This window comes from Halomonas campaniensis, from assembly GCF_014193375.1.
Taxonomy (GTDB): Bacteria; Pseudomonadota; Gammaproteobacteria; order Pseudomonadales; family Halomonadaceae; genus Halomonas; species Halomonas campaniensis.
This window is the reverse complement of sequence record NZ_JACHZF010000017.1, coordinates 56,011-105,481: the sequence shown is the minus strand read 5'-3', so window position 1 is coordinate 105,481 and position 49,471 is coordinate 56,011. Positions and strand designations below refer to the sequence as shown.

Here is a 49,471-nt window from a genome sequence, read left to right as displayed (position 1 = left end):
GCTCCACTCGACCCTTGGCTACCACGCGCCGAGGGAGATCGAGAAAATCGCGGAAGCAGCTTAATAAAAGTGTCCGCTACGACTTGACCAGAACAAACCAGCGAATCCTGATCGCTGCACTATAGCCTGTGTAGCTCTGGCGGGGGTCACTTCAGGAAACCATGAGCGAGAAACAACGCAACGCATGGTTCCACAAGCTGAAAGAGCTCGGGGCCAATGCCAGGTAATTACCGAGACTTGATAATCCGGCCTCGCCAAAACAGCGAAGCCGTTGCAGGATGGGGATGTCAGGTTTCGGCCAGAAGCGGCCATTGAGGTTTTCCTGGCGTATAACGCCATTTATTCAGCAGCGCGGCCTTCAGGCCTCGACCGGTGGAGGCCCGAAAGGGTCGGAACGGACTGAAATTAATTGTTAGAAGAACGTACGACTTCGCACTGCCCCGTTTCTTGGTCTAACTCCCATATCTCTACGTCATCCGGGATAAGGTGTCCATAGGTTCGCATATAGTACGAAGCTAGAGTCTCGCCATTCCGCCTGCGCGTGTCGCGCAAAACGAAGAACACCTTGCGGTAGTGCGAAGGAGCACAGCAAAAATAGTACATGGCCTCATTCCAGACGGTCACCTTGGCACTTGGTACGTTATCTCCGCTAGTCCATCTGTGGGACTTGCACTCAACAAGAACTGGCGGCGCATCCGAGCCAAGATCAAAAGCATGAAGCTTCTTCATTTGGCCCACCCCCACCTCAACGGGGTGATTCTCCTCAACCTCGATCCCCGCAGCCGCCAGGATCGACTTTGCTGCGGCTTCGAAGTCTCTCCCGACGTGAGCGTTGCTGATAGAACCTATTCTCTGGAAATTCCGTACCATGCCTGCTTCCTCAGGAGCTTCTAACGCTGAGCGCACCGGCGACCTTGACGGAGCGAAGCGCAGACAAGGGCGTCCGAGTGCCGCGTATTGTTAAATCACCGAGGCTTGGGCGGCCTAGGTGGTTCACCTTTTACATCTCTGGGTGGCGGCGGTGGCGGTGGTGCAGGCCTGCTTGTTGACATAATCGAACTCTCAGATTGCGGTCAGTGAGTTGTAGTAGGGATAGAATGCAACACAGATGAGCATAAAGGAAATAATGAGCGCCGTGACGCACCGATGCAGATAAAAGGCTTTCCGGTCATTATTTCTCGTATTGTGGGTTGCATAGGTCTTGAATGTTTCCATCAGATAATCGTCGAACGCTTCTTTGGCCCAAGATCGCGCTTTGTGTGGGCTTACATCCTGATAATCCGCAAGAATCCGTCCATAGTAAGCTTCGATATCCGAGGCTGTAGGCAGCATTTTGTATGTGTAGCCGTACCATGAAACGATGAAAAAGCCGACAGCAAAGAGCAGCGCTAAAAGAGCCCCAAGGTAAATTGTCCAGAAAAAGGCATCGACTGTGACGCTTTTCTTGACCAAGACCTCATTGAACAGAAAAACTGCTAGGGTAAAGACGATAGCGAAAATCGAGAACGGTAGTTTGAGCCGATTCTCGACTTTGTCGCGAACTTCCAGTTCGTGGAAGTAGAGCCTTTCATAAAATTTGCGTCGATCTTCTTCGTTCATAGTCTTTACGATTTAACAGTTATTAGACCGTGCGCGTCATATTCAACTTGAGCGCGCACGCGCGTTCAATAATATTATGCCGCGCGCTCGCCTACCTCTTATCTTATTGAAAATCCTATAAATTAAGTATAGCTTGGCAGTATAGTCCGAAACGTCGTGCATGCCACATATCCCCGATGAACGCGCCTGCTGCCTTTGCGGGCATGGCCGCTTTGGGTCGAAAGCAGCCATAGAAAAACCAGCATGATGGCGGGAAATGGCGTTTTGCCATGTCCTGAAATCATGCCGGCTAGCCGATGAAAAGTCGGTGGGTGTCGCTGCCATATCGCCTTCCCTGCTCCCTGGGTCAGCCCTGTTGCCGGGCTGTTTCCGTTTGTAATTCACCCAGCCTAGCTCAGTGGGCTTCGGTTGGCCAACGGCGTGGTTGGCGTATGCTGGAGGCACTCGGAAACCCAAGGAGCCAGGACGATGATCGACGAGACCGACATGGCCTACCTGGAGCGCTGCGTGGCGCTGGCGGAGCAGGCGCTGGAGGCAGGCGACGAGCCCTTCGGCTCCGTGCTGGTGAGCGGGGATGGCGAGGTGCTGGCGGAGGACCACAACCATGTGGCCGGCGGCGATGCCACCCGGCACCCGGAGTTCTTCCTGGCGCGCTGGGCGGCGGAGCACCTGACGCCCGAGCAGCGGGCGCGGGCCACCGTCTATACCTCCGGCGAGCACTGCCCCATGTGCGCGGCGGCCCACGGCTGGGTGGGCCTGGGGCGCATCGTCTATGCCAGCTCGTCGGAGCAGCTCATCGGTTGGCTAGCCGAGATCGGCGCTTCGCCGGCGCCGGTGGCGCCGCTGCCGATCCGCCAGGTGGTGCCGGATGCCGTGGCCGAGGGGCCGGTGCCGGCATTCGCCGAGCGTATCCGCGGCCTGCACCGCCGCCTGCACGGCGCCTGACTGGCCTGGCCGCTCGTCACCGAGCGGCCGAACGGTGCCTCTTGATCCGGTACATGTCGCCATCCGCATGGCTCAGCAGGGTGTCGGCATCCTCCCCGTCGGCGGGATAGCAGGCCACGCCGATACTGCAGGAGGGCGCGATCCCGTCCAGTGCACCGCCCAGAGGCTCGGAAAGGACCGCGAGGATCTGCTCCACCTTCCTCGAGACGGCATCCGTCGAGTGGATGTCCGTCAGCAGGACGGTGAATTCATCGCCGCCCATCCGCGCCACCGTGTCCGTCTCTCGCACGCAGCCTTCCAGCCGTCGTGCCACCGAACAGATCACGCGATCTCCCACCGCATGGCCGTGGGCATCATTGATGAGCTTGAAGTCATCGAGATCCAGAAACAGCAGCGCCAGGCCGCTCTGATGGCGGTGGGCCGCATGCAGCGCCGAGTCCAGTCGATCATAGAACAGCGACCGGTTGGTCAGCCCCGTGAGCGCATCATGATGGGCGAGGTAGCGCAATTCGTCCTCGGCCTGCCTGAGGGCCGTCACATCCCGGGCGACACCGATCCGCACCCCCTCCTCCTCGTACCAGCGGGCAGACCACAGGATATGCACGATACCGCCATCCTTGCGGAGGTAGCGGTTACGGAAATCGACGTGGGGCTGTCCCTTCATGACCCGGGTGATGGAGGCCAGAGAGGCCGCCAGATCATCCGGGTGCATGTAATTCGTGATCGTCGTCCCCGTCAGCTCATCGGCACGGTAGCCGAGCAGTGCCTCACAGGCATCGCTCACGAACACGATCTGGTTGTCCCTGTCGACCACGAAGACCGTGTCCAGCATCAGGTGGACCAGCTTGGGATAGAGGGCTTGCAGATCAACGGGCATGGGTCAGGGCGTCCGGTTAGCGAACGTCGAGTGTATCCCGACCTTGACAGGAGACGGTAGGAATCCCGGGGCGCCCCGCCTCACCTGCCGAGGATACGGTAGGCCTCGGGCGTCTCATTGCCGGCCCCATCCGGCGAGAGGGCGCCATTCACCCGCGCCTCCATGTCGCGGGCCATGGCGGCGGTGGCAGCCTCGAGGCTCAGGGCCAGGGAGGCACGGGCCTCGTCGAGTGCCTCATGCAGCTGCGCCTCCATGGCCGGGCGATAGCGCGCCTCCTGCCCCTTGAGCAAGGCGTATTCGCTGCCGGCGATGCCGGCCAGGGTCGCCGCCGTGGTCAGCGTGCCCACCACCAGGGCCCCCGGGCCGCTCGGCGAGGTGGCCACCGCCGCCGCCCCGCCGCTGGCCAGGGAACGCGCGGCGCCGGTGCCAAGGCGCAGCGCGAGGCTGCGCAGCGCCATGCGGCTGCCCTGCACGGCCGCGCCAGCCCCCAGCCGCCCGGCCAGGGCGCGGCCCGCCACCAGCCCCACGCCGCTTCCCCCCACCGCCGCTGCACGCCAGCGCGAACGATCCAGGCCCTCATCGAGGGCGTGCTGCAGCACGGCGTCGAGATCGAGGCCGGGGCTCTCGCCCTCCCCCGGCTCGGCGGCCACCTGGCGCGGGGCATAGCGCTCGTGAAGCGTGGTGGCCAGACCCTCGGCCATCGCCTGCTGCTCGCGGGCCAGGCGTGCCGGGTAGTCCGCCTGGAGCTCGGCCAGCGCCGCCTCCAGGCCGCTGGGAACCACCAGCCGCTCGTGGAGCTGTTCGTCCAGCCACGCATCCAGATCGCCGACCAGGGCCACGGCGAGTCGCTGGTAGCTGCCCGGCGCGGAGAAGTACCAGTCCAGATAGCCTGGCACGGCGGCGGCCAACGGGTCGAAGGCGGCATCGAGGCGTGCCTCCCACCAGGGCGCCATGCGCGCCGCGAGCCGCGCCTGGGCCTCGCCGGTGAGCGTGGCGAGGTCCCGGGTGAAGTCGGCATGGGTCTGCGCATCCAGGGTCAGCGACTCCCCCGCCACGATCACCCGGAACAGCGGCGCCTGGCTGCGCGACTCCAACCAGCGGTGGCCGCCCTCGAACAGCACCAGCAGCAGCAGGACCACCAGCAGCGAGAGCCCCCAGCGGTGCCGGCCGCGCGTGTGGGATTGCCCCTCCCGACGAGGCAGAGTTGCGTCACTCATGGGGCCTCCTCCAGGCGCCGACCGCTTGCCCCCTCGCCGCGCAGCGCATCGGCACCGACCAGCAGGCGCACGAAGGCCCAGGCAAGGGCGCCCTGGGTAAGCAGCATCAGCAGCCACCCCAGCAGCGCCAGCGGCGCCCCCAGCGACAGCTGCGCCTCGGCATTCTGCATCGCCCAGGCGCGGGTGATCTCGGCGGCGGCTGCCAGCCGTTCGAAGAAGGCGAGCAGCGATCCGCCCTCGCCGGCCGGCAGGTGGCGCAGGAGCGCCGCCTCCCAGCCCAGGTCGACGAGCCATGGCTGGGGCAACCACAGGGCCATCCCGACCAGCGCCAGGGCCAGCAGGCCGGCGACCGGCGCCACCAGCAGACGCCGGGTGACCGCCGGCAGCCGCGCCTCGATCACATGCGGGGCCAGGCGCCGGTGCAGCCAGCCCCGGGCAAGCGCGAGGCCGACCGCTCCCGCCAGCAGCAGCGGCCAGGCGGCCAGGGGCAGCCCCCGCAGCTTCACCAGCAGCACCAGCGCCAGCAGGGCGCCGAGGAGCTGGTGGCGAGCCACCATCACGGCGCCGCCGCGCAGCCGATGATGCCAGGGGGATCCGTCACGCAGGTACTGTCCCAGCCAGGCACGGCGGCGCAGGCGGGCCGCCTCCAGGCCGCCGGCGGCGATCAGCTGGGTGGCCAGCACCCAGGCCGGCAGGAAGAGCCAGCGGGCCCAGGCACTGCCCGAAAGCGACCAGAGCAGCAACGCCAGCACCGGCAGGGCGAGGTGCCACGCGGGGCTCGGCAGATGATCGCCCGTGCGTGCCATCGCCATGGGTCCTACCGGGCCAGCACCTGCTCGATATGCGCCTCGCAGCGCCGGTGGGCCGGCCGCTCGCGAAGCCCGGCCCAGTAGGCCTCGAACTCCGGGCGCCGCGGCAGGGTGCCGAACTGCATGCCCCAGCCGATGTGCGAGCCCACGTAGACATCCGCGGCGCTGAAGGCGTCGCCGGCGATATAGGGCCTGCCCGCCACGGCCTCGGCCAGGGTGTCGACCAGGGTCCAGTAGTCGCCGCAGCCCAGGCGCATGGCCTGCTCCGGCGTGGGCGCAACGCCCAGGTCGTTCAGCGCGATGGCGCTCTCCAGGGGGCCGGCGGCCAGGAACAGCCAGCGGTAGTAGTCGCCCCGGGCGGCGGGCGGTGGCGCCAGGCCGGCCTCGGGGAAGGCATCGGCCAGGTAGGCGCAGATGGCGGCGGCCTCGGTCACCACCGTCTCGCCGTGACGGATCGCCGGCACCTTGCCCAGCGGGTTGATGGCGAGGTACTCCGGCGCCTTCATGGCGGCGCCGTACTCCAGGGTCACCATGCGATAGGTGGCGCCCAGCTCCTCGAGCATCCAGTGGACGATGCCGCCCCGGGAGAGCGGGTTGGTATAGAAGACAAGTGCGGCGGGGCCGTCGGCCGGGGCCGGCTCGGCCAGGGCCGCCGGCGGCAGCCGGACCTCCGGCGGCAGCACATAGCCGCGGCCCGGCTCGTTGACCACCTCGACCCCCACCGCCCGCAGCACGGCGATGTCCTGGTAGAGGTGGCGCAGGGAGACGTCCAGCGCCGCGGCGAGCTCGGGCCCGCCGATCGGGCCCGGGTGGTGGCGCAGCACGCGGATCAGGTCCTGCAGGCGGTTCGTTCGGGACATGCCAATTCCTCGGGTCTGTGGTCCACGGGGAGCGGCGCGCGGCCGAAATCACCCGTGGATGAAGTCGATGCGTTCAGAGGCCCTGGGCGCCCCGGCGCAGCCAGTCGTGCATGAAGACGAGCTTGCGGCGCACCTCGTGGGAAATCACGAAAGGATAGAGGTCCGGCAGGCCCATCGCACGGTTGATGTGATTGACCGCCATGACCTGGTGCGTCGCCACCTGGATCAGCCGCTCGGCGTCGGCCTCCATGTAGGGGTCCCACCCGAGGTTCGGCAGGTCGACGCAAGAGAGGCCGGCGGCCACGAAGCTGTCGGCGATATCGGTAAGGTGCAGCAGGTGGGAGGCCGTTTCGGCCCAGTCCTCATGGGGGTGGGCGGAGGCATAGCTGCTGACGAAGCGCGCGCGCCAGCCGGGCGGCGGCCCCTCATGATAGTGACGTTCCAGCGCGGCGCGATAGTCCTCGCGCTCATCGCCGAACATGGCGCGAAAGGCGTCGAGGAAGTCGTCTCGCAGGCTGAGCCGCCACCAGAGCATATGCGAGATCTCGTGGCGCATATGGCCGATCATGGTGCGGTAGGGCTCCTCCAGCGCCTCGCGGCGGGTCGTCCTCAGCACCGGGTCCGCTTCCGCCACGCTGATCGTCACCACTCCCCCCGCATGCCCCATGGGCACGGGGGTGTGGCCCTCGGCCAGCATGTGGAACACCGGGCGCGCGCCGGGATCCTCGGGACGAAACCAGTTCCAGCGGCCCAGGTTGTCGAGCACCCAGCGCTTGGCGGCCTCGGTCTGGCTCCAGTGGGAAATGGCATGGGGAATCGCCGGGTCCGGGGCCAGCTCGGTCATGGCGCAGGCGCGACAGAAGGCGCCCTGTCGCGGGGCGATCCAGTTGCAGCCGATGACGTCGCGATTGGCGCAGAATGGCGGCATGGTGATAAAGGCCCTGGCCTGGGGATCATAGGCCACCGGCGTCCCGGTGGCGGTCGCCAGGTTGTCGAACCACAGCGCCCCGTGGCCGACCGGGTTGGCAAAGACACGCATGGGAGCCCCTCCAGAACGTCAGGGCATCGCGCCCTGATAAACGACAGCGGCAGCATGCCGCTTTCATCCGTCAGCCTACCATCCCTGGGGCCATCACCCTGCCTGCCGTCGTGACCCGGCCGGCGCGGCTCAGGGCGTGGCCTGCATCAGGGTCCGCGCGATGGTGAGCAGCCGCTCGTCGCCGAAGCGGTCGCCGACCAGCTGCACGCCCAGCGGCATCCCGCCCTCGCCCCGACACAGCGGCAGGTTGAGGCAGGGCACGCCGAGCAGCGTCCAGGCGCGGCAGTAGAGCGGGTCGCCGGTGGCATCGAGCCCCTTCGGGGCCACCCCCTGGGCGCTGGCGGCGAGGATCACGTCCACCTGCTCGGCGAAGGCACGCGACAGCACCGGCTGCAGCGCCGCCGCCTGGGCGCGCGCCTCGCGGTAGCGCACGAAGGGCAGCGCGCGGCCCGCCTCCAGCAGCTCGACCAGCTTCGGTCCCATGCGGTCGGCGAACTGGCGATACTCGCCGGCCAGCGTCTGGGCCGCCTCGTAGGCCATCACCACCTTCTGCTCCTCGACCAGCCCGTCGAAGCGGCCATCCAGCGGCAGCGGCACCACCTCGGCGCCGGCCCGCTCCAGCCTCCCCGCCACCTCGTCCAGCGCCTGGCGCACCTCGGGCGCCAGCGCCTCGTCGCCGGGCAGGCTGCGCAGCCCGACCCGCACCCCGGCCAGGCTCGGCAGCGCCGTGATCGCCGGGGCCCGGGTCAGCGCCGAAAAGGGGGTGCAGATGTCGTCGATGGTGCGGGCGAACCAGCCCAGGGTATCCAGCGACGGCGAGAACGCCTTGGCCCCGGCGCAGCTGACCAGGTCGAAGGTCGGCTTGAAGCCGAACACGCCACAGAAGCTGGCCGGGCGGATGATGCTGCCGGCGGTCTGGGTGCCGAAGGAGAGCGGCACCATGCCGTCCGCCACCGCCGCCGCAGAGCCGCTGGAGGAGCCGCCGGGGGTGCGCGCGGGGTCCAGCGGGTTGCGGGTGCGCCCCGGGGTGAAGTAGGCCATCTCGGTGGAGACGGTCTTGCCCATGATCAGCGCACCCTGCTCGCGCAGCAGGCTCACCAGGGGCGCATCCATCAGCGCGCCGGGGCTGTGCAGGTAGTCGGTGCCCCAGCCGATCGGCATGTCGCGGGTGTCGATGATGTCCTTGATGCCCACCGGCACCCCGGCGAGGCGCCCCTCGCCAGGCGGCGGCGGGGTCGCGTCGGCCAGGTGCTGCCAGGCCTGCACCTCGGGTTCTCGCTCGGCGATGCGCGCCCGGCAGGCGTGCCACCAGTCGAGGGGCTGGCTCTCGCCGCGCGCGAGGCGCGCCTGGAAGGTGTCGATGCTGATCTCGTCGAAGGCGGGCAAGTGGCGCTCCTCCCTGCTGGATGATGGGCCGCGAGACGCTGGGCCGGGGGGCGCCCGGCCCGACGCGTCGGTCAGCTTACAGGGTAGTGGAGCCGGAGCGTTGAAGGCGGATGGCGTGCGCCGCGCCTCACGGCCGGTCGTGGCGCGCGCCCCCCTGGCGGCGCCGGCCGGCGGGCCTCGCCACCGGGAAGAAGAACCGCAGGGGATTGGCCAGGAACTCGTCCTTGACACCGGCCAGCAGCACGCCCGGCTCGATCCGGCAGGCGCGGGAGCGCAGGGCGACCATCAGGGCCAGGGCGAAGCTCACCCAGAGGTTGATGAAGCCGATCATCATCACGAACAGCAGGCCGACCAGGAAGGTCGCCATGCCAGGGAAGTCGCTGAAACTGGCGAACCCCAGGTTGGCCGAGGAGAAGGCCACGTGGCGGATGTCCAGCGGCAGCCCCAGCAGATGGCCCACGTAGCCGGTCATGCCCAGCAGCACCCCGAACAGGAAGTTGCCCATCAGGGCGCCGTAGTTCTCGTGCAGGTAGTGGGCCAGCCGCTCGCGCCGCGCCGGGGAGAGGCGCCGCAGGGCGGGATGCCCGGCCAACCGCCGTTCCAGCTGGAGGTGGTCGGCGCGGTTGTCGAAGAACCCGCCGATGATCCCCGAGCAGAACAGCCAGACGCCGGCAATCGCCGCATGGAACAGCGCCAGGCTGGCGAACGGCGAGATGGCCTGGCGCTGGTAGGCGATCTGCTCGCCGGAGAGCAGCGGGCTGCCGCTGACAGCCATCACCGCGGCGGTGATGAGGAAGGCGGTGGCCAGGGCCGCCCCCACGTTGCCCCACACCGCGGCCCACTGGGAGCGGTTCACATCCAGCAGCAGGCCGGCCAGGTTGCGGCTGACCGCCCTGCCCCGGCGATTGCGCTCCACCTCGGCGGCGAAGCTCGCCGCCGTCATGGCGGGCTGCTTGGTGGCGATGGTGAAGTGCAGCAGGTGGACCAGCACGAAGCCCAGCCCGTAGTTGAGGCTGACCATCACCGCATGGGGCAGCGGCGAAAGCCCCCAGGTCTCGATGCGGATCTTGAGCAGGGCCATCACCGCGATGATGACCCCGGCCCCGGCGGCGCTGGCGATCAGCCCCAGGTAGCTGGGCAGGTCCCGGGAGATGTAGTGCTCGCCGTGATCGCTCTTGTTCTGGGTGATGCTGCGCGCCACCATCCGCGTGCTCTTGGTCCACACGGCACCGATGCTGCCCTTCTCCGCCGTGGCCAGCAGCAGGGCCTTCCACAGCCTGAGCGCCGCCCGGGCCCGGCCGCCCCGGTGGCGCGGGCTGACCAGCACGATCAGCGTCTCGATGCGCCCCAGGGTGTCCTCCAGCCGCTCGATCAGGTGGGAGGCGTTGAGCGACGACCCCAGGTTGCCGCCGCCGCGACGCCGGAACCGGGCCACCTGCTCGTTGCACTGCTCCAGCATCACCCAGAGGTGGTCGAGGGCGTCATCGTCCAGAGCCGGCCCGCCCTGGCCGTCGCTGCTCGCCTCCACCAGCGCATGGATGTCCCGCTGCAGGACGATGAAGGGGGAGTCGATGCGGGCCAGCCGCTGGTCGATGCGCATCAGCTCGGGGTCGAGCTCCTCGGCGGCCAGCCAGATGGCCAGCATCTCCAGGGCGTAGAGGCACTCCTCCTCCAGGTGCCCGCGCACCCGGCGCAGGGTGTCCGGCCCCAGCGCCGCCAGCAGCACGCGGCACAGGCCGAGCCAGGCGTGAGCGGGAAGCGCCTCGAGCCACGCCTTGTCGTGCCGGGTGATGGCGCCGGCCAGCAGGTCGCTGGCGTCCGTCCTGGCCAGCGGCGGCGGGTTCAGCCGGTCGTAGAGCCGGGTGGTGATCTCGCGCACCAGGCCGTCGCGGGAGAGGATGCCCAGGCGCACCAGCGCCGGATAGACCTCCAGGTCGGCCAGCCCGCCCAGCAGGCCCTCCGCCAGCGAGCGGGCCCGGGCCGGGTCGTCGCCCAGGTGCGCCACCAGGGCGGCGAGGCGGCCGGCGGCCTCGTCGGCGGGGCCGTCGCGCAGGTAGCCGAACAGGGCAGCCAGGCAGGCCTCGGGGCTCGCCGCGTCGTCGAGGGAGGCCAGCATGGCGTCGGGGCGGGCGGTCGGGGGCATGCGGGCGGGCCATCCTTGCGGGTTGCGGATCCAGGCGATCATGATGCCCCGCACCCGGCCGGCGTGCCAGCGGGCGCCAGCATCAAAAAAGGCGGCGAGGGTCTCCCCCCCGCCGCCAAGCCACCGATCGCGCACGATCGAGAGAGTGCCAGGTCGTGAATCGGGTCTTGAATCAGATCTCGAAGCCGAGGCCGAAGTCCTCGGCGCTGATCGCCATGAGCGGCTCGGCGCCGGCCTCGATGGCGGCCTTGTGGGCGCGGGTGCGCGGCAACAGGCGCTGGTAGAAGAAGCGCGCGGTGTCGAGCTTGGCCCGGTAGAAGGCGGCCTCCTCGCTGCCCTCGGCCAGCGCCGCCCGGGCCTGCTTCGCCGCCCGGGCGAACAGGTAGGCCAGGGTCACGTAGCCGGCGTACATCAGGTAGTCGACGCTGGCCGCACCCACCTCCTCGCGGTCGGCCATGGCCTTCATGCCGATGCCCATGGTCAGCTCGCCCCACTCGGCGTTGAGCTTGGCCAGCGGGCGCACGAACTCGGCGAGTTCACTGTTGCCCTCCTCGGCCTGGCAGAACTTGTGGATCTCCCTGGTGAAGACCTTGAGGCTCTCGCCCTGGCTCATCAGCACCTTGCGGCCCAGCAGGTCGAGGGCCTGGATGCCGGTGGTGCCCTCGTAGAGGCGGGTGATGCGGGCGTCGCGCACCAGCTGCTCCATGCCCCACTCCTGGATGAAGCCGTGGCCACCGAAGACCTGGACGCCCTCGTTGGTCGCCTCGAAGCCCACCTCGGTGAGGAACGCCTTGACGATGGGGGTCAGCAGGCCCAGCAGGGTCTCGGCGCGCTCGCGCTCGGCGGCGTCACTGCCGTGCTCGACGACGTCGATCATCTGGGCGGTGTAGAGGGTCAGCATCCGGCCACCCTCGGCGAAGGCCTTCTGGGTCAGCAGCATGCGGCGCACGTCCGGGTGGACGATGATCGGGTCGGCGGCCTTCTCCGGCGCCTTGGCCCCGGAGAGCGCGCGCATCTGCAGGCGGTCGCGGGCATAGGTCAGGGCGTTCTGGAAGCTCGCCTCGGTGAGGCCCAGGCCCTGGATGCCGACGCCGATGCGAGCGGCGTTCATCATGGTGAACATGCAGGCCAGGCCCTTGTTGGGCGCGCCCACCAGGAAGCCTTTCGCCGCGTCGAAGTTCATCACGCAGGTGGCGTTGCCGTGGATGCCCATCTTGTGCTCGAGCGACCCGCACACCACGCCGTTGCGCTCGCCCGGGTTCCCCGCCTCGTCGGGCAGGAACTTGGGCACCACGAACAGCGAGATGCCCTTGGAGCCCTCGGGGGCGTCGGGCAGCTTGGCCAGCACCAGGTGGACGATGTTCTCGGCCAGGTCGTGCTCGCCGGCGGAGATGAAGATCTTGGTGCCGGTGATCTCAAAGGCGCCGTCATCAGTGGGCACGGCGCGGGTCTTGATCAGGCCGAGATCGGTGCCGCAGTGGGGCTCGGTGAGGCACATGGTGCCGGTCCAGGTGCCCTCGACCAGCTTGGTCAGGTAGGTGGCCTGCTGCGCCTCGGTGCCGTGGTGACGCAGGGCGTCGGCGGCGCCGTGGGAGAGCCCCGGGTACATGCCCCAGGCCAGGTTGGTGGAGCAGATCATCTCGTTGAGCACCATGGCCAGCGAGTGCGGCAGGCCCTGGCCGCCGTGGGCGGGGTCGGCGGCCAGGCTCGGCCAGCCGCCCTCCACGTACTGGGCGTAGGCCTCCTTGAAGCCCTTCGGCGCCTTCACCTCGCCGCCCTCCAGCAGGCAGCCCTCGCGATCGCCGCTCTGGTTCAGCGGCAGCAGCACCTCGCGGGCGAAGCGAGCGCCCTCCTCCAGGATCGCCGCCACCACGTCGGGGCTGGCCTCCTCTCCACCGGGCAGGCTTGCGTAGTGGGCCGGGTAGTCCAGCATCTCGTCCATGACGAAGCGGATATCGCGCAGGGGGGCCTGATAGTCGGGCATCTCGATCTCTCCACAATCAATGGCGCCGGTGACCGGGCGCAGGAAGGCGGCGGCGGCCGCTTTCAAACATGTGTTTGAAATTACGCGCGAGAGAATAAGGAGTCAAGCATTCGTTTAAATCTAAGCGCCGAGCGCCGCAGGATGATGTCATGGCAGTTCAGGGCACCAACGAAGACACCCCGCCGGATTCAACTCCGACGGGGTGTCTTTTTCTCTACCTCGACACCTGCCGCCCGTCACTGAGCGGCGGGGCGCTCGGCGCTTGCAGCTTGGCGCTGCCCGAAGGGCCCTACTGCATGCGAATCCCGCCGTCGAGGCGGATCACCTCGCCGTTGAGCATGGGGTTGGTGATGATCTGCTCGGCCAGGCGGGCGAACTCGTCGGGCTTGCCGAGCCGCTTGGGGAAGGGCACGGCGGCGGCCAGGGCCTGGGCGGCCTCGTCGGGGATCTCGCTCATCATCGGGGTCTCGAACACCCCGGGGGCGATGGCCATGACCCGCACGCCGTGGCGCGAGAGCTCCCGGGCCGCGGGCAGGCTCATGCCCACCACGCCGGCCTTGGAGGCGCTGTAGGCGCACTGCCCCACCTGGCCGTCCATGGCGGCGATGGAGGCGGTGTTGATGATCACCCCGCGCTCGCCGTCCTCGCCCGGCGCATTCTTCGCCATGGCGGCGGCGGCCAGGCGCATCACGTTGAAGGTGCCCACCAGGTTGATGTTGATGGTCCGCGTGTAGGCGTCGAGGTCGGCGGGGTTGCCCTCGCGGTCGACCAGCTTGGCCACGCTGACGATGCCGGCGCAGTGCACCACCCCCGCCAGGCCACGGCCGTCGGCGAGCGCGACGGCGGCATCCACCGCGGCCTGGATGTCGTCACCCGAGGTGACGTCGCCGCGCACCGCCCGGGCGGCATCGCCCAGGCGCTCGGCGTGGGCCTCGACGGCATCGCTCAGGTCGCAGAGCACGACCCGGCCGCCGGCGGCGACCAGCCGCTCGGCGGTGGCCGCCCCCAGCCCGGAGGCGGCGCCGGTGATCAGAAAGGTATTGTCCTTGACGTGCATATCGGGGTCCTTGGGTTACTTGGCGGGCGCCGCATCGGCCTTGTCGACGGCATCGGCGCGCAGCTTGAAGCGCTGGATCTTGCCGCTCGGGGTCTTGGGCAGCTCCTCGACGAACTCGATCACCCGCGGGAAGGCGTGGGTGGAGAGCCGCTCGCGGACCTGCTTGCGGATCTCGTCGGCCAGCTCGTCGCTTGCCTCGAAGCCCTCACGCAGCACCACGTAGGACTTGATGATCTCGCCGCGGATCTCGTCGGGCTGGCCCACGGCGGCGGACTCCGCCACCGCCGGGTGGGTCATCACGCTGTTCTCCACGTCGGTGGGGCCCACCCGGTAGCCGGCGGTGGTGATGATGTCGTCATCGCGGCCGGCGAACTGGAAGGTGCCGTCCTCGTTGCGGATCACCACGTCACCGGTCAGGTAGTAGCCCTCGGCGAAGGGGTGCTTCTCCTGCCAGGTGTAGCCGGCGAAGAAGTGCGCCGGGGAGTTCTTGATGTCCACCGCCAGCACGCCCGGCTCGCCCGGGGGCAGCTCGTTGTACTCGGCGTCGAGGATCGCCAGGCGGTAGCCCGGCATCGGCACGCCCATGGCGCCAACGTGCTTGGGGTGGTCCAGGGCGTGGTGGTTGTTGCAGGTCATGCCGGTCTCGGTCTGGCCGTAGTGGTCCATCACCGGGCAACCCAGGGAGCGCTCCACCCAGGTCACCACCTCGGTGTTGAGCGGCTCGCCGGCGGAGCTCGCCGCGCGCAGCTCAAGGGTCTGGTGGGCGTCGTCGAACAGGCCGGAGGCCTTCATCAGCCGGTAGGCGGTAGGCGCGGCGGCGAAGTTGGTGATGCGGTGGCGCTTCATGAAGTCAAGCGCCCCTTCGGCGGAGAAGCCCGCCTCGCAGAAGTGGGTGGTGACGCCCAGCAGCAGGGGCCCGGCGATGGCGTAGTAGAGGCCGTAGGCCCAGCCCGGGTCGGCCATGTTCCAGAAGCGGTCGGTCTCGCGCAGGTCGACGGCCAGCTCCATGTAGAGGGCGAAGGCCGGCATGGCGGCCAGCGGCACGGCCACGCCCTTGGGCTTGCCCACGGTGCCGGAGGTGAACATCTGCAGGAAGGGCGCGTCGCGACCCAGGCGCGGCGGGTTGGCCTCGATGGGCGAGTGGGCCAGGGCCTCGGCCCAGTCCAGGTCGTCACCGTGGTCGGCGTCCGGGCCGCCCACCGCCAGCACCGGCGGGCACTGGGTCAGGCCGTCGAACTTGAAGCGGTTGGCGTGATCGGTGATCACCAGCCTGGTGTCGGCGCGGCCCAGGCGGTAGTCCACGGCGTCCGGGCCGAAGGCGGTGAACAGCGGCTGGTAGACGGCGCCGATGCGCCAGGTGGCCAGCACCGCCACCAGCAGCTGGGGGGAGCGCGGCAGCATGCAGGCGATGCGGTCGCCCACGCCCAGGCCGCGCTCGGCGAACCAGCCGGCGAGCTTCGCGCTCTCGGCCTCGAGCTCGGCATAGGTCAGGGTGTTGACGTTGCCCTGGGTGTCCTCGTGGACCAGCGCCAGCACCTCGCCCCGGCCGGCGCGCAGGTGGCGTCCGCAGCAGGATTCGAAGGCGTTGGCCTTGCCGTCCCGGTGATCGTCGAGCCGGGCGATCACGTCGTCGACGGAGAAGGTTTCCAGGTAGGTCCGGTAATCGGGAAGGTTCGCTTGGGTGCTCATGGAGTGACTGCCCTCTCGCGGGTTGTGCTTGTTGTCGGCCAAGGCGGCGGCAGGGATCGGCGCCGGCGTGCGGGCCTCTCTACCGTGTTATATCTGTCTACCGTGTTATATGCAGTTGACGTAAGCGTCAACCTAGCAAGCGCTCGGTACAACGTAGTAACTTGCACGAGGCAGGGCAACCCCTGGCGGGAGAAAGGCGACTAGACCATGGTCGAGCGAGCCGCCGGGCGGCGGCCCGCGTGGGGTCCGGGAGAGCTCAGGCGGGGCGGCGGGTGATCATGGCCACCAACTCGTCGGCCAGGTCGTCCGGGGTGCGCGGGCCGGCGGGGTCGTACCAGCGCACCGTCCAGTTGAGCGCGCCCATCACGAAGCGCGACACCAGAAAGCGGTCGCCGTGGATCAGCCCCTCGGCCAGGGCCTCGTCGATGACCTGCTCCCACAGCGCCTCGTAGGCGTCGCGCAGGTGGCTGAGGTGGGAGCGCGCCTCGGCGTCGAGCCGCCGCCACTCGTAGAGCGCCACCACGTGGGCGTTGCGGTCGGTGAGCAGGGTCTCGAGGTGGGCGCGGGCCATGGCATGCAACCGGGCCGAGGCGCTGTGGTCGCATCGGGCAAGGGCGTCCCTGGCGATGACCAGGGCGTTCTGGGTCCCCTCCTCGATCACCGCCGTGAGGATCTCCTGCTTGTCGCGGAAGTGATGGAACAGGCTGCCGGACTTGATGCCCATCTCCTGGGCCAGCATGCGCACCGTGGTGCGGTCGAAGCCCTCCTGGACGAACAGCTGGGCGGCCAGGCGAGTCAGTTCCTTGCGGCGCGGGGACTCATTCATTACATTCATCGACGTTTACACTAGCGCTTGCTTGGTTGACCCTGAGAAAACCACAGCCCCGCGGACGGGTCAACGCGGCGCGGGCCAACCCGCGATCTCGACTTACAATCACAAGGCGGCTCCATCGGGAACCGCACGCCACATCGGGAGAACCACCATGAGCCACTCCAGCGATATCGTCTTCCTCTCCGCCGCCCGCACCCCCATGGGGGGCATGCTGGGCAGCCTGGCCAGCATGACCGCCCCCGAGCTCGGCGCGGTGGCCATCCGCGCCGCCATCGAGCGCGCCGGCATCGAGGCCTCCGCCATCGACGAGGGCATCCTGGGCTGCGTGCTGCCCGGCGGCGTCAAGCAGGGTCCGGCCCGCCAGGCCATGCGCCAGGCCGGCATCCCCGATGGCATCGGCGCCACCACCATCAACAAGCTGTGCGGCTCGGGCATGAAGGCCACCATGCTGGCCCACGACCTGATCCGCGCCGGCAGCGCCGAGGTGATGCTGGCCGGCGGCATGGAGTCCATGTCCAACGCCCCCCACGTGCTCACCAAGGCGCGCACCGGCTACCGCCTGGGCCACGGCGAGCTCAAGGACCACATGTTCCTGGACGGCCTGGAGGACGCCGAGACCGGCAAGCTGATGGGCGTCTTCGCCCAGGACGTCGCCACCGCCCGCGACTACAGCCGCGAGCGCCTGGACGACTTCGCCATCGCCTCCCTGGAGCGCGCCATGGCGGCCACCAATGCCGGCCACCTGGACGCCGAGATGGCCCCGGTCACCGTCACCTCCCGCCAGGGCGAGAGCGTGGTGAACCACGACGAGCAGCCCTTCCAGGCCAAGCTGGACAAGATCCGCTCGCTGCGTCCCGCCTTCGCCAAGGAGGGCACCATCACCGCGGCCAACTCCAGCTCCATCTCTGACGGCGCCTCGGCGCTGGTCCTGGCAAGCCGGGACGCGGCAGAGCGCCTGGGTGCCAGGCCGCTGGCGCGCATGCTGGGCCACAGCACCCACTCCCAGCACCCCAGCGAGTTCACCATCGCCCCGGTGGGCGCCATCGACAAGCTGATGAAGAAGCTCGACTGGACGGTGGACGACGTCGACCTCTTCGAGATCAACGAGGCCTTCGCGGTGGTCACCCTGCTGGCCATGGACGGGCTCGACATCCCCCACGACAAGGTCAACGTCTTCGGCGGCGCCTGTGCCCAGGGCCACCCGATCGGCTCCACCGGCTCGCGGATCATCGCCACCCTGATCCACGCCCTGCGCACCAAGGGCGGTAAGCGCGGCATCGCCAGCCTCTGCATCGGCGGCGGCGAGGCCACCGCGGTGGCGGTCGAGCTGGTCGACTGATGACGGCCTTCACCCTGGAGACGCCGGCGGGCGGCATCCACGTCGCCCGCTGGCGGCCGGCGGGCACACCACCGGCAGGCAGCCCCATCGTGCTGCTGCACGACTCGCTGGGCTGCATCGCCCTGTGGCGCGACTTCCCCGCGCTGCTGGCCGAGGCCAGCGGCCGCGAGGTGATCGCCTACGACCGCGTCGGCTACGGTGAGTCGGCGCCCTGTCCCGGCCCCCAGCCGGCCACCTTCGTCACCGACGAGGCCCTCGAGACCTTCGCCACCCTGCGCGAGAGCCTCGCGCTCGAGCGTTTCTCGCTGCTCGGCCACAGCGTGGGCGGCAGCATGGCCATCGAGGCGGCGGGACAGCACGCCGACGGCTGCGAGGCGCTGATCACCGTGGCGGCCCAGGCCTACCTCGAGCCGCGCACCCTGGCCGGCATCCGCGAGGCGGAGGCGGCCTTCGCCGAGCCGGGCGCGATGCGCCGGCTCGAGCGCTACCACGGCGACAAGGCCGAGTGGGTGCTGAGAAGCTGGGTCGACAACTGGCACTCCGAGGCCTTTCGCGACTGGCATCTGGATGACGCCCTGCCCCGGGTGCGCTGCCCGACCCTGGCGATCCATGGCGAACACGACGAGTTCGGCTCCCTGGCCCAGCCCCGGCGCATCGCATCCCGGACCCCCGGGCCCGCCGAGCCGAACCTGCTGCCCTGCGGCCACGTGCCCCATCGCGAGTGCCCGGAGGTGCTCGCCGACATCGTGGCGAGGTTCCTCTCCCGCCCCTGATCAGCGCCGCGGCGCCACCAGCCGATCGAGGCGCAGCCGTTCCCTGCCGTCGAAGAGCCGCCGGCTACCCGCGGCCACCGCCGCCAGGGTGCCGAAGCCGGTGCCCAGGGTGATCGCGAACATGATCAGGATCTGATACTTCACCGCCAGCCCCGGCGCGGTGCCGGCCAGGATCTGGCCAGTCATCATGCCCGGCAGGCTGACCACCCCGGCGGCGGCCATGGCGTTGATCATCGGCATCAGCCCGCTGCGCATCGCCTCGCGGCGGATGTCGCCGATCGCCACCTGCCAGGGCTGGCCGAGCATCAGGCGATTCTCGATTACCGCCCGCTGGCGCCAGGCGCTGTCGGTGAGGCGATCCAGCGCCAGGGCCACGCCGGTCATGGTGTTGCCGAGCAGCATCCCCAGCAGCGGGATGGCGTACTGGGGCCGGTACCAAGGGTCGGGGCCGATGATCACGGTGAGGACCAGCACGGTCACCGTGAACGAGGAGAGGAACATCGCCAGGGTGCCGATGCCAAAGGCCCAGCCGCCGCCGAGGCGCCGCTTCTGGCGCGCCATCACCTCCCGGCCGGCGATCAGCAGCATGGCCAGCGCCATCAGCACTACCCACAGCAGCCGCTCGGCGGCAAACAGCGCCTCCAGCACCAGGCCGATCAGCCCCAGCTGGATCACCGTGCGCAGCGCGGCGATCAGCAGGCTGCGGCTCATCCCCAGGCGCAGGGCCGCGGTACAGCCGGCCAGCCCCACCACCATCAGCGCGGCCAACGCCAGCTGCCACCAGGCCAGCGGGATCACCTCCATGGCGCCACCTCCTCGGCCCGAAGCTTGCTGCCATCGATCCGCCAGTGGCGGTTCGCCACCCGGGCGATCTGGCCACGGTCGTGGGCCACCCAGATCACCGGCCAGCCGCGCTGGCGAATACGCTCGACCAGCCAAGCCTCCACCCGGCGGGTGGTGGCATCGTCGAGGTTGGCCGTGGGTTCATCGAGCAGCAGCGCCGAGGGCGCCTGGCCCAGGGCCCGCAGGAGCGCCAGACGCTGCTTCTCGCCCGAGGAGAGACGGGACACCTGCCAATCCAGCACGCTGGCGTCGAAGCCGAGCGCCGCCAGGTCCTCGACGGCGGGACGCGCCGGAAGGTGCTCGCCGACGCTGTCCGCCCACCACTGGCTCTCCGCCGGCACCAGCATCACCCGGGCGCGCCAGGCGTGGGCGGGCAGCGACGACTGGGCGAGCTCTCCCAGCCACACCTGGCCGACATGGGGCTCGAGGTCGGCCACGGCACGCAGCAGCCGGCTCTTGCCGGAACCGCTGGGACCGGAGAGACAGTGGATCTCACCGGGCGGGACGGCCAGCGACACGTCAGTGAGCGTGCCGATGGCCACAGCATCGAGTCGCAGGGTCGAACTGGCAGTCACGGGGCATCCTCAGCGTCGGGAGGCTGCATGATAGCAGGCCTGCCGGCGCCACCGGGGATGCGGGCCTTTCAATATATGGAAAACCATATATATTGTCCTCACACCCACGAGTCGAGGAGCACACGATGTCCGATACCGCCACCGAATCCCCCAGCGTCGCCGAGGGCATGGGGCGCTTCGAGCGCTTTCTCTCGGTGTGGGTGGCGCTGGCCATCGTCGCCGGGGTGCTGCTCGGGCAGTTCGCCCCGGCGGTGCCCGAGACGCTCTCGCGCTTCGAATACGCCCAGGTGTCGATCCCCGTGGCGATCCTGATCTGGGCGATGATCTTTCCCATGATGGCGCAGATCGACTTCTCCGCCGTGCTCGGCGTGCGTCGCCAGCCCAGGGGGCTGATCATCACCACCTCGGTGAACTGGCTGATCAAGCCATTCACCATGTTCGCCATCGCCTGGTTCTTCCTGATGGTGGTGTTCGCCCCGCTGATCCCGAAGCCCCTGGCCAGCCAGTACCTGGCCGGCGCCATCCTGCTGGGGGCCGCCCCCTGCACCGCCATGGTCTTCGTGTGGAGCTACCTGACCCGGGGTGACGCCGCCTACACCCTGGTGCAGGTCGCCCTCAACGACCTGATCATGCTGTTCGCCTTCGCCCCCATCGTGGTCTTCCTGCTCGGGGTCTCCAACATCCAGGTGCCTTGGGATACCGTCGCCCTGTCGGTGGTGCTCTACATCGTCATCCCGCTGGCCGCCGGCTACCTGACCCGACGCACCCTGATCGCCCACCGCGGCATCGGGTGGTACGACAACGTCTTCATGAAGAAGGTGGGGCCGATCACCCCCATCGGGCTGATCATCACCCTGGTGCTGCTGTTCGCCTTCCAGGGCGACGTGATCATCGCCACCCCCCTGCATATCGTGCTGATCGCCATCCCGCTGATCCTCCAGACCTTCCTGATCTTCTTCATCGCCTACGGCTGGGCCAAGGCGTGGAAGGTGCCCCACAACGTGGCGGCCCCCGGGGCGATGATCGGTGCCAGCAACTTCTTCGAGCTGGCCGTGGCCGCCGCCATCGCGCTGTTCGGCCTGCAGTCCGGGGCGGCGCTGGCCACGGTGGTGGGCGTGCTGGTGGAGGTGCCGCTGATGCTGGCGCTGGTGCGAATCGCCAACAAGACCCGGCACCACTTCCCCGAGGCCCCGGCCGAGGCCAGGGGCTGACCCATGGCCATCGAGGTCAGCGACCGGGCCCGCGCGTGGCTGAAGACCAAGGGCGGTGTGGCCACGGTGCGCCTCTCGCCCCGTCACGGCTGCTGCGGCGGCGGGGCCGATATCGCGGTGGCCGAGGCCCGGGCCCCGGAGGCGCCGGAGCGCTACACCCGCCTCGACCTCGACGGCGTGACCGTGCACATCGACCCGACGCTGGTCGACCAGGGCCTGAGGCTCGACGTCGAGGGCTTCCTGGGCCTCAGGCATCTCTTCGTCGAGGGCGCCTCCCCCACCCGTTCCAAGGAGTAACCCCATGTTCAAGCACATCCTGGTCGCCGTGGACTTCTCCCCCGCCTGGCCGCTGCTGCAGGCGCGCCTGAAAAGGCTGACCGGCTGGGGCGCCGAGCGGGTGACGCTGGTCCACGTGCTCAGCTCGCGCTACCCCGCCACCCCGGAGGAGACCCACCGCCCCCACTACGAGGCCAGGCTGAAGGAGCTCGCGGGCGACCTGGCCGCCCCGGGGCTGACGATCGACACCGAGGTACGCAGCGGCGAGCCCGGCGCGGTGCTGACCGAGGCCGCCAGCGACCTGGGGGCCGACCTGCTGCTGCTGGGCTGTCGCGGCCACAACCGCCTGCACGAGTTCTTCCTGGGCAGCACGGCCTTGGATACCGCCCGCCTGACCGCGCAGCCGCTGTGGCTGGAGCCGGTGGCCGAGGCGCTGGTCGGCGCCGACTCGCGGCTGATGATGCTGGCCACCGACGGCTCCGACGCCGTGGGCGGCGCCGAGGCCCTGGCCGCAAGGCTCGCCCCGCGCTTCCAGCGCCGCCTGGCGGTGACCGCCACCTGCGCCTCCGAGGGGTGCGATCGCGAGATAGCCGACGCCCAGCACCATCTGGACGACATCGCCCGGAGGATCGAGGGCCTCGAGACACGAGTGCTGGACGGTGACCCGCGCCATGCCATCGTCGAGGAGGCCCGTCGCGAACAGGTCGACCTGATCGTGATCGGCAAGCGCGGGCGCAACCGCATCCAGGAGTTCCTGCTGGGCAGCACCGCCGAGGCGATCGCCCGGGATGCCCACTGCCCGGTGCTGGTGGTGCCCCGGGGCGGCTGAGCCATCAGGCGTTCGCACCGGGGCTTTCGCTTCGGGGCTTTCGCCACCTTGCCAGCGGGGGGCGGCAGGAGGAATGATAGGGACATGACCACTCCCCTGATCCGGCGCTCTCCCCTGGCCGTCATCGTGCTCGCCCAGCTGTTCGGCACCTCGCTGTGGTTCTCCGTCAACGGCGTGGGGCTGTCGCTCTCCCGGGACCTGGGCCTTACCGAGGCGGACCTGGGTCGGCTGACCCTGACCGTGCAGGCGGGCTTCATCGCCGGCACCCTGTTCATCGCCACCACGGGCCTGGCCGACCGCTTTCGCGCCAGCCGGATCTTCGCCGCCTCCTGCCTGGCCGGCGCCCTGGCCAACGCCGGCTTCGTGCTGGTGGCCGACCAGATGTCCCTGGCGATCACCCTGCGCCTGCTGACCGGGCTCTGCCTGGCCGGCATCTACCCCCTGGGCATGAAGCTGGTGATCGGCTGGACGCCGCGGCATACCGGCGCGGCGCTCGCCTGGCTCGTCGGCATGCTGACCCTGGGCACCGCCCTGCCCCACCTGCTGCGCGGCGCCACCCTGGGCCTGCCCTGGGAGTGGCCCCTGCTGGGCGCCTCGCTGCTGGCCCTCGCGGGCGGCGCCCTGATCCTCGCCCTGGGGGATGGGTCGCATCTGCCGCCATCCAGCGGCAGGGCCCGGCTGCTCGACGGCCTGTCGGCCCTGCGCGAGCGGCGCTTCCGTGCCGTGGCCGGTGGCTACTTCGGCCACTGCTGGGAGCTCTATGCCCTGTGGACACTCGCCCCCTTCCTGGTGGCGCGCGAGGTGGCGCGGCTCGGCGCCCCGCCCGCCTGGATTCCCTGGCTGTCGTTCACCGTCATCGCCCTGGGGCTTGCCGGCTGCGTGGGTGGCGGCAGTCTGAGCCGCCGGCTCGGCAGCCTGTGGGTGGCGCGCCGCGCCCTGGCCGCCTCGGGCCTCATCTGCCTGGCCTACCCGCTGATGACCTGGCTGCCGCCGGGGCTGCTGCTGGGCCTGCTGGCGCTGTGGGGGCTGACCGTGATCGCCGACTCGCCGCAGTTCTCGGCGCTGGCCGCAGCCAGCGCGCCGCGCGAGCGGGTAGGCTCGACCCTCGCGGTGATGAACGCCGTGGGCTTCGCCCTGACCATCCCGGCCATCTCGCTCACCACTACCCTGTGGGAGCTCCAGGGCACCTGGGTGCTGTGGTGGCTGCTGCCGGGGCCGCTGCTCGGCCTGTGGGTATTGCGCCCGCTGACGACTACCCACGCCCCCGCCGAGAGCCGCACGCGCTGACCCCCGGCAGCCTTGATGCTTATCACGGCGGTCGAGCCAGGGGTGTGCTATACGGGGTATCACATCGTTACGCATCTCGCGTATCGCAATAGGGGGTTCACCATGTCAACTCGCGACGTCGTCATCTGCCATCCCGTGCGCACCGCCATCGGCACCTACGGAGGCAGCTTAAAGGACACCCCGGCACCCGACCTGGGCGCGCGGGTCATCCAGGAGACCCTTTCCCGCTCCGGGCTGGCAGCCGACAAGGTGCAGTCGCTGGTGATGGGTCACGTCATCCAGGCCGGCTGCAAGATGAACGCCGCCCGCCAGGCCGGCATTGGTGGCGGGCTGCCGGTGGAGGTCCCGGCACTTGCCGTCAATCGGGTCTGCGGCTCCGGCGCCCAGGCCATTGCCAGCGCCGCCATGGAGATCTGGAGCGGCATGGCCGACTGCGCCATCGCCGGCGGCATGGAGAACATGGATCGCGCCCCCTATGTGCTGCCCCAGGGCCGCTGGGGCGCCCGCATGGGTGACGTGACCATGCACGACACCATGCTCTTCGATGGCCTCAACGATGCCTTCAGCGGCAAGCACGCCGGCTGGCACACCGAGGACCTGGTCACCCGCTACGCCATCTCCCGCGACGACCAGGACGCCTGGGCGCTGCGCTCCCAGCTGAGCTTCTCGAAGGCCCAGGAGGCCGGCCACTTCGACGCCGAGATCGCCGGCGTGGAGCTCACCAGCCGCAAGGGCACCACCACCTTCGCCCGGGACGAGCACAACCGCGGCGATACCACCGCGGAGTCCCTGGCCCGACTCAAGCCCGCCTTCCGCAAGGAGGGCACCATCACCGCCGGCAATGCCCCCGGGCTCAACAGCGGCGCGGCGGCGATGATCGTCGCCGAGCGCGACTGGGCCGAGAAGCAGGGCCTTACGCCCATGGCCCGGCTGGTGGCCTTCGGCGTCGGCGCCGTGGATCCGGACTACTTCGGCATCGGCCCGGTCCCGGCGGTCAAGCAGGCGCTGGAGCGCGCCGGCTGGTCGGTGGGCGACCTGGAGCGGGTGGAGATCAACGAGGCCTTCGCCGCCATCGCCCTGGCCTGCCAGCGAGAGCTCGGCCTGCCGGAGGCGATCGTCAACCCCGAGGGGGGCGCTATCGCCCACGGCCACCCCATCGGCGCCAGCGGTGCGGTGCTGACCACCCGCCTGCTGCACGGCATGCAGCGCAACGGCCAGCGCCGCGGCATCGTCACCCTGTGCATCGGCGGTGGGCAGGGCATCGCCCTGGCGCTGGAAGGCCTCTGAGCCCAGCCAGACGCCTCTCTCCGCCACCTTCCCGGCTGGCGGAAGCGAGCGCTTCGACAGTGCGCTGCAGGAAGGCATCCGGCTGACCCACCGGTGCGCCCGGGAGCAGGTGATTTTCTGCCTCTTGCCTCCGGGTGGGTGTTGCTGGCGCTGGGCGCCAACGACGAGATCCTCGTCTAGGGCAAGGTCACCATCAGCGAGGAGCTCCAGGCGCTGCCGAAGCGCTGATCAGCACAGCGCGGCGCGGCGCTCCGGGCGATCGCCCATGCCACCCAGTCGCCGTTGCAGGGCATCGAGCCGTGCCCGCTCGCCCGTATCGGCGGCGCACAGGATCTCGACGGCCCAGGCCGGCAGGGCCTCGGCCAGGCGATAGTAGACCCACTGGCCCTCGCGACGATCGCTGAGCAGGCCGCAGTTGCGCAGCTGCGCCAGGTGGCGGGACACCTTGGGCTGGGACTCCTCCAGGGCGTGGGTCATCTCGCAGACGCACAGCTCACCCTCGCGGCGGGTCAGCAGGGTCAGGGTCAGGCGGGTATCGTCGCCCAGGCACTTGAAGAACGTCGTCGGGCTCACGGAAGCTCCCGCGGAAATCATCGAGGACAATATCTTACCCCAGCGTCATGGAAGTGTCTGCGCGCCCCCGTCGCGGCCAGGGGGCTCAGCGATGGAGCTCGAGCCACAGCATCAGGCGACGGCGGATCTCCTGGAGCGCCTGCTCGTAGGCATCGGCCCGTCCGATCAACCGCGGGTCGCGGATATCCCAGAACAGCCGCTGCTCCGTCCGGCCGGGCCAGTCGCGGCAGGCCTGCTGGGCCTTGTCGCAGAGCACGATCACCGCATCGAACGCCTCGCCGGCGAATTCATCCAGCGACTTGCTGGCCAGCCCCTCGGTGGCGATGCCCTGCTGCTGCAGCGCCGCCAGGGCCTGGGCCTGGGGCGCGTCGGGCTCGCTGCCGGCGCTGCAGGCCTCGAAGCGGTCGCCGGCCAGGTGGCGCAGCAGCGCCTCGCCCATCAGCGAGCGGGCGGAGTTGGCATTGCACAGGAAGAGCACGCGCTGTTTGGACATGGTGGAGCTCCGACAATATATGGAACCCCATATATAGCGCCACTGGATGTCGATCCGATGACAGCCGGCCATTCAACGGCAGCCTCTCAAGACGACAGGGAAGCCTGAGCCTCCCCGTCGATAACGCCTGGCAGCAGCGGTGCCGTCAACCGTAGCGCCCGGTGATGTAGTCCTCGGCCTTCCTGGTCGCCGGGTTGGAGAACATCGTCTTGGTGTCGTTGTATTCGATGATCTCGCCCAGGTGGAAGAAGGCGGTGTAGTCCGCCACCCGTGCCGCCTGCTGCATGTTGTGGGTCACGGTGATGATGGTGAACTGGGACTTGAGCTTGTCCATCAGGTCCTCGATGGTCGCCGTGGAGATCGGGTCCAGCGCCGAGGTGGGCTCGTCCATCAGGATCACGTCGGGCTGCACGGCAATGGCCCGGGCGATGCACAGGCGCTGCTGCTGGCCGCCGGAGAGCGAGGTGCCCGGCTGCTGCAGCTTGTCCTTGACCTCCTCCCAGAGGCCGGCATCCCGCAGCGCCTTCTCCACCAGGTCGTCCTGCTCGGGCTTGCGGCTGACCATGTCATGCATGCGGGGTGCATAGGCGACGTTCTCGTAGATCGACTTCGGGAAGGGATTGGGCTTCTGGAAGACCATCCCCACCCGGCGACGCAGCGCCACCTCATCCATCTTCGCCGCATTCACGTCGCGACCATCCATCTCCACCAGCCCCCGGATGCGCACCCCGGGGATCAGGTCGTTCATGCGGTTGAGGCAGCGCAGGAAGGTCGACTTGCCGCAGCCGGAGGGACCGATCAGCGCGGTCACGTTCTTCTGGAAGATGTCGATGTCCAGGCCCTTGAGCGCCTGGCTCTCGCCATACCAGAGGTTCAGGTCACGGACCCGGATGCTCAGGTCGTGGCAGGCCGACTCGTTGCGCGTATGGGGCTGGCCCACCTCGGGCTTGCCGGCCGGATGGGACGCACGGGGAGCGGTTTGCATGTTCATGTCGATGTCCTCTGTGACGTGCCGGTGCCTACCAGCGACGCTCGAATTTCTTGCGCAGTACCACCGCGGTGGCGTTCAGGAAGATCAGCACCGAGAGCAGCACCAGGATGCCGCCGGCGGTCTTCTCGACGAAGGCGCGATCGGGCTCTCCCGACCAGGTGAAGATCTGGGCCGGCAGCACGGTCGCCGCGTTGGTGAAGGTGGCGCTGACGTCCGGGATGAAGGCCACCATGCCGACAATGATCAGCGGGGCGGTCTCGCCCATGGCCTGGGCCAGGCCGATGATCGACCCGGTCATGATGCCCGGCATCGCCAGCGGCAGCACGTGGTCGCGCACCACCTGCCAGCGCGAGCAGCCGACCCCGAAGGCGGCGTGGCGGATGGAGTCCGGCACGCTGCGCAGCGCGGTGCGGGTGGAGATGATGATGATCGGCAGGGTCATCAGCGCCAGGGTCATGCCCCCCACCAGCGGCGAGGAGCGCGGCATGCCGAAGAACTGGATGAAGATCGCCAGGCCCAGCAGGCCGAAGAGGATCGAGGGGATCGCCGCCAGGTTGTTGATATTGATCTCGATCATCTGGGTGAAGCGGTTGTCAGGGGCGAACTCCTCCAGGTAGACCGCCGTCATCACCCCGATCGGAAAGGCCACGGCCAGGGTCACCAGCATGGTCATGACGGTGCCCATGGCGGCCGACATGATCCCTGCCAGCTCCGGCATCTTGGAGTCGCCGCGGCTGAAGAAGGTAGTATTGAACTTGAGCTCGGCGCGCCCCTCCTCGACCAGCCGGTCGACGCGGGCCTTGGCGTCGTCGCGCAGACGGCTGGCATGGCCCTTGAGGTACTGGTCCACCTGGCCGTCGGCGAGCACCCACTCGGTGCGGGTGGTGCCGAGCAGCTCGGGGTTGTCCCGCATCTGCATGGGGAGGGTACGCAGCCAGCCGCGGCTCACCAGGTCTCGCACCTCCTCGTCCACGGCGGCCAGCGGCAGCTGGCTGGCCTGCTCGCTGTAGTCCACCTCGACCTGGACCTGCGCCTGCTGGAAGGCCGGCAGGCCCTTGCCGAGCATGTCGGCGAAGAACACCACCAGGAAGGCCAGCGCCAGCAGCAGGGCGCCCAGGGACATCCACTTGAGCCGCGCCGACTGGCGGTGTCGCTTGCGCAGCTGGGCGCTGATCTCGTCGAAGGATTGACTCATCTTGGCGATTCCTCGGCGTTACAGGTTGTTGACGCGATACTTCTCGCGGAAGCGACGGATCATGATCACCGAGACCAGGTTCAGGCTCAGCGTCACCGCGAAGAGCACCAGGCCCAGGGCGAAGGCCGACAGCGTCTCGGCACTCTCGAACTCCAGGTCGCCGGTCAGCGCCGCCACGATGCGCACGGTCACCGTGGTCATCTCCTCCAGCGGGTTGGCGGTGAGGTTGGGCCGCATGCCGGCCGCCATCACTACGATCATGGTCTCGCCCAGCGCCCGCGAGACGGCCAGCAGGGAGGCGGAGATGATGCCGGGCATGGCGGCCGGCACCACCACGTGGCGGATGGTCTCGCCGCGGGTCATGCCCAGCGCCAGCGAGCCCTGCCGCATGCTGTCCGGCACGGCGTTGATCACGTCATCGGAGAGCGACGAGATGAAGGGGATGATCATGATGCCCATGACGATCCCGGGGGCCAGCGCATTGTTGAACGAGGCGTTGAGGCCCAGGCTGCCGGCCACCGAGACCACCAGCGGCGCCACGGTGATGGCGGCGAAGAAGCCGTAGACCACCGTGGGGATGCCCGCGAGCACCTCCAGCACCGGCTTGGCCAGGGTCCGCACCCGGCGCGGGGCGAACTCGGACATGTAGATGGCCGCCATCAGCCCCACCGGGATCGCCACCAGCATGGCGATGGCGGTGATCATGAAGGTGCCGGCGAACAGCGGCACCGAGCCGAACCGGGCGGCACTGGCGGCGTCGTCGGCGCGCCCCGCGGCGGCCAGGAAGCTGTTGCCCGGCGCCCAGACGGTGCCGGTGATGAACTCCCAGAAGCCGTGCATGCGGAAGAAGCGCAGCGCCTCGGAGATGATCGACAGCAGGATGCCGAAGGTAGTGAAGATGGAGATCAGCGCGGCGCCGGCCAGGATGAAGCGGATCACCCGCTCGATGGCCTGGCGGGCGTGGAAATCAGGGGTGACCAGGCGCAGCCCCAGGGTCGCGCCGGCCGCGGCGACGACCAGGCTGCCGGCCAGCAGCCAGGGCAAGGGAATCTCGGCGCCCAGCAGCAGCAGCAGGAAGCCGCCAACTCCGCTGACCAGCAGGGCGGGCCCGGCGGTGGAGAGGGCGGCAAACCAGGCGTACTGGTCGGGCTGGGCGTACATGGCGGTCCCGCTAGCCCGAACCCGCAAGGCCTTGGCGCGGGCCACCAGGAAGGCCAGGATCCCGAGTACCAGCACGGCGACCAGGAACAGGAGCAGGGGATGGTTTGGCATCGGCATTCTCTCGTGACGTCTCGGCTCCGTGGGAGCCAGTCATGCAACGCGGCCGGCAGCGCTGGCTGCCGGCCTCGTCATCAGCGTCTGACCACGCTCAGTGCAGGTCGGACACGTCGAGCTGGACGCGGTTGGCCACGGCCTCGCGGGCCTCGGCGCGGGCCTGCTCGGCGGCGGGGATCAGGCCGATGCCCTTGAGGTAGCCGAGGTCACCGATCATCTGCTCGCTCATGAACATCTCGGCGTATTGGTACATGGCCGGGACTTCGTCGGCGTGCTGGTTCTTGATGTAGAAGAACATGGAACGGGCCACCGGATACTCGCCGCTGGCGATGGTCTCCGGGCCGGCCTCGACGCCGTCGATGGTTGAGCCGATCAGCACGTCGCTGTTCTCCTCGAGGAAGGAGAAGCCGAAGATGCCGAAGGCAGTGGTGTCCTGGGTCAGGCGCTGGACGATCAGGTTGTCGTTCTCGCCGCCGTCGACCCAGGCACCGTCGGTGCGCACGTCGGAGTAGGCTTCGCCGCCGTAGGCCTCGGCGAAGTTCTCGGAGGCGGCCTCGAGGACCAGCTCCTCGAAGGCATCACGGGTGCCGGAGGTGGTGGGCGGGCCGACGATGACGATCTGGCGATCCGGCAGGCTCTCGTCGATCTCGCTCCAGTTGGTGTAGGGGTTCTCGACCAGCTCACCGTCCACCGGCACCATGGCGGCCACGGCGAGGAAGATCTGCTCGCGGGTCACCGGCATGGGGTCGTTGGCATTGGACTGGGCGAAGGCGATGCCGTCATAGCCGATGAAGGCTTCGGTGACGTCGGTCACGCCGTTCTCGATGCAGCGCTCCAACTCGGAGGCCTTCATGCGCCGCGAGGAGTTGGTGATGTCCGGAGTGCCCTCGCCCACGCCGTTGCAGAACAGGCGGGCGCCGCCGCCGGAACCGGTGGACTCGATGACCGGGGTCGGGTAGTCGGTGGTCGCACCGAACTCCTCGGCCACGTAGCTGGAGAAGGGGTAGACGGTGCTGGAGCCGACGATGCGGACCTGATCGCGGGCCTGTGCAACGCCGACAACGCCCATGACGGCGGCAGCGATTACGGTGGTCTTGAGGATGCGGTTCATGCGAGTCACTCCTGTCAGTGATAGGTATCTGGCCTTCGCACGGCACACATTGCCCCACGTAGATGACACCTTCATGACAGATGACGGGACGCGATACCGCCCGCCGAGCGGCTAGAGCAGCAGCCCCAGCGCCGCCAGGGTACAGAGCGAAAGCGAGGCCCCCTGGAGCAGGCGGCGGTCGAGGCGATGGGCGACCCGGCCGGCCAGCCAGCTGCCGGCCAGCACCCCCGGCGCGAAGGTCAGCGCCAGGCCGAAGTGCCAGGCGCTGACCAGCCCCGCCGGCGCCAGGGTGACCAGGGTCATCAGCGCGGTGACCACGAAGAAGGCCGAGAGGGTGCCGCGCAGGCGGTCCGGGGAGAAGCCGTGGAGCAGCAGCACCATGGGCGGGCCGCTCAGCGCCGCCACGGTGCCGAAGACGCCGGAGAGCACCCCCGCCCCGAACAGCGTGGCGCGGTTCACCGGCAGGCGGAAGCGGAACAGGGTCACCGCCACGGCGAACAGCACGCTGCCGGCGATCAGTGTCTCCAGCACCGCCATGGGGGCGGCGAGGAGCAGCCAGAGCCCCAGGGCGTTGCCGGGAATCCGCCCCACCAGGGCCATGCCGATCTCGGCCAGGCGCACCTCGCGCCAGTAGTGGCGCAGGGTGGTCAGCGCCACCGTGAAGCCGAACAGCACCAGGATCACCGGCACTAGCCGCGGCTCCAGCATCAGCAGCAGCGGCGCCCCCACCACCGCCAGGCCGAAGCCGGTAGCCCGCTGCACGAAAGCCCCCACCGCCAGCACCAGCGCACAGCCCAGCCAGGTGCCGGAGCTCATGTCGGCCCAGGCCAGCAGTGCCTCAGCCATGGCCGGCGCGTCCCGCCAGCAGGCGCAGCCCGATGTTGCCGATCAGCGCCGCGCCGAGCATGGTGCCGACCATGGGCCAGGCGCTGTCGAGCTCGAAGGCGCCCACCAGCACCCCGGCCAGCGCCCCGCAGGAGAACTGGATGCTGCCCTGCAGGGCCGCCGCGGTGGCGCTCATGTGGTGGAAGTGGTCGAGCAGCGAGGAGATGGCGTTGGGTGCCACCAGGCCGATGGTGCCGGCGAACACCATGATCAGCGGCACCATGGTCCACAGCGACTCGAGGCCGCTGGCCACCACCAGCACCAGCCCCGCCGCCGCGCCCAGCTGGATGGTGAGACCCAGGCGCAGGTTCTGCTGGGGACTGCGACCTCTCAGCAGGCGGATGTTGAGCCGGTTGGAGGCCGCCATGGTCAGCACGTTGACGCCGAACACCAGGGGGTAGTGCCCGGGCGACAGGTCGAAATGCTCCAGGTAGAGGAACGGCGAGGCGGTGATGAAGGCGAACAGCCCGGCGAAGGACATGGAGGCGGCACAGACGTAGCCCATGGCCTCGCGGTGGCGCAGCACGCTGGCGTAGTTGGCCAGCACCTGGCGCGGCGAGGCCGCGGGCGCGCCGGGGGCGCGGGTCTCGGGCAGCCGGGTGCCCAGAAGCCACATCAGGAAGGCCGCATAGGCCGCCAGGAAGACGAAGATCAGCCACCAGTCGGCAAGGTAGAGCAGCCCGCTGCCCACTACCGGCGCCACCAGCGGGGCGAGCAGCATGATGATCGCCATGGTCGACATCACCTTCGCCGCCTCGCGCCCGCTGAAGCAGTCGCGCACGATGGCCGCCGAGTTGACCACGGTGGCCCCGCCGCCCAGCGCCTGGATGAAGCGCCAGGCCAGCAGCTCGGGCAGCGAGCTCACCGTGGTGATCACCAGGCTGGCCAGCAGGAAGGCGACCAGCCCGCCCATCAGCACCGGCTTGCGCCCCAGCCGGTCCGAGAGCGGGCCGAACAGCAGCTGGCCCAGGGCGAACCCGGCCAGGAAGGTGGAGAGGGACAGCTCGGTGTGGTGGATGCTCGCCCCCACCGATTCGGCCAGGGCCGCCATGGCGGGCAGGTAGGCGTCGATGGCGAAGGGCGCCAGGGCGGTGTTGGCCGCCACCAGCAGCGCCACGCGTTTCGCACTCAGCGTCAAGGCAGCTCCTTTGCGCGTCAGGGGGATCGTTGGATAGGCCGCTAATGATAGCCCATCGGGGGCGGCCCCGCAGGCCGCCGTGTGCCCTGGCGGCGGTCGGCGCCTGTTCCCTGTCGGGCGGGCTTGCTACAGTGGCAGGCTCGATTCCACCTGGAGCCGCCCCATGGCCGACGACCTGCTTTCGCAACTCCGCCAGATGACCACCGTGGTCGCCGACACCGGCGACATCGACGCCATCCGCCGGTTCGAGCCCACCGATGCCACCACCAACCCGTCGCTGATCCTGCAGGCCGCCCAGCAGCCCGAGCGCCGCGAGCGGCTGGCCGAGATCGCCCGCCAGGCCGCCGACATCGACGACGCCCTGGATGCCGTGGCGGTGGAGATCGGCAGCGAGATCAGCGCCCTGGTGCCGGGCTACGTCTCCACCGAGGTGAGCGCCCGGCTCTCCTTCGACACCGATGCCACCCTGGCCCGGGCCCGCGCGCTGATCGAACGCTACGGCCGCCACGGCGTGGGCCCCGAGCGCATCCTGATCAAGGTCGCCGCCACCTGGGAAGGCATACGGGCCGCCCGCCAGCTGGAGCGGGAAGGCATCCACACCAACCTGACGCTGCTGTTCAGCTTCGCCCAGGCCCAGGCCTGCGCCGATGCCGGCGTGACGCTGGTCTCGCCCTTCGTGGGGCGCATCCTCGACTGGCACAAGGCGAAGGCACCGGATCAAGACTTCGGCGGCGACCGGGACCCCGGCGTGCGCTCGGTCCGGCAGATCTACGAGCACTACAAGGGCCACGGCTACGAGACCGTCGTGATGGGGGCCAGCTTCCGCAACAGCGGCGAGATCCTGGCCCTGGCCGGCTGCGATCGCCTGACCATCTCCCCGGCCCTGCTCGGCGAGCTGGCCGAGACCCGCGGCACCCTCGAGCGCCGCCTCTCCCCGCTGGACGCCGAGACCCGGGCCCCCGAGCCCCTCGACGAGGCCGATTTCCGCTGGCATCTCAACGAGGACGCCATGGCCACCGAGAAGCTGGCCGAGGGCATCCGCAAGTTCATGGAGGATCAGCGCAAGCTGGAGGCGCTGCTGGGCGAGCTGCGCCGGGAGTGACCCATCGCCGGGCGCCGGCAGCGCCCGGCTCACGCAGGGCGCGCCGGTTCACGGCAAGCGAGGAGGGTCAGTGGTGGTGGGAGGCCTCCTGGGCCTCGAGCATCTCCACCAGCGGCTGGAACTCCTCACGGTTGTGCTCGTTCATGCGCATCAGGATGCGGTGCGCCTCGAGGATGCGCCGGCGGGTCTCCTCGACGTCGGCGGGGACCTCGGGCAGGTCGCAGAGCTCGCAGGTCTCGGTGATGGGTGACTCCACCAGGGTGAAGTAGCGGGCGAAGCCCATGACGTCGAGCATGCGCTGGACATCGGGGTTGTCGGCGACGATGGTCGGTCGTTCGGCCAGCCGGCCCTGCACCGCCATGGCCACCTTGGCCAGGAAGCCCAGCGCGGTGGAGTCGACGTTGGTGGCATCGCGCAGGTCGATGATCAGCGTCTGCAGGCCCGGCGTCTCGGCGAGCTGCTGGGCCTGGCGGTCCAGGGTGGCACACAGCGTCAGGCGCACGTCGCCATAGAGCTTCAGGACGAAGACTCCGGCGTCGAATGCCGCCTTGATGCGTCCTTCATGAATCAGCATGGCCAAATCCGCTCAACATCATGATCGTCAGGTCGTCGGGCAGCGCTTCATGCCCTGGCCCATCCTCGACGACAGCCTCGTCATCGTCGGGCAGGTCGCCCAGTTCCAGGCTACCTCGCAGGTCGTCCAGCGTCTCGCTGGCCCGGACCCGCCGCTCGAGTTCCCTGAGCCGCATGTCGAGCGTGTCGCCCGGCAGGCACTCCAGTATTCCATCGGAACACAGCCACAGGCGGAAGTTCTCGGGCAGCGGGCACCCCAGCGAGGGGTAGCCGACATCCGGGAACAGCCCCACCGGCATGCCCTCCCCCGGCAAGGAGTGGACCTCGCCCTCCGCTACCAGCAGCGGCATGGGCAGCTGTGCGCCCAGCGAATAGTGCAGATAGCGGCGCTCCAGGTCAATGACCCCGACGAACAGGGTCGCATGCTTGCCGATGCCGGTGTCCAGCAGCTCCCGGTTGAGCTCACCCAGCCAGTGCGGCGCCAGGGCCTCCGGCGCCTGGCCGTCCCACTCGGTCAGCCAGCGGTTGGCCAGGTACTTGAGCAGCACGGTGACGAAGGCCGAGGAGGCCCCGTGGCCCGAGACATCGGCGAAGTAGAATAGCAGGTAGCGGTCGTCGTAGCGCTGGAAGTCGAGGAAGTCCCCGGAGAGATAGAGCGAGGGCGCCAGCCAGAAGTCGCAGGCGACCCCGCCGGTGGCCTGGGGGCGCGGCGGCAGCAGCTTGCGCTGGATCTGGCTACCGGCCTGCTGGTCGAGGCGCAGCATGGCCAGGTGGGTCTCCAGGTTCTCGTTGAGCTCCTCCAGGCGCAGCTGGTCGCGGCGTCGCTCGTCGGCCAGCCGGTGCAGCTCGATCGCCTTGCGGATCATCCGGCGCAGCAGCTGGCCGTGGCGCAGCGGATCGATGATGTAGTCGACCAGGCCCGCATCCACCGCCTCGATCAGCTCGTGCTCGACGCGACTGTCGCTGACCACCAGGGTCGGCAGGCGGGCATTGAGCTCGGCCCAGTCCTCGCGCGGGACCGCCCGGGCATGGGCCACCACCAGCGCGACATCGGCCGGCAGCTCGTCGGCCCGGTCGGCGGCGAACACCGCCAGGCCGTCCCGGGCAATGGTCTCGGCCAGGGCGTCCCGGGCCTTGCCCGGGACATCGATCACACCGATCAGCTGCTTGGGACGATCCATGGCATCAGGCCTCAATCGGAGAAGGCGTCATCGAAGTCGGCGTCGTCGAAGTCGAAGTCCTCGCCGGCGAAGGGGTCGTCGCCCATCGCGCCGTCGTTGACCTCGAAGCGGCGCCGCTGCAGCCAGGCGTCGCGGATGAAGCTGTAGCGATCGCCGCGGATCAGCTCCTCCTGGTCGAGCAGCCCGGCGCGCATGTCGACGATCCGCAGCGCCGTCAGGGCGATCTCCAGCTCCGCATCGTTCAGGTAGTAGAGCGGGTAGGTGACCGCATCGGCGGGCAGGCCGCCGGTGTCGCGCAGGGTGCTCGGCCCCAGCAGCGGCAGCACCAGGTAGCGCGACTCCTCCCAGCCCCACACCGCCAGGGTCTGGCCGAAGTCCTCCTCGCGGCCGGTGATCTCCATGTGGGTGGCGAAGTCCCAGAGCCCGCCGATCCCCACCGTGGTGTTGATCACGAAGCGCGAAAGGGCGATGCCGGCGTTGCCCGGCTTGCCCTGCAGCAGGCTGTTGATCGCCGTGCGCGGCTCCCCCAGGTTGGAGAAGAAGTTGCCCACGCCGGTCTGCACCGGCTGCGGGGTGACCGCCCGGTAGCCGCGCGCGGTGGGCTTGAGCACCGCCCGGTCCACGACGTCGTTGAAGGCGAATACCTGGCGGTTGAAGCCCTCCCAGGGATCATCGGGGTGGCGCTCCTCCACGGCGGCGGTGGTGGCGCAGCCGCCGAGCAGCGCCACGGCGAGCAGGGCCGCCACGAGGCGCCCCGGCCGACGCCCCGCGCGCCCTTCCCTGTGCTGATGGGTCATGCCGGTCTCCTTGTCCATGGGGGCCGCCAGGCGGCCGTTGATCGCCTCAGGCACGCCGCACCACCACGCTGCCGGCGCTGTAGCCGGCGCCGAAGGAGCAGATCACCCCGGTGTCGCCGGCGGCGAGATCGGCGCGATGCAGGTGGAAGGCGATAATCGAGCCCGCCGAGCTGGTGTTGGCGTAGCGATCGAGGATGATCGGCGCCTGGGCCTCGCTCGGCTCGTGGCCCAGCACCCGGCGGGCGATCAGGTCGTTCATGTGGCGGTTGGCCTGGTGCAGCCAGAGCCGGGACAGGTCGTCGCCGGCGAGCTCGAGGCTTGCCAGGTGGTCGGTGATCAGTGCCGCCACCATGGGACAGACCTCCTTGAACACCCGCCGCCCCTCCTGCACGAAGAGCTTGTCCACCGCCCGGGGGTCGGCGTCGGTGACCCGATTGAGGAAGCCGGCATTGTTGCGGATGGCGTTGGAGAAGCGGGTCACCAGGCGCGTGCCGAGGATCTCGAAGCGCGTCTCGGCGCTGGCCACGGCGTCGCTCTCCAGCACGATGGCGGTACAGGCATCGCCGAAGATGAAGTGGCTGTCGCGGTCGCGGAAGTTGAGGTGCGCCGAGCAGATCTCCGGGTTGACCACCAGGGCGCGCCGCGCGCTGCCTGCGCGGATGGCGTTGGCCGCGGTCTCGATGGCGAAGGTCGCCGATGAGCAGGCCACGTTCATGTCGAAGGCGTAGCCGCCGGCACCCAGCGCCGCCTGCAGCTCCACCGCCACCGCCGGGTAGGGGCGCTCCAGGTTGGAGCAGCCGACGATCACCAGGTCGATGTCGCCGGCGGCGACGCCGGCCGCCTCCAGCGCCTCGCCGGCGGCCTTGACGCCCATCTCGCACTGGATCGACGGCTCGTCGTTGCCGCGCTCGCGCAGCTTCGGGCGCATGCGCGACGGGTCGAGGATCCCCTCGGCGTCCAGCACGTAGCGGCTGTGGATGCCCGAGGCCTTGACGATGAACTCGCTGCTGGAGTGGGCCAGCGGCTCGCGCTCGCCGGCGGCGATGGCCTCGGCGTGATGCGCGTTCTCGGCATCCACCCAGGCGTTGAACGAGGCCACCAGGGCGTCGTTGTCGATGGCGTGCTCCGGCGTGAAGAGTCCCGTGCCGGTGATCACCACTTGGTTCATGCTGTTCTCCCTTGTCGCGGCCAGGCCGCCCGGACCACCGCGCCGGCGGTGGCCTGTGATTCGCTGCCGGCCCCGCTCAGGCGCGGCCGGTGAGCTCCGCCCAGCGCTTCTCCAGGCGCTTGACGGAGACGGGGAATTTCGTGCCCAGCTGCTGGGCGAAGAGCGACACGCGCAGCTCCTCGATCCACCAGCCGAACGTCACCAGCGCCGGGTCGTCGATGCCGCCACGGCGTTCGCTCTGGCGGCGGTCGGCCAGGCGCGCCTCGAACGCCTGGACCTCCTGCATGTGCATCTGGTCGCGCATGCGCTCGCGGGGGGCCTTCTCCAGGCGGATCAGCGCCGCCTCCATGTAGCGCGGGTACTCCTCGAGCCACTCCCCCGCCTCGCTGATGAAGCCGGGGTGGACCAGCCGCGCCATCTGCGCCTTGAGGTCACTGTATACCAGCGCCAGGGCCAGGCTGAGGTTGCCCTTCAACGCCTTGGTCACCGCCAGGTGGCCCTTGAGCGCCGCCTCCAGGGTGGCCAGGCGCGCCTCGGCCAGGGGCACCAGCGACTCGCGGGCCTCGGCCAGGCGGGCCTCGAGCTCACCCGCCGAGCGCGGCAGGGGCGACACCGCCACCCCCTGGCGGAACACCGCGGTGACCAGGTCATCGCCGAGCTGGCGCTTGCTGCCCACCTTGGCGAACAGCAGCGCGCAGGTCTCGAGCCCCTTGAGGCGCTCGATGGCCCGCACCACCTCGGGCAGGCGCTGCCTGGCCAGCCGGACCACGCCATCGCGGTGGGCCTCGCCGGCCTTGTCGGGATGGTCGAAGAGCTCCACCCGGAAGGCCTCGCCGTCGGGCACCAGGGCCGGATAGGCCTCCACCCGGATGCCCGCCTGGGAGGTGACCCGCGACTCGGGCAGCGGCGCCTCGGGCAGGCCCGCCACCGGGGCCTCCAGCCGCGCCTCCTCGGCCAGCGCCCGGGCGCCCTGCCCCGCCGCCGCCTCGAAGCGCCGCTCCAGTTCCCGGGCATCGCGGCCCTGGCCCAGCACGCTGCCGTCGTGGCCGACCACCTTGAGGTTCATCACCAGGTGCGGCTCGAGCTGGTCGAGCTGCCAGTCGTCGGGGTGGACGCGCACGCCGGTGCGGCGGCGCAGGAACTCGCCCAGCGCCTCGGTCAGCGGCACGTCGTCGGGCACCAGCGCCTCCAGGGCGGCATCCACCCAGTCGGGAATCGGCACCACCTGGCGACGCACCGCCTTGGGCAGCGACTTCATCAGCGCGATGCACTTCTCGCGCAGCAGCCCCGGCACCAGCCACTCGAGCCGCGCCAGGGGCAGCTGGGGCAGCATCGCCGCCGGCACGGTGAGGGTGACGCCATCGTCCGGCGCACCGGGCGAGAAGTGATAGGCCAGCGGGTAGCGCACCCCGCCGAGCACCAGTTCGTCCGGGTAGTCGGCCTGGGTGACCTCGCTGGCCTCCCGGGCCAGCAGCGCGGCGCGATCGAACTTGAGCACGTCGGGGTCCGACGCCTCGGCCTGCTTGCGCCACGCCTCGAAGCCCTTGCCGTTGTGGATCCCCTCGGGCAGGCGCTCGTCGTAGAAGGCGAAGAGCGTCTCCTCGTCCACCAGGATGTCGCGGCGGCGGGCGCGATCCTCCAGGTCCTCGACCTCCTCGACCAGCGCCCGGTTGTGGGCAAAGAAGTCGCCGCGGGTGCGGAACTCGCCCTCCACCAGCGCCCGGCGGATAAACAGCTCGCGGGCCTCGGCGGGGGCGATGGGGCCATAGTGCACCCGGCGCCCGGCGACGATGGGCAGGCCGAACAGGGTCACCTGCTCGCTGGCCACCACCTGGGCGCGCTTCATCTCCCAGTGGGGCTCGGCGTAGCTGCGCTTGACCAGGTGACCGGCCACCGGCTCGATCCACTGGGGGTCGATCTTCGCCACGGTGCGGGCGAAGAGCCTGGTGGTCTCGACCAGTTCGAAGGCCATCAGCCACTTGGGCGACTTCTTCGCCAGGCCGGACCCCGGGTGGATGACAAACTTGCGGTTGCGTGCCCCCAGGTATTCGCGGTTCTCGGTGGCAAGCCCCAGGTGCGACAGCAGCCCCGGCAGCAGCGCCCGGTGCAGGGTGGCGGCGTGGCGGCGGCGGGCCTCCTGGCGCGCCTGCTCCGCATCGCCCTCCTCGGGCGTGGGCCACGGCGCCGGCGGCGGCACCTCGATCTCCATGTCGCGCAGCAGCTGGCGCAGCTGGCGGAAGGTGTCGTGCCACTCGCGCAGGCGCAGGTAGTTCAGGTAGTGGTCCTTGCACCAGCGGCGCAGTCGGTTGCCGGAGAGCGTCTCCCGGGCCGCCTCGAAGCCATCCCACAGGTTGAGCAGGGCCATGAAATCGGAATCCGGGTCCTGCCAGCGCCGGTGGGCCTGGTCGGCCGCCTGTCGCCTGTCGGCCGGGCGGTCGCGGGGGTCCTGGACGGCCAGTCCGGCGACCACGATCAGCACCTCGCGCAGCCCACCCTGCTCGGCCCCGGCAAGCACCATGCGCGCCAGGCGCGGGTCGATGGGCAGCCGCGACAGCTTGCGCCCGATGGGCGTCAGCCGGTTGCCGGCGTCCACCGCGCCCAGCTCGAAGAGCAGCCGGAAGCCGTCGCTGACGAAGCGCGAGTCGGGCGGGTCGACGAAGGGGAAGGCCTCGATGTCACCAAGCTTCAGCGACAGCATCGAGAGGATCACCGAGGCCAGGTTGGTGCGCCGGATCTCCGGGTCGGTGAAGGCGGGCCGGGAGAGGAAGTCCTCCTCGTCGTAGAGGCGGATGCAGACCCCCTCGGCGACCCGGCCGCAACGCCCCTTGCGCTGGTCGGCGCTGGCCTGGCTGATCGGCTCCACCGGCAGGCGCTGGATCTTCGAGCGGTAACTGTAGCGGCTGATGCGCACCAGGCCCGGGTCGATCACGTAGCGGATACCGGGCACGGTCAGCGAGGTCTCGGCCACGTTGGTGGAGAGCACGATGCGCCGCCCGGCGTGGGGGGCGAAGACCCGGTTCTGCTCGGCGTTGGAGAGCCGGGCATAGAGCGGCAGGATCTCGGTGCCCCTGAGGTCGGCACGGCGCAGGGTGTCGGCGGTCTCGCGGATCTCGCGCTCGCCGGGCAGGAACACCAGGATGTCGCGCGGCCCGTGGAACCAGCGCTTCTCGCGCTCGATGCGCTCGACCTCCTCCACCGCGTGGAGGATGCCCTCCTGAAGGGTGCGATCCTCCTCGTCGTCGGCCTCCCGCACCAGCGGACGGTAGTGGACCTCCACCGGGTAGGTGCGGCCCGAGACCTCCACCACCGGCGCCGGCCGCGGTTCGCCCCGGGCGTCGCGGTCGCCGAAGTGCTCGGCGAAGCGCTCGACGTCGATGGTCGCCGAGGTGATGATCACCTTGAGGTCGGGGCGCCGGGCGGTGAGGCGCTTCAAGTAGCCGAGCAGGAAGTCGATGTTGAGGCTGCGCTCGTGGGCCTCGTCGATGATGATCGCCTCGTAGCGGCGCAGGTCCGGGTCGTGGCGGGTCTCGGCCAGCAGGATGCCGTCGGTCATCAGCTTGACCAGGGTGTCGTCGCCGCTCTGGTCGGTGAAGCGCACCTGGTAGCCCACCTGGTCGCCCAGCGGCACGGCCATCTCCTCGGCCAGCCGCGTGGCCACCGAGCGCGCCGCCAGGCGGCGCGGCTGGGTGTGGCCGATCAGCCCGCGACGCCCCAGCCCCAGCTCCAGGCAGAGCTTGGGCAGCTGGGTGGTCTTGCCGGAGCCGGTCTCGCCGGCCACCACCACCACCTGGTGGTCACGCAGGGCGGCGAGGATCTCCTCGCGACGCTCGACCACCGGCAGCGACGGCGGGTAGTCGAGGGTGACCGGGCGCTCGCGGCGCCGGGCCACCAGCCCGCGGGAGCGCGCCAGGGCCTTCTCGACCTCGGCCAGCCCGCGATCCACCGGCTTGCCCTCCCGGACCCGCCGCGCGAGCCCGCGCAGGCGCTTCTCCAGCGTCGGCAGGTCGCGCAGCATGGCATCCTCCAGGCCGCGCTGCAGGGCCCGCAGGCGGTCGGCGGCGGCCAGGGGGGCGGTATCGGAGGAGGAAGCGGCAGTGGGCACGTCGGACACGGCGACTCCGTGGTGAGGGAAAGGAAACTGCCCGCCACGGTGGCCGTGGCGGGCAGTCCATTGTAACGCCGTGTACGTGGCGGCGCCTAATCGGGGCCATTGAAACTGGCTATGATGCCCGGCGCGCCAGACTATCGCCGGGCCACCGCTCAGGAGGCGGCCTTGGACTTCTCGCGCTCCTCGTCACGCAGCTGGCGGCGCAGCACTTTCCCCACATTCGTCTTGGGCAGCTCGTCGCGCAGCTCCACGTACTTGGGCACCTTGTAGCCGGTCATCTCCTTCTTGCACCAGGCGCGCAGCGCCTCGGGGTCGAGGTCATCGCCGCGGGGCACCACGAACAGCTTGATCGCCTCGCCGCTGGTCTCGTCGGCCACTCCCACCGCGGCGGACTCCAGCACGCCGGGGTGGGTGGCGACGACGTCCTCGACCTCGTTGGGGTACACGTTGAAGCCCGAGACCAGGATCATGTCCTTCTTGCGGTCGACGATGCGGATGTAGCCATCGTCCTGGAGCACGGCGATGTCGCCGGTGTGGAACCAGCCGTCGTCGTCGATCACCTTGACGGTCTCGTCGTCGCGGTTCCAGTAGCCCTTCATCACCTGGGGGCCCTGCACGCAGAGCTCGCCGGGCTCGCCGAAGGGCAGGTCGTTGCCGTCGGCGTCCACCACCTTGACCCGGGTGCCGGCCACCGGCTTGCCGATGGTGCCGATCTGGATGGCATCCACCGGGTTGAAGCTGACCACCGGCGAGGTCTCGGTGAGCCCGTAGCCCTCGGCGATGTCGCAGCCAGTGACCTCCTTCCAGCGGTCCGCCGCCGCCTTGGTCAGCGCCATGCCGCCGGAGATGGTCAGGTGCAGCTTCGAGAAGTCCAGCGCGCGGAAGTCCTCGCGGTTGCACAGGGCGTTGAACAGGGTGTTCAGGCCGATGAAGGCGGTGAACGGCAGGCTCTTCAGCTCCTTGACGAAGTTGGGCAGGTCGCGGGGGTTGGTGATCAGGATCGAGTGGTTGCCGGTCTCCATCAGGAACAGGCAGTTCACCGTGAAGGTGTAGATGTGGTAGACCGGCAGCGGCGCGATCACCACCTCCTCGCCGTTGTTGAGGCCCGGCCCGATGGCCTGGCCGGCCTGCAGCATGTTGGCCACCAGGTTGCGGTGGGTGAGCATGGTGCCCTTGGCCAGGCCCGTGGTGCCGCCGGTGTACTGCAGCGCGGCGATGTCGTCGAGCTTGCGGGGCACCTCGCGGTGCTGGCGACCCGCCCCCTCCTTGAGCGCCTGGCGGAAGGGCGTGTGGCCGGGCAGCCGGAACGGGGGGACCATCTTCTTGACGTACTTGACCACGGCGTTGATCAGCGGCCGCTTGGGAAAGCCGTGCAGGTCGCCGAGCTGGGTGACCACCACGTGCTGGATGTCGGTGCGCTCGAGGACCTTCTCGAGCTTGTCGGCCATGTTGGCGAGGATCACGATCGCCCGGGCGCCGGAGTCCTTGAACTGGTGGGCCATCTCCCGCTCGGTGTAGAGCGGGTTGGTGTTCACCACCACCAGCCCGGCGCGCATGGCGCCGAACACCGCGACCGGGAACTGCAGCACGTTGGGCAGCTGGATGGCGATGCGGTCCCCCGGCTGCAGCGTGGTCTCGTGCTGCAGCCAGGCGGCGAAGTCGCCGGAGAGGCGATCCAGGTCGGCGAAGGTGAGGGTCTGCCCCATGCACGAGAAGGCGGGCCGGTCGGCGTAGCGCTTCACGGCGGCATGGAAGACATCGGTGACCGCGTGGTATTCCTCCAGCCCCGTGAGCTCGGGGCCGGACAGGATCGGGGCGTTGGCATGCTCACTCATAGGCGTAGTCTCCGCGATGTTGCCGATGGATCATCGACGCTTCTTGTTGTCCCGGGCCCTACCTTATACCGGCGGGCTCACGCTGTAAAACGGTCGATTGAAACCCTTGTTTGCCTGCCGGCCAGCGCCGCACCCGCCCCATGCCGGAGGGGCACACGAGCCGCTCAGGCGGCCCGCTGGCCGATGCGCGCCTGGATCACCCCGTCCCGCCAGACCAGCAGCTCGCCGGGCGCCATGCGCTCCCAGGCCTCGTTGTCGGTGAGCGGCTCGGTGGCGATCACCGAGACGATATCCCGGGTCGTGGTGTGCTCGGCGAAGTTCACCGTGAGCTCGGCGTCGGACAGGCTCGCCCGCCCGAACGGCGCCCGGCGGGTGATGTGCGCCAGCTTGGTGGAGCAGAAGGTATAGAGGTAGTCGCCGTCGGCCAGCAGCAGGTTGAACACCCCGAGGCCGCGCAGCCGCTCGCAGAGCTGGTGGAGCAGCCGCCATAGCCCCTGGCGCTCGGCGTCGCTGGTCGGCCGCTCGGGAAAGCGGCTGCGCAGCTCGCCCAGCAGCCAGCAGAAGGCGTGCTCGCTGTCGGTGTCGCCGATGGGGCGGTAGTAGGAGAGCGGCATCCCTCGCCAGCCGTCCAGCTGGCCATTGTGGGCATAGCACCAGGGGCGCCCCCACATCTCGCGCACGAAGGGGTGGGTATTGGCCAGCCGCACCTGGCCGACATTGGCCTGGCGGATATGGCTGATGACGATGTTCGACTTGATCGGGTAGTCGGTGATCAGCCGGGCGATGGGCGACCCCACCGAGGGGTGGGGATCGCGGAAGTCGCGGTAGCCCCCCTCCTCGTAGAAGGCGATGCCCCAGCCGTCGCGATGCGGCCCGGTGCCGCCGCCGCGATGCAGGAAGCCGGTGAAGCTGAAGCAGATGTCGGTGGGCACGTTGGCACTCATGCCCAGCAGTTCACACATAGGGTTCCTCCCGGTGCACGACCCGGCGGGCGCGACGCGAGCGCCGCACCGCCAGGAGAATCACGATCAGCACCACCACCACCAGGCCGACCGCCCAGAGGCGCGGGTCGCGGCCATGGGCCTCGGCTAGCCGCTGCACGCCGGGCCATCCCGCCTGCCACAGGGCCCTGGCCTGGGCCGGCAGGTCGTTGACGAAGGCCACGAAGCGGTCGGCGGCGCTCTCGGGCATCGCCCCGCCCCGGCGCCCGGTGTCGAGGTCCTCGTGGAAACGCTCGGCCAGGGGGCGGCCCTCGGCATCCCGGGCCAGGCCCAGACCGGTCTGTGCCTCGGGGAAGAGCAGCAGCCGGGGCAGGCGGATGTCGCGGGTGTCACCGTCCAGGGTGACCCTGGCCGCCAGCAGCAGCGGCTGGCTGATGCTGTCGTCCAGCGGCGGCAGCTCGATGTGCCAGCGCCGCTCGCCCACCGCCTCGGCGGCCAGGCGCTCGCCGGCCAGCTCCGCCGCCAGTTCGGTATTGTCGCGGTCCAGGGCCGGGTGTTCGGCCTCGAGCACCACCCGGGAGGCGGCCGGCTCGTGGCGCGCGGCGATGGCCGGCAGCACGTTGACCGCCTGCCAGCGCTGGCGGGTGAGGTCGTCGGCCTCCGCCCGGATCAGCAGGCGGGCGCCGCCCACCAGCGCCGGCGCCGGCAGCTCGCCGACGAAGCGCTCGCCGCGAGGCTGCAGCCGCAGGGCCGCCAGCACCTCGTTCTCCGGGTCCCGCAGCTCCACGTGCAGCGCCAGCGACTCGAGCTCGGCGCCATAGGGCTCGCCGGCGCGCTCCAGCCAGGCCTCCACGGGCACCGGGAAGCCCAGGTAGAGGGTCGCCGGCAGCTCGCCGGTGCGCAGGGTCAGGGAGGAGGTCACGCCGATGCGGCTGTCGGTGGCGATCTCGCCCTCCAGACGCCACTCGCCGGTGGCGGGGTCCGGCACGCGGATCAGGTCGAAGCGCGGCTCCACCTGCCACTGCCCGCCGGGCGGCGGGTCGTCGGCCCGGTAGACGGTGCCGTCCGGCGCCACCAGGGCGAGTGGTTCGCCGTCGGGCTCGTGGAAGAGCAGCGCGGTGAAGGCCTCGACGCCGGATTCGATCACGAAGCGCCCCGCCTCCAGGGGGACCTGGTCGGCGGGGAAGATGCGCTCGACGATGTCGAGGAAGGCGCCGAGCAGGCCCTCGGGGGTCTCGGCCAGGGCCGGCAGGCCGCCGGTGGACTGGGCGAGCCGCTCGACCAGGGCCAGGTCGGCGTCGTCGGAGAAGGCGATGGCGTGCACCACCACCCCCTGGTCGGCCAGGCGCGGCGCCAGCTCCTCGAGCAGCGCCCGACGCGAGGCCGCGTCCACCGCCGGCTTGGCCCCGCGGTCGGGCGGCAGGTCGATCATGCCGTCGGTGAGCAGCACCAGGTGGCGCCAGCCGTTGGCCGGGGCCTCGGAGGCCGCCCGCACCGCCCCCTCGATGTCGGTGAACTGCTGGTACTCGACCAGCCGCGGGCGCAGCGCCGCAGCCTGCTCGCGCCAAGCCGCGTCCACCTCGCCCGGCGGCAGCGGGTTGTCGACCCGCTCGCCGAAGGTCCAGACCCCGGCGGAGGTGCCGGCGGGCAGCAGCGATGCCAGCAGCTCCAGGGCGCTGGCGGCGAGCTGGTTGGGATCGTTGGCGCGCATGCTGCCGGAGACGTCGATGATCACCCGCACCTCGGGGCGCTCCTCGACGGGCTGGGCCAGCCCCGTCGCGGCGACCAGCGACAGCAGGCCCAGCAGCAGCAGTCGCGCGATGCCGCCGCGTCCCCGACGGCACTTCCCACACCAGGCCATCCCCGGCTCCTTAGCCGATCACCGGCTCCCGACGCTCGCCCTCGCCACCCTGCGGGTGGCGGGGAGCAGGAGCGTCATCCTCGTCCATGTCGACATAGTCGCCGCGGTGGCGACCCCGCCACCACAGCAGCAGCCCGAAGGCGCTGCCGGCCAGGGCCCCCACCGCCGCCAGCAGCAGGGCCGGCAGCATCACCGCCGCGTTGCGCTCCAGGAAGGCCACCAGGGCCACCACCACCGCCGGGGCGAAGCCCGTGTAGAATTCGCCCTCCTCGATCAGCGGCAGCCGGAAGCGCGCCGGCATCCACATCACCCCGGCCACCAGCCAGGTGATGACCAGCCGCAGCAGCCGCGGCAGGAAGGCCAGCCCCAGGTAGCCGGTGAGCAGCACCACCAGCGACAAAAACCCGTAGCTCAGCCATAGTAGGGTCATCGAATCTGTAATCGACATCGCCACCTCGCACATGTTCAGTTGGAGTATGGTACATCCCGCGCCATGAAAGCACAGCCGCCCCGTTCTTCCGTCCCGTCCGCCACCGACTCCCCGACTCCCCGCTTCCGTCGCCCCGACGCCCCCGAATGGCACTGGCTGGAGAACCGCGACGACCCCGAGGTCGGCGCCTTCCTGGAGGAGGCCAACGCCGCCTGCGCCCGCTGGTTCGCTCCCCTGGATGACCTGGTTGAGCGCCTCTACCACGGCCACCTGGCGCGCCGGGAGCTGGCCATCCACGGCCTGCGCACGCCGCTGGACCACTACACCTACTGGAGCGAGACGGCCGCCGACGCCGACTACCCGGTGTGGTGGCGGCACCCCAACGGCAAGCCCGACCGCGCCGTGCGCTTCCTCGACCTTCAGGCCCGCGCCGAGCCCCACGAGTTCCTGGAGCTGGGCGACATGGCGCTCTCGCCGGACGAGCGCTGGCTGGCCTGGACGGAGGACACCCGCGGCGACGAGACCTTCGAACTGTTCCTCAAGGCGCTGCCCGACGGCGAGCCGGTCCGCCTGCTGGAGGAGATCGGCCCCGAGCTCAGCTGGGCCGAGGACAACGCCACCCTGCTCTTCACCCGCTACGATGCCACCCAGCGCCCCGAAAGCGTCTGGCGCCTGCCGCTGGAGATGCAGCCCGGCGGCTCGCCGAGGGCCGAGGCGCCATCGCTGGTGCTGCGCGAGGAGGACCCGGAGTTCTGGCTCGGGCTCGGCAAGACCCGCTCGCGGGAGTGGCTGGTGCTGGAGAGCGCCTCCAAGGACACCAGCGAGTGCCACCTGATTCCCGCCCGGGCGCCGGCCACCCCGCCCCGCTGCTTCCGCCCCCGCGAGAGCGGCGTCGAGCTCGCCCTGGACCACCGCCCCGGCCGCTTCTACGTGCTGCACAACCGCCAGGCGACCCACTTCCGGCTCGACACCCTCGAGGAGTCACGCCTGGCCGAGGCCGCCGACGCCGAGGCCTGGCAGCCGCTGATCGACCATCGCGAGGATGACACCCTGGAGGGGGTCGACGCCTTCGACTGGGGCCTGGTGGTGACCGAGCGCGACCATCACGAGGCCCAGGTGCGGCTGCGGGTCCTGGAACTGGACGCCGACCATGCCATCGTCCGCGACGAGCGCCTGCCGCTGCCGGAGACCCCCTGCAGCCTGGCGCTGGGCGATGCCCCGCACTTCGACACCCGGCGCCTGCGGCTGCGCGAGGAGTCCTTCGTGCTGCCGGTGAGCTGGATCGAGCACGACCTGGACAGCGGCGAGCGGACCCTGCTCAAGCAGCAGCCGATCCACGGCGACCTGCTGCCGGAGGCCCTCGCCTGCGAGCGGCTCTGGGCCCTCTCCCACGACGGCGAGCGCATCCCCGTCTCGGTGGTAATGCGCGCCGACCTGGCGGGCCACCCGCTGCCCACCCTGCTCTACGGCTACGGCGCCTATGGCGAGGTGCTGGACCCCTGGTTCTCGGTGGCGCGCCTTGAGCTGCTGGCGCGGGGGGTGGCCTTCGCGGTGGCCCACGTGCGGGGCGGCGGCGACCGCGGCGAGCCCTGGTACCTGGCCGGCAAGCTGGAGCACAAGGAGAACAGCTTCCGGGACTTCCTGGCCGCCCGGGACGCCCTGGTCGACCAGGGCATCAGCGACGGCGAGCGCATCGCCGCCTACGGCGCCAGCGCCGGGGGCCTGCTGGTGGGCGCCAGCCTCAACCTGGCGCCCGAGGGCTTCTGCGCCGCGGTGCTCGACGTGCCCTTCGTCGACGTGCTGCGCACCATGGAGAACCCCGACCTGCCGCTGACCACCGCCGAGTACACCGAGTGGGGCAACCCCGACGAGCCCGACGCCCGCCGGCGCATCCGCGCCTACTCGCCGCTGGACAACCTGGCCGCCCAGCCCTGGCCCACGGTGTTCCTGCAGGGCAGCTGGCACGACACCCGGGTGCCCTACTGGGAGCCCGCCAAGCTCTATGCCCGGCTGACCGAGATGGGCACCGCAAGGGGGCCGGTGCTGCTGCGTACCGACATGGCCGCCGGCCACGGCGGCGCCTCGGGGCGCTTCAAGGCGTGGCACGACAACGCCCGCCAGGATGCCTTCATCCTGTGGGCGCTGGGGGTGGAAGCGCACGAGGCCTAGCCTTTCTTGCGAAAGCCCCGTCAGTCGATGGGAATCACCGCGATGATATGGTCCTCGTACTCCTCCTCGGGGACCTCGCGGCGGGACACGGCGAAGCTGCGCACGCTGATGCCCTTGCGGTGGACCCGCTCGGGGTCACCCGAGAGCAGCGGGTGCCAGCGGGCCAGCTTGCGCCCCTCCGCCACCCGGCGATAGGCGCAGGACTTCGGCAGCCAGCGAAACTCCTCGATGCGCGCCGGCGTCAGCTGCGTGCAGTCCGGCACCCGCTCGAGGCGGTTCGCGTAGTCGCTGCAGCGGCAGCTGGAGATATCCAGCAGCTCGCAGGCCACGTTGAGCACCGCCAGCTCGCCGGTCTCATCGTCCTGGAACTTGAGCAGGCAGCAGTGGCCGCAGCCGTCGCAGAGCGCCTCCCACTCCTCGGCGGTGAGCTCCTCGAGGGGGTACTGCTCCCAGAACCGTTCTCTCATGACGTCTCCCGTTTGTCCTGCCATCTTGCAGAAGCGACGACGGGGCTGTTCCGGGGACAAGCCTGCGAGAGAGGCGCTGTGAATACCTCCCTGTACGCTACCGATGCCGTCCCTGGCATAGGACCTCCTCTTCGGCTTGCCCCCGGCGCCCCTTCCCACAGGCAGTGACTGCCATGCTCAGCCAGCTCAATAACGCGCCTCGGTGGGGGTGCGATAGAGATCCAGCAGGTACTCCTCCCTGGCGGGGGGCATCTGCAGGTAGAACCCCTTGTCGCGGATCGCTGCCATCACGTCGGCGGCCTGCGCCCGGCCCAGGCGCTT

At 69.9% G+C, this 49,471-nt stretch carries 44 protein-coding genes (1 of these 44 cut by a window edge); 10 read left to right on the top strand and 34 right to left on the bottom strand.

The annotated features are described in order from the left end of the window. Positions 1-405: 405 nt before the first annotated feature. The gene (locus BDK63_RS12635; RefSeq protein WP_183332496.1) at positions 406-870 is read right to left on the bottom strand and encodes a hypothetical protein; all 465 of its coding nucleotides are present in this window, start codon (positions 868-870) and stop codon (positions 406-408) included. Between the two features lie 192 nt (positions 871-1,062). Continuing rightward, on the bottom strand, positions 1,063-1,599 hold the full coding sequence (locus BDK63_RS12630) for a hypothetical protein (protein ID WP_183332494.1): 537 nt from the start codon (positions 1,597-1,599) through the stop codon (positions 1,063-1,065). A 468-nt stretch (positions 1,600-2,067) separates the two neighbouring features. Here BDK63_RS12630 and BDK63_RS12625 point away from each other — a divergent pair, with 468 nt between their 5' ends. Then, positions 2,068-2,544, top strand: a complete 477-nt coding sequence (locus BDK63_RS12625) for a nucleoside deaminase (protein WP_183332492.1) — start codon at positions 2,068-2,070, stop codon at positions 2,542-2,544. A 16-nt stretch (positions 2,545-2,560) separates the two neighbouring features. On the opposite strand, the gene BDK63_RS12620 is transcribed toward BDK63_RS12625, so the two are convergent. From BDK63_RS12620 to BDK63_RS12570, 11 genes are all read right to left on the bottom strand, one after another. Next, positions 2,561-3,421, bottom strand: a complete 861-nt coding sequence (locus tag BDK63_RS12620) for a sensor domain-containing diguanylate cyclase (RefSeq protein WP_183332490.1) — start codon at positions 3,419-3,421, stop codon at positions 2,561-2,563. An 80-nt stretch (positions 3,422-3,501) separates the two neighbouring features. Further along, positions 3,502-4,638: a hypothetical protein gene (locus tag BDK63_RS12615; protein WP_183332488.1), complete on the bottom strand. Its 1,137-nt coding sequence runs from the start codon at positions 4,636-4,638 to the stop codon at positions 3,502-3,504. Next, complete coding sequence (locus BDK63_RS12610) at positions 4,635-5,444, bottom strand: hypothetical protein (protein ID WP_183332486.1); 810 nt, start codon at positions 5,442-5,444, stop codon at positions 4,635-4,637. Before BDK63_RS12610 ends, BDK63_RS12615 begins: the two co-directional genes overlap by 4 nt. Before the next feature lie 11 nt (positions 5,445-5,455). Further along, positions 5,456-6,307 carry an HTH domain-containing protein gene (locus BDK63_RS12605; RefSeq protein ID WP_183332484.1) on the bottom strand — a complete coding sequence of 284 codons (852 nt, stop codon included), beginning with the start codon at positions 6,305-6,307 and terminating at the stop codon, positions 5,456-5,458. Positions 6,308-6,380: 73 nt separating this feature from the next. Further along, a complete protein-coding gene (locus BDK63_RS12600; protein WP_183332482.1) occupies positions 6,381-7,346 on the bottom strand; it encodes a zinc-binding metallopeptidase family protein in 966 nt (321 codons plus the stop codon). A 129-nt stretch (positions 7,347-7,475) separates the two neighbouring features. Beyond that, positions 7,476-8,732, bottom strand: coding sequence for an amidase (locus tag BDK63_RS12595; RefSeq protein ID WP_183332480.1), 1,257 nt, complete (start codon positions 8,730-8,732; stop codon positions 7,476-7,478). A gap of 127 nt (positions 8,733-8,859) precedes the next feature. Next, on the bottom strand, positions 8,860-10,875 hold the full coding sequence (locus BDK63_RS12590) for a recombinase (RefSeq protein WP_183332478.1): 2,016 nt from the start codon (positions 10,873-10,875) through the stop codon (positions 8,860-8,862). Positions 10,876-11,047: 172 nt separating this feature from the next. Further along, positions 11,048-12,859 carry an acyl-CoA dehydrogenase C-terminal domain-containing protein gene (locus tag BDK63_RS12585; RefSeq protein ID WP_183332476.1) on the bottom strand — a complete coding sequence of 604 codons (1,812 nt, stop codon included), beginning with the start codon at positions 12,857-12,859 and terminating at the stop codon, positions 11,048-11,050. A 289-nt stretch (positions 12,860-13,148) separates the two neighbouring features. Next, the gene (locus tag BDK63_RS12580; protein ID WP_183332474.1) at positions 13,149-13,916 is read right to left on the bottom strand and encodes an SDR family NAD(P)-dependent oxidoreductase; all 768 of its coding nucleotides are present in this window, start codon (positions 13,914-13,916) and stop codon (positions 13,149-13,151) included. A gap of 15 nt (positions 13,917-13,931) precedes the next feature. After that, on the bottom strand, positions 13,932-15,605 hold the full coding sequence (locus BDK63_RS12575) for an AMP-binding protein (RefSeq protein ID WP_183332472.1): 1,674 nt from the start codon (positions 15,603-15,605) through the stop codon (positions 13,932-13,934). Between the two features lie 256 nt (positions 15,606-15,861). After that, positions 15,862-16,431: a TetR/AcrR family transcriptional regulator gene (locus BDK63_RS12570; protein WP_183332470.1), complete on the bottom strand. Its 570-nt coding sequence runs from the start codon at positions 16,429-16,431 to the stop codon at positions 15,862-15,864. Between the two features lie 157 nt (positions 16,432-16,588). Here BDK63_RS12570 and BDK63_RS12565 point away from each other — a divergent pair, with 157 nt between their 5' ends. Together BDK63_RS12565 and BDK63_RS12560 are read left to right on the top strand one after the other, a co-directional pair. Beyond that, positions 16,589-17,776, top strand: coding sequence for an acetyl-CoA C-acyltransferase (locus tag BDK63_RS12565; RefSeq protein ID WP_183332468.1), 1,188 nt, complete (start codon positions 16,589-16,591; stop codon positions 17,774-17,776). Continuing rightward, positions 17,776-18,549 (top strand): alpha/beta fold hydrolase, encoded by a 774-nt coding sequence (locus BDK63_RS12560; protein WP_183332466.1) that lies wholly within the window; start codon positions 17,776-17,778, stop codon positions 18,547-18,549. Before BDK63_RS12565 ends, BDK63_RS12560 begins: the two co-directional genes overlap by 1 nt. Here BDK63_RS12560 and BDK63_RS12555 read toward each other — a convergent pair whose 3' ends face one another. Both BDK63_RS12555 and BDK63_RS12550 read right to left on the bottom strand, forming a co-directional pair. Beyond that, positions 18,550-19,353: an ABC transporter permease gene (locus BDK63_RS12555; protein WP_183332464.1), complete on the bottom strand. Its 804-nt coding sequence runs from the start codon at positions 19,351-19,353 to the stop codon at positions 18,550-18,552. Next, positions 19,344-19,967, bottom strand: coding sequence for an ATP-binding cassette domain-containing protein (locus BDK63_RS12550; protein WP_183332462.1), 624 nt, complete (start codon positions 19,965-19,967; stop codon positions 19,344-19,346). The genes BDK63_RS12555 and BDK63_RS12550 overlap by 10 nt, the downstream gene beginning before the upstream one ends. 125 nt (positions 19,968-20,092) lie before the next feature. On the opposite strand from BDK63_RS12550, the gene arsB reads away from it, so the two are divergent. The 5 genes from arsB (at position 20,093) to BDK63_RS12525 (ending at position 24,857) form a co-directional block, all read left to right on the top strand. Beyond that, positions 20,093-21,178: an ACR3 family arsenite efflux transporter gene (arsB, locus tag BDK63_RS12545; RefSeq protein WP_221202606.1), complete on the top strand. Its 1,086-nt coding sequence runs from the start codon at positions 20,093-20,095 to the stop codon at positions 21,176-21,178. Positions 21,179-21,181: 3 nt separating this feature from the next. After that, positions 21,182-21,475 carry a CC/Se motif family (seleno)protein gene (locus BDK63_RS12540; protein ID WP_183332460.1) on the top strand — a complete coding sequence of 98 codons (294 nt, stop codon included), beginning with the start codon at positions 21,182-21,184 and terminating at the stop codon, positions 21,473-21,475. 4 nt (positions 21,476-21,479) lie between these two features. Continuing rightward, positions 21,480-22,283 carry a universal stress protein gene (locus BDK63_RS12535; protein ID WP_183332458.1) on the top strand — a complete coding sequence of 268 codons (804 nt, stop codon included), beginning with the start codon at positions 21,480-21,482 and terminating at the stop codon, positions 22,281-22,283. Positions 22,284-22,367: 84 nt separating this feature from the next. Then, the gene (locus tag BDK63_RS12530; protein WP_221202605.1) at positions 22,368-23,570 is read left to right on the top strand and encodes an MFS transporter; all 1,203 of its coding nucleotides are present in this window, start codon (positions 22,368-22,370) and stop codon (positions 23,568-23,570) included. Positions 23,571-23,672: 102 nt separating this feature from the next. Then, positions 23,673-24,857 (top strand): thiolase family protein, encoded by a 1,185-nt coding sequence (locus tag BDK63_RS12525; protein WP_183332456.1) that lies wholly within the window; start codon positions 23,673-23,675, stop codon positions 24,855-24,857. A gap of 228 nt (positions 24,858-25,085) precedes the next feature. On the opposite strand, the gene BDK63_RS12520 is transcribed toward BDK63_RS12525, so the two are convergent. The 8 genes from BDK63_RS12520 to BDK63_RS12485 all read right to left on the bottom strand — a co-directional run bounded on the left by BDK63_RS12520 (position 25,086) and on the right by BDK63_RS12485 (position 32,518). Beyond that, the gene (locus tag BDK63_RS12520) at positions 25,086-25,451 is read right to left on the bottom strand and encodes a metalloregulator ArsR/SmtB family transcription factor (RefSeq protein WP_183332454.1); all 366 of its coding nucleotides are present in this window, start codon (positions 25,449-25,451) and stop codon (positions 25,086-25,088) included. A gap of 64 nt (positions 25,452-25,515) precedes the next feature. Further along, entirely contained in the window at positions 25,516-25,923 is a 408-nt protein-coding gene (locus BDK63_RS12515) for an arsenate reductase ArsC (RefSeq protein WP_183332452.1), read from the bottom strand. 145 nt (positions 25,924-26,068) lie between these two features. Beyond that, a complete protein-coding gene (gene pstB / locus BDK63_RS12510) occupies positions 26,069-26,908 on the bottom strand; it encodes a phosphate ABC transporter ATP-binding protein PstB (RefSeq protein WP_246386081.1) in 840 nt (279 codons plus the stop codon). A 34-nt stretch (positions 26,909-26,942) separates the two neighbouring features. After that, positions 26,943-28,109: a phosphate ABC transporter permease PstA gene (pstA, locus tag BDK63_RS12505; protein ID WP_183332448.1), complete on the bottom strand. Its 1,167-nt coding sequence runs from the start codon at positions 28,107-28,109 to the stop codon at positions 26,943-26,945. An 18-nt stretch (positions 28,110-28,127) separates the two neighbouring features. Then, positions 28,128-29,381 (bottom strand): phosphate ABC transporter permease subunit PstC, encoded by a 1,254-nt coding sequence (pstC, locus tag BDK63_RS12500; RefSeq protein WP_183332446.1) that lies wholly within the window; start codon positions 29,379-29,381, stop codon positions 28,128-28,130. Positions 29,382-29,478: 97 nt separating this feature from the next. Then, complete coding sequence (locus tag BDK63_RS12495; RefSeq protein WP_183332444.1) at positions 29,479-30,495, bottom strand: substrate-binding domain-containing protein; 1,017 nt, start codon at positions 30,493-30,495, stop codon at positions 29,479-29,481. Positions 30,496-30,606: 111 nt separating this feature from the next. Further along, on the bottom strand, positions 30,607-31,341 hold the full coding sequence (locus BDK63_RS12490; protein ID WP_183332442.1) for a sulfite exporter TauE/SafE family protein: 735 nt from the start codon (positions 31,339-31,341) through the stop codon (positions 30,607-30,609). Further along, positions 31,334-32,518, bottom strand: a complete 1,185-nt coding sequence (locus BDK63_RS12485) for a Bcr/CflA family multidrug efflux MFS transporter (protein WP_183332440.1) — start codon at positions 32,516-32,518, stop codon at positions 31,334-31,336. Before BDK63_RS12485 ends, BDK63_RS12490 begins: the two co-directional genes overlap by 8 nt. Positions 32,519-32,681: 163 nt before the next feature. Here BDK63_RS12485 and tal point away from each other — a divergent pair, with 163 nt between their 5' ends. After that, positions 32,682-33,620 (top strand): transaldolase, encoded by a 939-nt coding sequence (gene tal, locus BDK63_RS12480; RefSeq protein ID WP_183332439.1) that lies wholly within the window; start codon positions 32,682-32,684, stop codon positions 33,618-33,620. Between the two features lie 67 nt (positions 33,621-33,687). On the opposite strand, the gene BDK63_RS12475 is transcribed toward tal, so the two are convergent. The 9 genes from BDK63_RS12475 to BDK63_RS12435 all read right to left on the bottom strand — a co-directional run bounded on the left by BDK63_RS12475 (position 33,688) and on the right by BDK63_RS12435 (position 46,532). Next, complete coding sequence (locus BDK63_RS12475; RefSeq protein ID WP_183332437.1) at positions 33,688-34,194, bottom strand: STAS domain-containing protein; 507 nt, start codon at positions 34,192-34,194, stop codon at positions 33,688-33,690. Next, a complete protein-coding gene (locus tag BDK63_RS12470; RefSeq protein WP_183332434.1) occupies positions 34,181-35,374 on the bottom strand; it encodes a PP2C family protein-serine/threonine phosphatase in 1,194 nt (397 codons plus the stop codon). Before BDK63_RS12470 ends, BDK63_RS12475 begins: the two co-directional genes overlap by 14 nt. Before the next feature lie 11 nt (positions 35,375-35,385). Beyond that, the gene (locus tag BDK63_RS12465; RefSeq protein ID WP_183332432.1) at positions 35,386-36,171 is read right to left on the bottom strand and encodes an MlaA family lipoprotein; all 786 of its coding nucleotides are present in this window, start codon (positions 36,169-36,171) and stop codon (positions 35,386-35,388) included. Between the two features lie 46 nt (positions 36,172-36,217). Further along, entirely contained in the window at positions 36,218-37,339 is a 1,122-nt protein-coding gene (locus BDK63_RS12460) for a beta-ketoacyl-ACP synthase III (RefSeq protein WP_183332430.1), read from the bottom strand. Positions 37,340-37,415: 76 nt separating this feature from the next. After that, positions 37,416-41,354, bottom strand: a complete 3,939-nt coding sequence (gene hrpA / locus BDK63_RS12455) for an ATP-dependent RNA helicase HrpA (RefSeq protein WP_246386079.1) — start codon at positions 41,352-41,354, stop codon at positions 37,416-37,418. 245 nt (positions 41,355-41,599) lie between these two features. Continuing rightward, positions 41,600-43,282, bottom strand: coding sequence for an AMP-binding protein (locus BDK63_RS12450; RefSeq protein WP_183332428.1), 1,683 nt, complete (start codon positions 43,280-43,282; stop codon positions 41,600-41,602). A gap of 164 nt (positions 43,283-43,446) precedes the next feature. Then, positions 43,447-44,244: a class II glutamine amidotransferase gene (locus tag BDK63_RS12445; protein ID WP_183332426.1), complete on the bottom strand. Its 798-nt coding sequence runs from the start codon at positions 44,242-44,244 to the stop codon at positions 43,447-43,449. Next, positions 44,237-46,084, bottom strand: a complete 1,848-nt coding sequence (locus BDK63_RS12440; protein WP_183332424.1) for a vWA domain-containing protein — start codon at positions 46,082-46,084, stop codon at positions 44,237-44,239. The genes BDK63_RS12445 and BDK63_RS12440 overlap by 8 nt, the downstream gene beginning before the upstream one ends. A 10-nt stretch (positions 46,085-46,094) precedes the next feature. Continuing rightward, on the bottom strand, positions 46,095-46,532 hold the full coding sequence (locus tag BDK63_RS12435) for a hypothetical protein (protein WP_183332422.1): 438 nt from the start codon (positions 46,530-46,532) through the stop codon (positions 46,095-46,097). Between the two features lie 45 nt (positions 46,533-46,577). On the opposite strand from BDK63_RS12435, the gene BDK63_RS12430 reads away from it, so the two are divergent. Further along, positions 46,578-48,683, top strand: coding sequence for a S9 family peptidase (locus BDK63_RS12430; protein WP_183332420.1), 2,106 nt, complete (start codon positions 46,578-46,580; stop codon positions 48,681-48,683). A gap of 20 nt (positions 48,684-48,703) precedes the next feature. Here BDK63_RS12430 and BDK63_RS12425 read toward each other — a convergent pair whose 3' ends face one another. Both BDK63_RS12425 and BDK63_RS12420 read right to left on the bottom strand, forming a co-directional pair. Continuing rightward, positions 48,704-49,150 (bottom strand): YcgN family cysteine cluster protein, encoded by a 447-nt coding sequence (locus BDK63_RS12425; RefSeq protein WP_183332418.1) that lies wholly within the window; start codon positions 49,148-49,150, stop codon positions 48,704-48,706. 186 nt (positions 49,151-49,336) lie between these two features. Further along, positions 49,337-49,471: the final stretch of a YcgL domain-containing protein gene (locus tag BDK63_RS12420; protein ID WP_183332416.1), read on the bottom strand. The gene runs 177 nt beyond the window's last position; 135 of the gene's 312 nt are visible here — the last part of the coding sequence; its start codon lies beyond the right edge, outside the window; the stop codon is at positions 49,337-49,339.

Coding starts and splice junctions, on each gene's coding strand:
- BDK63_RS12515 (WP_183332452.1), bottom strand. CDS start 25,923: ATGTCCAAACAGCGCGTGCTCTTCCTGTGCAATGCCAACTCCGCCCGC.
- BDK63_RS12560 (WP_183332466.1), top strand. CDS start 17,776: ATGACGGCCTTCACCCTGGAGACGCCGGCGGGCGGCATCCACGTCGCC.
- BDK63_RS12465 (WP_183332432.1), bottom strand. CDS start 36,171: ATGACCCATCAGCACAGGGAAGGGCGCGCGGGGCGTCGGCCGGGGCGC.
- BDK63_RS12575 (WP_183332472.1), bottom strand. CDS start 15,605: ATGAGCACCCAAGCGAACCTTCCCGATTACCGGACCTACCTGGAAACC.
- BDK63_RS12475 (WP_183332437.1), bottom strand. CDS start 34,194: ATGCTGATTCATGAAGGACGCATCAAGGCGGCATTCGACGCCGGAGTC.
- pstB (WP_246386081.1), bottom strand. CDS start 26,908: ATGCAAACCGCTCCCCGTGCGTCCCATCCGGCCGGCAAGCCCGAGGTG.
- BDK63_RS12440 (WP_183332424.1), bottom strand. CDS start 46,084: ATGGCCTGGTGTGGGAAGTGCCGTCGGGGACGCGGCGGCATCGCGCGA.
- BDK63_RS12490 (WP_183332442.1), bottom strand. CDS start 31,341: ATGGCTGAGGCACTGCTGGCCTGGGCCGACATGAGCTCCGGCACCTGG.
- BDK63_RS12520 (WP_183332454.1), bottom strand. CDS start 25,451: ATGATTTCCGCGGGAGCTTCCGTGAGCCCGACGACGTTCTTCAAGTGC.
- BDK63_RS12540 (WP_183332460.1), top strand. CDS start 21,182: ATGGCCATCGAGGTCAGCGACCGGGCCCGCGCGTGGCTGAAGACCAAG.
- BDK63_RS12535 (WP_183332458.1), top strand. CDS start 21,480: ATGTTCAAGCACATCCTGGTCGCCGTGGACTTCTCCCCCGCCTGGCCG.
- BDK63_RS12605 (WP_183332484.1), bottom strand. CDS start 6,307: ATGTCCCGAACGAACCGCCTGCAGGACCTGATCCGCGTGCTGCGCCAC.
- BDK63_RS12525 (WP_183332456.1), top strand. CDS start 23,673: ATGTCAACTCGCGACGTCGTCATCTGCCATCCCGTGCGCACCGCCATC.
- BDK63_RS12635 (WP_183332496.1), bottom strand. CDS start 870: ATGGTACGGAATTTCCAGAGAATAGGTTCTATCAGCAACGCTCACGTC.
- BDK63_RS12435 (WP_183332422.1), bottom strand. CDS start 46,532: ATGTCGATTACAGATTCGATGACCCTACTATGGCTGAGCTACGGGTTT.
- BDK63_RS12585 (WP_183332476.1), bottom strand. CDS start 12,859: ATGCCCGACTATCAGGCCCCCCTGCGCGATATCCGCTTCGTCATGGAC.
- BDK63_RS12555 (WP_183332464.1), bottom strand. CDS start 19,353: ATGGAGGTGATCCCGCTGGCCTGGTGGCAGCTGGCGTTGGCCGCGCTG.
- BDK63_RS12620 (WP_183332490.1), bottom strand. CDS start 3,421: ATGCCCGTTGATCTGCAAGCCCTCTATCCCAAGCTGGTCCACCTGATG.
- pstA (WP_183332448.1), bottom strand. CDS start 28,109: ATGAGTCAATCCTTCGACGAGATCAGCGCCCAGCTGCGCAAGCGACAC.
- tal (WP_183332439.1), top strand. CDS start 32,682: ATGGCCGACGACCTGCTTTCGCAACTCCGCCAGATGACCACCGTGGTC.
- arsB (WP_221202606.1), top strand. CDS start 20,093: ATGTCCGATACCGCCACCGAATCCCCCAGCGTCGCCGAGGGCATGGGG.
- BDK63_RS12570 (WP_183332470.1), bottom strand. CDS start 16,431: ATGAATGAGTCCCCGCGCCGCAAGGAACTGACTCGCCTGGCCGCCCAG.
- BDK63_RS12600 (WP_183332482.1), bottom strand. CDS start 7,346: ATGCGTGTCTTTGCCAACCCGGTCGGCCACGGGGCGCTGTGGTTCGAC.
- BDK63_RS12425 (WP_183332418.1), bottom strand. CDS start 49,150: ATGAGAGAACGGTTCTGGGAGCAGTACCCCCTCGAGGAGCTCACCGCC.
- BDK63_RS12430 (WP_183332420.1), top strand. CDS start 46,578: ATGAAAGCACAGCCGCCCCGTTCTTCCGTCCCGTCCGCCACCGACTCC.
- BDK63_RS12450 (WP_183332428.1), bottom strand. CDS start 43,282: ATGAGTGAGCATGCCAACGCCCCGATCCTGTCCGGCCCCGAGCTCACG.
- BDK63_RS12610 (WP_183332486.1), bottom strand. CDS start 5,444: ATGGCACGCACGGGCGATCATCTGCCGAGCCCCGCGTGGCACCTCGCC.
- BDK63_RS12565 (WP_183332468.1), top strand. CDS start 16,589: ATGAGCCACTCCAGCGATATCGTCTTCCTCTCCGCCGCCCGCACCCCC.
- hrpA (WP_246386079.1), bottom strand. CDS start 41,354: ATGCTGCGCGACCTGCCGACGCTGGAGAAGCGCCTGCGCGGGCTCGCG.
- BDK63_RS12530 (WP_221202605.1), top strand. CDS start 22,368: ATGACCACTCCCCTGATCCGGCGCTCTCCCCTGGCCGTCATCGTGCTC.
- BDK63_RS12615 (WP_183332488.1), bottom strand. CDS start 4,638: ATGAGTGACGCAACTCTGCCTCGTCGGGAGGGGCAATCCCACACGCGC.
- BDK63_RS12445 (WP_183332426.1), bottom strand. CDS start 44,244: ATGTGTGAACTGCTGGGCATGAGTGCCAACGTGCCCACCGACATCTGC.
- BDK63_RS12495 (WP_183332444.1), bottom strand. CDS start 30,495: ATGAACCGCATCCTCAAGACCACCGTAATCGCTGCCGCCGTCATGGGC.
- BDK63_RS12590 (WP_183332478.1), bottom strand. CDS start 10,875: ATGCCCCCGACCGCCCGCCCCGACGCCATGCTGGCCTCCCTCGACGAC.
- BDK63_RS12625 (WP_183332492.1), top strand. CDS start 2,068: ATGATCGACGAGACCGACATGGCCTACCTGGAGCGCTGCGTGGCGCTG.
- BDK63_RS12460 (WP_183332430.1), bottom strand. CDS start 37,339: ATGAACCAAGTGGTGATCACCGGCACGGGACTCTTCACGCCGGAGCAC.
- BDK63_RS12630 (WP_183332494.1), bottom strand. CDS start 1,599: ATGAACGAAGAAGATCGACGCAAATTTTATGAAAGGCTCTACTTCCAC.
- pstC (WP_183332446.1), bottom strand. CDS start 29,381: ATGCCAAACCATCCCCTGCTCCTGTTCCTGGTCGCCGTGCTGGTACTC.
- BDK63_RS12470 (WP_183332434.1), bottom strand. CDS start 35,374: ATGGATCGTCCCAAGCAGCTGATCGGTGTGATCGATGTCCCGGGCAAG.
- BDK63_RS12580 (WP_183332474.1), bottom strand. CDS start 13,916: ATGCACGTCAAGGACAATACCTTTCTGATCACCGGCGCCGCCTCCGGG.